This is a genomic window from Streptomyces sp. NPDC046821, assembly GCF_040645335.1.
GTDB lineage: Bacteria > Actinomycetota > Actinomycetes > Streptomycetales > Streptomycetaceae > Streptomyces.
The window spans coordinates 1-54,692 of sequence record NZ_JBEYYB010000007.1 but is presented as its reverse complement, the minus strand read 5'-3'; the positions used below and the strand labels follow the sequence as shown (position 1 = coordinate 54,692).

The 54,692-nt window shown below is 70.0% G+C and carries 60 protein-coding genes and 1 rRNA gene (1 of these 61 running past the window's edge); 33 read left to right on the top strand and 28 right to left on the bottom strand.

Annotation, left to right across the window (positions count from 1 at the left end):
- Together ABZ893_RS15335 and ABZ893_RS15330 are read right to left on the bottom strand one after the other, a co-directional pair.
- A protein-coding gene (locus ABZ893_RS15335; RefSeq protein ID WP_361402658.1) for an aminoglycoside phosphotransferase family protein crosses the window boundary here: on the bottom strand, window positions 1–249 show its beginning. The gene continues 1,968 nt to the left of window position 1, outside the view; only the first 249 of its 2,217 coding nucleotides appear in the window; the start codon lies at window positions 247–249; its stop codon lies off the left edge, out of view.
- Between the two features lie 158 nt (window positions 250–407).
- Window positions 408–1,286 (bottom strand): GntR family transcriptional regulator, encoded by an 879-nt coding sequence (locus tag ABZ893_RS15330; protein ID WP_361402655.1) that lies wholly within the window; start codon window positions 1,284–1,286, stop codon window positions 408–410.
- Window positions 1,287–1,478: 192 nt separating this feature from the next.
- On the opposite strand from ABZ893_RS15330, the gene ABZ893_RS15325 reads away from it, so the two are divergent.
- Complete coding sequence (locus tag ABZ893_RS15325) at window positions 1,479–1,661, top strand: hypothetical protein (protein ID WP_361402652.1); 183 nt, start codon at window positions 1,479–1,481, stop codon at window positions 1,659–1,661.
- Between the two features lie 43 nt (window positions 1,662–1,704).
- On the opposite strand, the gene ABZ893_RS15320 is transcribed toward ABZ893_RS15325, so the two are convergent.
- Both ABZ893_RS15320 and ABZ893_RS15315 read right to left on the bottom strand, forming a co-directional pair.
- Window positions 1,705–2,418 (bottom strand): HAD hydrolase-like protein, encoded by a 714-nt coding sequence (locus ABZ893_RS15320; RefSeq protein WP_361402649.1) that lies wholly within the window; start codon window positions 2,416–2,418, stop codon window positions 1,705–1,707.
- Between the two features lie 32 nt (window positions 2,419–2,450).
- Window positions 2,451–3,329, bottom strand: a complete 879-nt coding sequence (locus ABZ893_RS15315) for a winged helix-turn-helix domain-containing protein (RefSeq protein ID WP_361402647.1) — start codon at window positions 3,327–3,329, stop codon at window positions 2,451–2,453.
- A 137-nt stretch (window positions 3,330–3,466) separates the two neighbouring features.
- On the opposite strand from ABZ893_RS15315, the gene ABZ893_RS15310 reads away from it, so the two are divergent.
- A complete protein-coding gene (locus tag ABZ893_RS15310; protein WP_361402644.1) occupies window positions 3,467–3,655 on the top strand; it encodes a hypothetical protein in 189 nt (62 codons plus the stop codon).
- 271 nt (window positions 3,656–3,926) lie between these two features.
- Window positions 3,927–4,112: a hypothetical protein gene (locus tag ABZ893_RS15305; RefSeq protein ID WP_361402641.1), complete on the top strand. Its 186-nt coding sequence runs from the start codon at window positions 3,927–3,929 to the stop codon at window positions 4,110–4,112.
- A gap of 54 nt (window positions 4,113–4,166) precedes the next feature.
- Here ABZ893_RS15305 and ABZ893_RS15300 read toward each other — a convergent pair whose 3' ends face one another.
- The 3 genes from ABZ893_RS15300 to ABZ893_RS15290 form a co-directional block, all read right to left on the bottom strand.
- The gene (locus ABZ893_RS15300; protein ID WP_361402639.1) at window positions 4,167–5,438 is read right to left on the bottom strand and encodes a GNAT family N-acetyltransferase; all 1,272 of its coding nucleotides are present in this window, start codon (window positions 5,436–5,438) and stop codon (window positions 4,167–4,169) included.
- A 157-nt stretch (window positions 5,439–5,595) separates the two neighbouring features.
- Window positions 5,596–6,558 (bottom strand): asparaginase, encoded by a 963-nt coding sequence (locus tag ABZ893_RS15295; protein WP_361402636.1) that lies wholly within the window; start codon window positions 6,556–6,558, stop codon window positions 5,596–5,598.
- Window positions 6,559–6,627: 69 nt separating this feature from the next.
- Complete coding sequence (locus ABZ893_RS15290; protein WP_361402633.1) at window positions 6,628–7,164, bottom strand: ABC transporter substrate-binding protein; 537 nt, start codon at window positions 7,162–7,164, stop codon at window positions 6,628–6,630.
- A 243-nt stretch (window positions 7,165–7,407) separates the two neighbouring features.
- Here ABZ893_RS15290 and dtd point away from each other — a divergent pair, with 243 nt between their 5' ends.
- Window positions 7,408–7,845, top strand: a complete 438-nt coding sequence (gene dtd / locus ABZ893_RS15285) for a D-aminoacyl-tRNA deacylase (protein WP_361402630.1) — start codon at window positions 7,408–7,410, stop codon at window positions 7,843–7,845.
- Between the two features lie 28 nt (window positions 7,846–7,873).
- On the opposite strand, the gene ABZ893_RS15280 is transcribed toward dtd, so the two are convergent.
- The 3 genes from ABZ893_RS15280 to ABZ893_RS15270 all read right to left on the bottom strand — a co-directional run bounded on the left by ABZ893_RS15280 (window position 7,874) and on the right by ABZ893_RS15270 (window position 9,987).
- A complete protein-coding gene (locus ABZ893_RS15280) occupies window positions 7,874–8,839 on the bottom strand; it encodes a folate-binding protein (protein WP_361402627.1) in 966 nt (321 codons plus the stop codon).
- A gap of 55 nt (window positions 8,840–8,894) precedes the next feature.
- On the bottom strand, window positions 8,895–9,335 hold the full coding sequence (locus tag ABZ893_RS15275; protein ID WP_361402624.1) for a transcriptional repressor: 441 nt from the start codon (window positions 9,333–9,335) through the stop codon (window positions 8,895–8,897).
- Window positions 9,336–9,414: 79 nt separating this feature from the next.
- Window positions 9,415–9,987, bottom strand: a complete 573-nt coding sequence (locus ABZ893_RS15270) for an FABP family protein (protein WP_361402621.1) — start codon at window positions 9,985–9,987, stop codon at window positions 9,415–9,417.
- A gap of 307 nt (window positions 9,988–10,294) precedes the next feature.
- Here ABZ893_RS15270 and ABZ893_RS15265 point away from each other — a divergent pair, with 307 nt between their 5' ends.
- Window positions 10,295–10,657, top strand: a complete 363-nt coding sequence (locus ABZ893_RS15265; RefSeq protein ID WP_361402618.1) for a DsrE family protein — start codon at window positions 10,295–10,297, stop codon at window positions 10,655–10,657.
- 50 nt (window positions 10,658–10,707) lie between these two features.
- A complete protein-coding gene (locus tag ABZ893_RS15260) occupies window positions 10,708–10,965 on the top strand; it encodes a DUF3099 domain-containing protein (RefSeq protein WP_361402615.1) in 258 nt (85 codons plus the stop codon).
- A gap of 21 nt (window positions 10,966–10,986) precedes the next feature.
- Here ABZ893_RS15260 and ABZ893_RS15255 read toward each other — a convergent pair whose 3' ends face one another.
- From ABZ893_RS15255 to ABZ893_RS15210, 10 genes are all read right to left on the bottom strand, one after another.
- A complete protein-coding gene (locus tag ABZ893_RS15255; protein WP_361402612.1) occupies window positions 10,987–11,487 on the bottom strand; it encodes a protease inhibitor I42 family protein in 501 nt (166 codons plus the stop codon).
- Window positions 11,450–13,039, bottom strand: a complete 1,590-nt coding sequence (locus ABZ893_RS15250; protein WP_361402609.1) for a peptidoglycan-binding protein — start codon at window positions 13,037–13,039, stop codon at window positions 11,450–11,452. The genes ABZ893_RS15255 and ABZ893_RS15250 overlap by 38 nt, the downstream gene beginning before the upstream one ends.
- Before the next feature lie 13 nt (window positions 13,040–13,052).
- A complete protein-coding gene (locus tag ABZ893_RS15245; RefSeq protein WP_361402606.1) occupies window positions 13,053–13,412 on the bottom strand; it encodes a hypothetical protein in 360 nt (119 codons plus the stop codon).
- A 262-nt stretch (window positions 13,413–13,674) separates the two neighbouring features.
- Window positions 13,675–13,962: a DUF1416 domain-containing protein gene (locus ABZ893_RS15240; RefSeq protein WP_361402603.1), complete on the bottom strand. Its 288-nt coding sequence runs from the start codon at window positions 13,960–13,962 to the stop codon at window positions 13,675–13,677.
- Between the two features lie 26 nt (window positions 13,963–13,988).
- Window positions 13,989–14,834, bottom strand: a complete 846-nt coding sequence (locus ABZ893_RS15235) for a sulfurtransferase (protein WP_361402601.1) — start codon at window positions 14,832–14,834, stop codon at window positions 13,989–13,991.
- 148 nt (window positions 14,835–14,982) lie between these two features.
- Window positions 14,983–15,063 (bottom strand): putative leader peptide, encoded by an 81-nt coding sequence (locus ABZ893_RS15230; RefSeq protein WP_350203226.1) that lies wholly within the window; start codon window positions 15,061–15,063, stop codon window positions 14,983–14,985.
- A 246-nt stretch (window positions 15,064–15,309) separates the two neighbouring features.
- Window positions 15,310–16,065, bottom strand: a complete 756-nt coding sequence (locus tag ABZ893_RS15225; RefSeq protein WP_361402598.1) for a DUF2993 domain-containing protein — start codon at window positions 16,063–16,065, stop codon at window positions 15,310–15,312.
- Window positions 16,066–16,192: 127 nt separating this feature from the next.
- A complete protein-coding gene (locus tag ABZ893_RS15220; RefSeq protein ID WP_361402595.1) occupies window positions 16,193–17,284 on the bottom strand; it encodes a hypothetical protein in 1,092 nt (363 codons plus the stop codon).
- A 5-nt stretch (window positions 17,285–17,289) separates the two neighbouring features.
- The gene (locus ABZ893_RS15215) at window positions 17,290–17,544 is read right to left on the bottom strand and encodes a MoaD/ThiS family protein (RefSeq protein ID WP_361402593.1); all 255 of its coding nucleotides are present in this window, start codon (window positions 17,542–17,544) and stop codon (window positions 17,290–17,292) included.
- 23 nt (window positions 17,545–17,567) lie between these two features.
- Entirely contained in the window at window positions 17,568–18,329 is a 762-nt protein-coding gene (locus tag ABZ893_RS15210; RefSeq protein WP_361402590.1) for an alpha/beta fold hydrolase, read from the bottom strand.
- A 261-nt stretch (window positions 18,330–18,590) separates the two neighbouring features.
- Between ABZ893_RS15210 and ABZ893_RS15205 the strand changes: the two genes are divergently transcribed.
- The 5 genes from ABZ893_RS15205 to ABZ893_RS15185 all read left to right on the top strand — a co-directional run bounded on the left by ABZ893_RS15205 (window position 18,591) and on the right by ABZ893_RS15185 (window position 23,804).
- Window positions 18,591–19,406, top strand: a complete 816-nt coding sequence (locus ABZ893_RS15205) for a response regulator transcription factor (RefSeq protein ID WP_361402587.1) — start codon at window positions 18,591–18,593, stop codon at window positions 19,404–19,406.
- A gap of 23 nt (window positions 19,407–19,429) precedes the next feature.
- Entirely contained in the window at window positions 19,430–20,452 is a 1,023-nt protein-coding gene (locus tag ABZ893_RS15200) for a LacI family DNA-binding transcriptional regulator (protein WP_361402584.1), read from the top strand.
- 103 nt (window positions 20,453–20,555) lie between these two features.
- Window positions 20,556–21,584, top strand: a complete 1,029-nt coding sequence (locus tag ABZ893_RS15195; protein WP_361402581.1) for a trypsin-like peptidase domain-containing protein — start codon at window positions 20,556–20,558, stop codon at window positions 21,582–21,584.
- 58 nt (window positions 21,585–21,642) lie between these two features.
- On the top strand, window positions 21,643–22,377 hold the full coding sequence (locus ABZ893_RS15190; protein ID WP_361402578.1) for a response regulator transcription factor: 735 nt from the start codon (window positions 21,643–21,645) through the stop codon (window positions 22,375–22,377).
- A complete protein-coding gene (locus ABZ893_RS15185; protein ID WP_361402575.1) occupies window positions 22,374–23,804 on the top strand; it encodes a HAMP domain-containing sensor histidine kinase in 1,431 nt (476 codons plus the stop codon). The genes ABZ893_RS15190 and ABZ893_RS15185 overlap by 4 nt, the downstream gene beginning before the upstream one ends.
- Window positions 23,805–23,862: 58 nt before the next feature.
- Here ABZ893_RS15185 and ABZ893_RS15180 read toward each other — a convergent pair whose 3' ends face one another.
- Window positions 23,863–25,668 (bottom strand): bifunctional metallophosphatase/5'-nucleotidase, encoded by a 1,806-nt coding sequence (locus ABZ893_RS15180; RefSeq protein ID WP_361402572.1) that lies wholly within the window; start codon window positions 25,666–25,668, stop codon window positions 23,863–23,865.
- Between the two features lie 211 nt (window positions 25,669–25,879).
- Here ABZ893_RS15180 and mshD point away from each other — a divergent pair, with 211 nt between their 5' ends.
- The 12 genes from mshD (at window position 25,880) to pstB (ending at window position 38,700) form a co-directional block, all read left to right on the top strand.
- Window positions 25,880–26,812 carry a mycothiol synthase gene (gene mshD, locus ABZ893_RS15175; RefSeq protein WP_361402569.1) on the top strand — a complete coding sequence of 311 codons (933 nt, stop codon included), beginning with the start codon at window positions 25,880–25,882 and terminating at the stop codon, window positions 26,810–26,812.
- A gap of 154 nt (window positions 26,813–26,966) precedes the next feature.
- Complete coding sequence (locus tag ABZ893_RS15170; protein WP_361402566.1) at window positions 26,967–27,353, top strand: GntR family transcriptional regulator; 387 nt, start codon at window positions 26,967–26,969, stop codon at window positions 27,351–27,353.
- On the top strand, window positions 27,350–28,270 hold the full coding sequence (locus tag ABZ893_RS15165; protein WP_361402563.1) for an ABC transporter ATP-binding protein: 921 nt from the start codon (window positions 27,350–27,352) through the stop codon (window positions 28,268–28,270). Before ABZ893_RS15170 ends, ABZ893_RS15165 begins: the two co-directional genes overlap by 4 nt.
- Window positions 28,267–29,244, top strand: a complete 978-nt coding sequence (locus ABZ893_RS15160) for a hypothetical protein (RefSeq protein WP_361402561.1) — start codon at window positions 28,267–28,269, stop codon at window positions 29,242–29,244. Before ABZ893_RS15165 ends, ABZ893_RS15160 begins: the two co-directional genes overlap by 4 nt.
- Entirely contained in the window at window positions 29,241–30,188 is a 948-nt protein-coding gene (locus ABZ893_RS15155; RefSeq protein WP_361402558.1) for an ABC transporter permease, read from the top strand. The genes ABZ893_RS15160 and ABZ893_RS15155 overlap by 4 nt, the downstream gene beginning before the upstream one ends.
- Window positions 30,189–30,463: 275 nt before the next feature.
- Entirely contained in the window at window positions 30,464–32,713 is a 2,250-nt protein-coding gene (locus tag ABZ893_RS15150; protein WP_361402555.1) for an RNA degradosome polyphosphate kinase, read from the top strand.
- Entirely contained in the window at window positions 32,694–33,908 is a 1,215-nt protein-coding gene (locus ABZ893_RS15145; protein WP_361402553.1) for a CHAD domain-containing protein, read from the top strand. The genes ABZ893_RS15150 and ABZ893_RS15145 overlap by 20 nt, the downstream gene beginning before the upstream one ends.
- Window positions 33,905–34,333 (top strand): NUDIX hydrolase, encoded by a 429-nt coding sequence (locus tag ABZ893_RS15140; RefSeq protein ID WP_361402550.1) that lies wholly within the window; start codon window positions 33,905–33,907, stop codon window positions 34,331–34,333. The genes ABZ893_RS15145 and ABZ893_RS15140 overlap by 4 nt, the downstream gene beginning before the upstream one ends.
- Window positions 34,334–34,573: 240 nt before the next feature.
- Window positions 34,574–35,704, top strand: coding sequence for a phosphate ABC transporter substrate-binding protein PstS (gene pstS, locus ABZ893_RS15135; protein ID WP_361402547.1), 1,131 nt, complete (start codon window positions 34,574–34,576; stop codon window positions 35,702–35,704).
- 99 nt (window positions 35,705–35,803) lie between these two features.
- Complete coding sequence (gene pstC, locus ABZ893_RS15130; RefSeq protein WP_361402544.1) at window positions 35,804–36,805, top strand: phosphate ABC transporter permease subunit PstC; 1,002 nt, start codon at window positions 35,804–35,806, stop codon at window positions 36,803–36,805.
- A complete protein-coding gene (gene pstA / locus ABZ893_RS15125) occupies window positions 36,802–37,869 on the top strand; it encodes a phosphate ABC transporter permease PstA (RefSeq protein WP_361402541.1) in 1,068 nt (355 codons plus the stop codon). The genes pstC and pstA overlap by 4 nt, the downstream gene beginning before the upstream one ends.
- Before the next feature lie 54 nt (window positions 37,870–37,923).
- Window positions 37,924–38,700 (top strand): phosphate ABC transporter ATP-binding protein PstB, encoded by a 777-nt coding sequence (gene pstB / locus ABZ893_RS15120; RefSeq protein WP_361402539.1) that lies wholly within the window; start codon window positions 37,924–37,926, stop codon window positions 38,698–38,700.
- A 108-nt stretch (window positions 38,701–38,808) separates the two neighbouring features.
- Here the strand turns inward: pstB and ABZ893_RS15115 are convergent, their stop codons facing one another.
- Together ABZ893_RS15115 and ABZ893_RS15110 are read right to left on the bottom strand one after the other, a co-directional pair.
- Window positions 38,809–39,807, bottom strand: coding sequence for an inorganic phosphate transporter (locus ABZ893_RS15115; protein ID WP_361402536.1), 999 nt, complete (start codon window positions 39,805–39,807; stop codon window positions 38,809–38,811).
- Between the two features lie 9 nt (window positions 39,808–39,816).
- Window positions 39,817–40,437: a DUF47 family protein gene (locus ABZ893_RS15110; RefSeq protein ID WP_111665497.1), complete on the bottom strand. Its 621-nt coding sequence runs from the start codon at window positions 40,435–40,437 to the stop codon at window positions 39,817–39,819.
- A 188-nt stretch (window positions 40,438–40,625) separates the two neighbouring features.
- Here ABZ893_RS15110 and ABZ893_RS15105 point away from each other — a divergent pair, with 188 nt between their 5' ends.
- A complete protein-coding gene (locus tag ABZ893_RS15105) occupies window positions 40,626–40,976 on the top strand; it encodes a metal-sensitive transcriptional regulator (protein WP_361402533.1) in 351 nt (116 codons plus the stop codon).
- Window positions 40,977–41,046: 70 nt separating this feature from the next.
- Here the strand turns inward: ABZ893_RS15105 and ABZ893_RS15100 are convergent, their stop codons facing one another.
- The gene (locus tag ABZ893_RS15100) at window positions 41,047–41,247 is read right to left on the bottom strand and encodes a hypothetical protein (protein ID WP_361402530.1); all 201 of its coding nucleotides are present in this window, start codon (window positions 41,245–41,247) and stop codon (window positions 41,047–41,049) included.
- 140 nt (window positions 41,248–41,387) lie between these two features.
- Entirely contained in the window at window positions 41,388–42,299 is a 912-nt protein-coding gene (locus ABZ893_RS15095) for a hypothetical protein (protein WP_361402527.1), read from the bottom strand.
- A gap of 95 nt (window positions 42,300–42,394) precedes the next feature.
- Between ABZ893_RS15095 and ABZ893_RS15090 the strand changes: the two genes are divergently transcribed.
- Entirely contained in the window at window positions 42,395–42,565 is a 171-nt protein-coding gene (locus ABZ893_RS15090) for a hypothetical protein (protein WP_361402524.1), read from the top strand.
- Window positions 42,566–42,638: 73 nt separating this feature from the next.
- Window positions 42,639–44,201 carry an FAD-binding oxidoreductase gene (locus ABZ893_RS15085; RefSeq protein ID WP_361402521.1) on the top strand — a complete coding sequence of 521 codons (1,563 nt, stop codon included), beginning with the start codon at window positions 42,639–42,641 and terminating at the stop codon, window positions 44,199–44,201.
- A gap of 166 nt (window positions 44,202–44,367) precedes the next feature.
- Here ABZ893_RS15085 and ABZ893_RS15080 read toward each other — a convergent pair whose 3' ends face one another.
- Entirely contained in the window at window positions 44,368–45,081 is a 714-nt protein-coding gene (locus ABZ893_RS15080) for a phosphatase PAP2 family protein (RefSeq protein ID WP_361402519.1), read from the bottom strand.
- 229 nt (window positions 45,082–45,310) lie between these two features.
- A complete protein-coding gene (locus ABZ893_RS15075) occupies window positions 45,311–46,306 on the bottom strand; it encodes a bifunctional lytic transglycosylase/C40 family peptidase (protein WP_361402516.1) in 996 nt (331 codons plus the stop codon).
- Between the two features lie 412 nt (window positions 46,307–46,718).
- Here ABZ893_RS15075 and ABZ893_RS15070 point away from each other — a divergent pair, with 412 nt between their 5' ends.
- The 7 genes from ABZ893_RS15070 (at window position 46,719) to ABZ893_RS15040 (ending at window position 54,525) form a co-directional block, all read left to right on the top strand.
- Complete coding sequence (locus tag ABZ893_RS15070; RefSeq protein WP_116512240.1) at window positions 46,719–47,027, top strand: hypothetical protein; 309 nt, start codon at window positions 46,719–46,721, stop codon at window positions 47,025–47,027.
- A 146-nt stretch (window positions 47,028–47,173) separates the two neighbouring features.
- The gene (locus ABZ893_RS15065) at window positions 47,174–47,980 is read left to right on the top strand and encodes a hypothetical protein (RefSeq protein WP_361402513.1); all 807 of its coding nucleotides are present in this window, start codon (window positions 47,174–47,176) and stop codon (window positions 47,978–47,980) included.
- Window positions 47,970–49,313, top strand: coding sequence for a hypothetical protein (locus tag ABZ893_RS15060; protein WP_361402510.1), 1,344 nt, complete (start codon window positions 47,970–47,972; stop codon window positions 49,311–49,313). The genes ABZ893_RS15065 and ABZ893_RS15060 overlap by 11 nt, the downstream gene beginning before the upstream one ends.
- Window positions 49,310–50,869, top strand: coding sequence for an SCO6880 family protein (locus ABZ893_RS15055; protein WP_361402507.1), 1,560 nt, complete (start codon window positions 49,310–49,312; stop codon window positions 50,867–50,869). Before ABZ893_RS15060 ends, ABZ893_RS15055 begins: the two co-directional genes overlap by 4 nt.
- Before the next feature lie 15 nt (window positions 50,870–50,884).
- Window positions 50,885–52,312: an ATP-binding protein gene (locus ABZ893_RS15050; RefSeq protein WP_361402504.1), complete on the top strand. Its 1,428-nt coding sequence runs from the start codon at window positions 50,885–50,887 to the stop codon at window positions 52,310–52,312.
- 62 nt (window positions 52,313–52,374) lie between these two features.
- Window positions 52,375–53,877, top strand: a complete 1,503-nt coding sequence (locus tag ABZ893_RS15045) for a TraM recognition domain-containing protein (RefSeq protein WP_361402502.1) — start codon at window positions 52,375–52,377, stop codon at window positions 53,875–53,877.
- 99 nt (window positions 53,878–53,976) lie between these two features.
- Window positions 53,977–54,525 carry an isochorismatase family protein gene (locus tag ABZ893_RS15040; protein ID WP_361402499.1) on the top strand — a complete coding sequence of 183 codons (549 nt, stop codon included), beginning with the start codon at window positions 53,977–53,979 and terminating at the stop codon, window positions 54,523–54,525.
- 75 nt (window positions 54,526–54,600) lie between these two features.
- Here ABZ893_RS15040 and rrf read toward each other — a convergent pair.
- Window positions 54,601–54,692, bottom strand: a 5S ribosomal RNA gene (rrf, locus tag ABZ893_RS15035); the annotation flags it as partial.

Genomic DNA, 54,692 nt, shown 5'->3' with positions numbered 1-54,692 from the left:
CTTCTCATCCGGCCACGTCCGGATCACCACGGGCGGGACGTCGGCCTTGCGCACGCGCACGGTCACCCGGGTCTCCGGCGGCTGCCGCAGGGCCCGCGCCATGGGCTTGGTCAGCGGATACACGTAGTTCCGGTTGTGATGACCGCCGAGCTCCCGGCCCTCGAGCGCCGCCTGCCACCGGAAACGGGACCACATGTCCTCGTCGATGCCGCTTCGCCGAGGGGAACTCTGGGCGAGAGATGCGCCCACTGACCGCTCCTGGATATTCGTGCCACGCCGTAAAAAGTGATGCACACCATAGTGGCCAGAATGCGCCCCTGCCGCCCGCGTGCACGGCCGCCGGTCTGATTGACGTAAAGCCCCACCCTCCGGTGGGGGAACCGTTCGAAGAGAACGGCGTATGGGGTTCAGCCGTCCGGCTCGGAGAGGCGGTTCCACACGGAATCGAACCAGCCCTGCCACGTCTTCACGAAGACCGAGCCCCGCGAGTTCTCGTCCTCGTCCTTCACGTAGTGCGTGAGCGTCGCCCCGAACCCGAGGACGTCGAGCGCCGCGATCTCCTGGCCGTTGTCCAGCACGATCGGCCGCTCGATCACCTCGTACGGGCCCTGCAGCGCTTCGGCGCCGTTGAGTAGGTAGAGCTTGAAGCTCGGCGTGAGTGGCGCGTAGCGCATCTCGAGGCCGGCGTCCGGAGTCAGCCCCTCCGCCCGCAACTGGCGCAGTTCGCGGCGGAGCGAGGCGGTGTGGCGGCGCGTGATGCCGTGCAGCCGGTCCCTCAGCACCGGGTCGTCGGAAGGGTCCAGCGCCCGCGGGTAGGGCATTTCGAGAGACTGGGCCGGCAGCAGCATCCGCAGGCTGATCCTCCGAGGGGCGATCTCCCGGGCCCGGATCCGTTCCGCCTGGAACCGGATGTGTGTGTCGAGCGACTCGGACGTGAGCGTGTAGACGTCCAGCGTCACCTCGTCGCGCTCGAACGCCTCGCTGATCAGGGGACCTAGGGAGACATGGCCGTCCCGCGAGCCCTTCGCCGTGTACGACTGGATCCGCTGCTTCTTGATCACCCGGGTTCCACTGCCCTGGCGGGTCTCGATCCAGCCCTCGCTCGCCAGCTCCCTCAGAGCCCGCTGCACGGTGTCCCTGGAGACGTCGAACTCCGAGGCGAGCTCCCGCTGCGGAGGCAGGAGGCCCTTCAAGGGATACGTGCCGTCACCCATGCGGGCGCGCAGCGTCTCGGCGACGCGCCACACTTCCCTGCCGCCGCGGTCACGTCCTTGCACACCGGCCATGAGGCGACCGTACCTCTTTCAGTCCAACTGCACACCGAAATCAGTCAAGTTGAAGACGGCACGAGAGTGCCGGTTACTGGATCAGAACGGCAGGGGAAAACCAATTCACGTCAACCAGTCCAATTGGACGACTAGTTGATCGGTTCACGGGAGTGAAAACACCTGGCATACGACTTCTAAGGAGGGGGAACCATGATCGTCATCCAACTGCTGTCGAACCTCGCGGTCATCGGCCTCGAGCAGCTGGTCCAGTGGCGGTACGGAGCCATGGGACTCTTCGCCCTGACCCTTCTCACCATCAGCATCCGGACGCGCAGCGAGAACTGGCTGGCCGTCGGTGCCGTGCTCCTCCTCCTGCTGATGCTGCAGGCGTAAGGCACCTTCCACAGGGAGCTACGGAATACCGCCGGCGCCCGATTCAGGCAGCCCGCTCCCGCAGTATCCCCACCACCGGCTCCAGTGACCCCACCACGATCGCCTCCGCCCCCGCGTCCTTGAGGACCTTCGCCTTGCGTTCGTTGCGGGCGTAGCCGAGGAACGCGATGCCGGCCGCCGTCGCCGCTTCGAGGTCGGACGGGGTGTCGCCGATCATCAGGGATGAATCGAGGTTCGCGCCCATCGCGGCGAGGGCGCGGTTGACGCAGTGCGGGTGGGGCTTGAGGAGGTGGAGGTCCTGGGTGCGGCCGTAGATGTGCGGGGTGAAGCAGCCGGCGAGTCCGCGGGTGGTGAGGTAACGGTTCGCCACACTCGGTGAGTTGTTGGTCGTGACCGCCAGATGCGCGCCCACCGCGAACCACGTCCTGATCAGCGGGTCCGCGAACGGCGTCGGCCAGGCCGAGGCCACCGCCGTCAGCTCCTGCTGCGTGAGGCGCTCCTCCAGCTCGACGACGAGATCACTGCCGGGCCGCCGCCGGTCGACGGCGCGCAGCACGGCGTGCGGGTCCGGTGCCGCGCGCTCCGCCTCGGTGAGCAGGCCGTGCAGGCCGCGCTCCTCCAGCCAGCGGACCTGCTCGACGGCCACCCGCGCGGCGGAGTGCCCGGCGAAGAGCCGGCAGATGGGCCCGTCGAAGTCGAAGAGCACGAAGCGTGCTCTTCTGATCAATTCCCGCAGTGATTCCGTCTCTTCGGCCACCGGAACAGTCTGCTTCGATTCATCACAAGTCACTAGGAGAGTGTCAGGTCCGACGTGATGGTTTCCCAGAGGGCGTCGAACCACTTCTGTGATTCCTCCACGAACGCGATGTCCCGCTGCCCGGTCCGCTTCTCGAACGAGAACAGCAGCGACTCCGTCCCGAGGGTGTCGTACATGTCGAGCTTGCCGCTCTCGACCTCCTCCTCCCGCCGCGTGACCAGGTAGTACGCGAGGAGCGCCTCGCTCCCGTTGAGTAGGTAGAGCTTGACCGGCGGGGTGAACGGCAGCGCCCGGAACGTGACCCGTACGTCGATGCCGTGCGAGGACCGCAGGGCGCGCAGGTTGTGGCGGAGCACGATGCCCTGCGCGTTGCGCTGGTTCAGCCAGCGCTGGTGCACGACGTTGTCGTGGCTGCCGTCGTCGACCGCGACCGGGAACGCGAGGGAGATGTCGCGGCTCGGCAGCAGGATGCGGACGTCGACCGACTCGGGCTTGATACGGCCCTCGTGGATGTGGCGCAGCGGCTCGGCGAGCGCCAGCATCAACGTCTCCGCGGTGAGGCAGACGGCGTCGATCTTCACATGCGGCGCCGCGAACGCCTCGGAGAGCCGCGGGGCCAGGCCGACCATCGTGCGCTGGGGCTCGTCACGGGCCGGCGCCTGCTCGGCGATCCTCGGCGGGCTGCCCTTGCTCACGTTGCTGAGCAGGCCGTCTTCCTGGAGAGAGCGCAGTGCCTGGCGTACGGTGCCGCGCTCCACGCCGAACTCCTCCGCCAGCTCGGCCTGCGTCGGCAGCCGCTCGCCCGCGCGGAGTTCACCTGTCTTGATGCGTTCCCGCAGGGCGTCGGCGATCGCCTGGGGTGAGGACCTTCTGGTGCCGTTCACAGCAACGCTCTCCTGGGTCACAACCAAACGCTACAACTAACCGTCACTTGGCGGGAGTTGCTGGGGAGTTGTTGAAGAGTTGTTTATCGATCCCGACCAAGTGGGGACAACTTCATCGTAGTTGGTTGCCAACTTGGAGCAAGATGGCTGAAGGAGGAACCACCATGACCGTCCTCACCTTCTTCTCCGCGGTGCTCGTGGTCACTTTCGAGCAGCTGGTGCACTGGCGTTACGGCCCTGTCGGGATCGCCGGCCTGCTGCTTCTCGCGATCGGCGCCAGGAGGAAGAGCACCGCCTGCAGCTCCGTCGGGGCCATCCTGCTGACCCTGACGCTCACCCGGCCCGCACTCTGACGGCCCCTGCCTGACGGCGGGTGATGTTCACATTCTTCCCGTCAAAAGGCCCACAGACTCCACAACTTCCGCCCATCTTGGGGAGTTGCAGAAAAGATGGTTACGAGTCGGCCTCGGGCGGAGATAACCATCGTGGAGTTGGTTGCCAACTTAGGCGACATGGTCAACCACCCGGAAGGTTGGCTACCAGCCCACCGAAGCGAACGACCCGAACCGCACGACTGAAGGACTGAACGCCACAGGGACCGAAGCGGACCGAAGGAGGACAGAGATGCCGTTCATCGCCATAGCCGTAGCCGCGCTCGCCATCGGGTTCGAGCAGCTGATCCAGTGGAAGTACGGGCCGATGGGCATCATCGCCTTCGTCGCCCTCTCCGTCGGCCTCAAGGCCAAGAACAACGTCGTCAGCGGCATCGGAGCGGTGATCCTCGTGATGCTGCTCTCCCAGAACGGCTGACCGGGCTCCCTCCTGGAGGGGAGCCGGGAGCCCGGTCATGCCTCAGCCTTCGGATCAGAACACGTCCGGGCACCAAGGGCGCCTGGACGTACGCATCAGGGCGTCGGCCACAGCGGCGGCGCCCTCCTTCTCCTCCCTGACCCGGCCGAGCGCGACGAGCCGCACCGCCGACTCGTCACCCAGCCAGAGCCGCCCCAACTCACCCACGTCCAGCGTCAGTTCGGGTTCCTCCGAGGTCGGCGCGCACACCGCTCCCCCGGGCTCCGCGTCAAGCCGGAAACGGCCCCCGGAAAGCCCGTCCGCGTCACCGACCTCAAGCACCAGCGAACCCGAACCCTCGTACGTACGCGCCTCAAGTGCCCTTACGACGTCCAGGATCCGCACCCACAGCCAGTCCGCCTGCGTGACGACCCGGGCCGCGCGCGGGTCGGGGAGAAGATGCGGAAGCAGATCGTCCGGGGCGCGGTAGCCCGTCCGGACCGTCGTGACCCAGTCGACCGAGCAGACGTAGTGCCAGAGGGCGCGCTCGGCCGCCGGGGTGACGGCGATCAGATCCCGCACCGTCGCCGTGTTGAGCGGCTGCTTGCCGTCGCCCCACTTGTCGTCGATCGTGTAACTCACGAGGCCCTGGGGTTCGCCCTCCGGCGACCGGTAAACCGCGTAGAACGGCTCCTTCCACGGCGACTCGGGCGTCGCGAGGAGGCCCGTGTTCCGCGGCCACCAGTGGAAGTCCCGGTCGATGAGCCCATGCTGACGGGTCCGCAGCAGCTCGTACAGCTCCGGCCCCGTCTTCCGTACCTCCTGGCCGTCGACGAAGTCGATACGGCCGCCGTCGTCCGGGAGCGGCCGGTTCGGGTCGAGGCCGCTGCGCGGGACGTCGATCTCCCACTCGGCGACACTCGTCGCGGGCCCGAAGCCGAACCGGCCGTAGATCGGGTACTCGGCGGCAATAAGTGTCGCGGCGACGTCCCCGCGCGCCCGCGCGGCGGTCAGATCGGCCGCCATCATGCGGCTGAGGAGCCCGCGCCGCCGGTGCGTCGCGCTCACCGTCACGTTCGAGATCGCGTCGGTCGGGACGACCGCGCCCCCGGGCACCGTCAGTTCCTGCGCGAAGGAACGGAACGTGGCGACACACCGCCCGTCGTCGAACGCGCCCGAGATCCGGGACGTACGGGTGTGCTCCCTGCGAATCTCCAGGGCCTCCCGCGAAACGGGCGCGCTCCGCAGAAACCCCGTATTCAGCGCCCGGGACCACTCCCCGAGTTCGTCATCCGTGATCGTCCGCACGTCGATGATCGGCCGTACGTCACTCTCGTCGCGGGTCATGCGCCCACGCTAAGCGGCGCCCCGGCCCCCAGCCACCCAATTAGGGGGCGGCCGGAGCGCGGGGTGCGGCGGGGATTGGCAGGTATGGGCGGGTACTTGGCCTGCCAGGCGGCCGGAACCTGCCAATCGCCGAGCCCCGACCCCCGCGCGCCGAACCCTAGAACGTCGCCCGGATCTCTCCCACCACGTCCCCGCCCCCGTGCAGCGGTGCCGCTCCGATGCGCTCGACCACGTCCCCGGAGACCCCGAGAGAGGCGAGCGCACGCGCGAAGACCGGGCCGAGGGCGCGCCCCGCGCCGTCGTCGATCTTGAAAGCGAGCGCCCGGCCGTCCGGGAGGGCGAGCGCCTGGACCGCCTCCGCGCCCATCTTCGAGAGGGCGCCCGGGACCGCGCGCATCAGCCACGTGTCCGGGCGGCGCGTGCCGGCGACGTACTCGGGGTGGGCGCGCATCGCGTCCGCGACCCGGCGCTCCGCCGAACCCTCGGGGGCGAGCACGAAACTCCGGAAGGCGCGCGCGAGCCCCGTGAGGCTGATCGCCATGAGGGGCGCGCCGCAGCCGTCCGTACCGACCGCCGCGACGGGCTCGCCGGCGGCCTCCTCGACGACCTGGTGGATGAGCTTCTGGAGCGGGTGCTCGGGGTCGAGGTACGAGTCCTTCGGCCAGCCGTTCACGTCGCAGGCGGCGAGCATGGCCGTGTGCTTGCCGGAGCAGTTCATCGTGACGCGGTCACGGGCGGCGCCCGACGCGAGGTACGACTCCGTCTCGACCGGGTCGAGCGGCAGGTCGGGCGGGCACTGGAGGTCGCCCGCGCTCAGGTCGTACTCGGCGAGCATCTTCTGCACGAGGTCACGGTGGAAGGTCTCGCCGGAGTGGCTCGCCGCCGCGAGGGCGAGGCGCTCGCCCGAAACCTCGAGGCCCGCGCGCAGAATGCCGGCCGCCTGCATCGGCTTGTTCGAGGAGCGCGGGAAGACCGGCGCGTCCACGTCCCCGAGCGCGCGCTCCACGGACCCGTCCGCGGCGAGGACCACCAGGCTTCCGCGATGCCGGCCCTCGACGAAACCCGAACGGACGACCTCGGCGAGGACCGGGGACGGGGACACGGCGGATATACGGGACATGGGTGGTGGCCTTCCGGAGCGGGGCGCGCCCGCTCCGGACGGGCCACCGGGATCACCGGTGCGGGCGCGTCACGCGAGCAGGTCGTCTACTTGGGCTTCCCCTTCACGGTACCTGCGGGCGATCTCGGCGCTGCAATCGTCGGCCGTCGACTGGAGCAGATGCCGGCGCCGGGAGACCTGCTGTTCGTAGCGGACGAGGCGGCCCATCGCCGAGTGGAGTTCGTCGTCCGTACGGGCGTCGAGGTCCGAGAGCTCGACCTCGGCGAGCATCTGGGCGGCGAGATCGCGGTACTCCTCGCCGCGCGGTGTGCCGACCCTGACATGGCGGGCGGAGGAGCGGTGCCGGGCGGACTTGTCGGCGAGGATCTCGGAGAGCCGGTCCACGACGGGCGATTCGGGGCCCCGGCGCCGGGAGAGCTCGGCGCGGAGGATGTCGATCCGGCCCTGCAGCAGCCGCCGCAGGTAGCTCAGGTCGGCCTCGTCCTGCTGGGCCGCGCGGCGCAGGGTGCGCAGTTCGGGGAGCCGGAGCGCGGAGAGGTTGTAACCGGGCGGCTCGGGGAGTTCGGGGCTGTCGATCCGCTGCGTGGGCGGGCGTGGTGTGCTCATCCGGTTCGCACCGGTGATGCGGCTGGCGTGCGTCAATGAAACGGGCCCATGAGGCTGTCCGATGCTCGATGTGTTGCTCATTGCGTCCTACCGTCCCCTCAAACCGGACCGACGCGGTATACCGCGCGGGGGGCCGTCCAAAGACTGACTTCAAGCATGGTGCCACCCCGAGTGGCCGCTCTGTGCACTAGTGCCCCTAATCCGCCCCGGATGGGCGTTTGGTGAGCACGGCATGATGGATTTATGCGAGCAGTGGTGCAGAGGGTCGACGGCGCGAGCGTCGTCGTGGACGGGGCCGACGGTGAGGAAACCGTCGGCGAGATCAAGGGCGAGGGGCTATGTGTGCTGGTGGGGGTGACGCACGAGGACACTCCGGCGAAGGCGGCTCAGCTCGCCCGCAAGCTCTGGTCGGTGCGGATGCTCGCCGACGAGAAGTCGTGCAGCGACATCGACGCCCCGCTTCTGGTCATCAGCCAGTTCACCCTCTACGGGGATGCCCGTAAGGGTCGTCGCCCCACCTGGAACGCGGCGGCTCCGGGACCGGTGGCCGAGCCTTTGGTCGACCAAGTGGTGGCGGAGCTGCGCGCGCTCGGGGCGACGGTGGAGACGGGCCGGTTCGGGGCGAAGATGCGGGTGTCCCTGACGAACGACGGCCCGTTCACGGTGCTACTGGAAATCTGAGCAAAGCCCCTCAGGGCCGGCGGGCCCCTCAGGGCTCGACGACGGTCTCCTGCGCGGCCGCGGTCGAGTCCACGATGAGGTCGGCGTCCACCGGTACGTTCCGCTTCACGAGCGCGAGCGCGATCGGGCCGAGCTCGTGATGCCGTACGGACGTCGTGACGAAGCCCAGCTTGCGGCCCTCGACGCCGTCGGAGGCGAGGCGGACGGGGGCGCCGTGCGGGGGCAGGTGCACGTCGCTGCCGTCCAGGTGCAGGAAGACCAGGCGGCGCGGCGGCTTGCCGAGGTTCTGGACGCGGGCGACGGTCTCCTGGCCTCGGTAGCAGCCCTTCTGGAGGTGGACGGCGGTGCCGATCCAGCCGAGCTCGTGCGGGATCGTGCGGTGGTCGGTCTCGAAGCCGAGGCGCGGCCGGTGGTTCTCGACGCGGAAGGCCTCGTACGCGAGGAGTCCGATCGCGGGCCCGTTCTGAGCCGCGTACGTCTCCAGGTCGGCGCGCGGCAGGAACACGTCACGGCCGTACGGCGTCTCAAGAACGGCCACCCCGCCCGGGACCGGCGCGATCGAACCGGCCGGCAGATGGACGACCGCGAACTCCTCGGTCCGGTCGGCGACTTCGACCCGGTAGAAGAACTTCATCGACTCCAGGTACGCGATCAGCTCCTCGCGCGTGCCCGGCTCGACGTGGGCCCACACGGTCGTGCCGTCGTCGACGAGGTACAGGGCGTGTTCGATGTGGCCGTGCGCGGAGAGGATCAGGGCCTCGGTGGCCTGGCCGGCCGGCAGGTCGCTGACGTGCTGCGTCAGGAGCAGGTGCAGCCAGGCGAGGCGGTCGTCGCCGGTGACGGTGATGACGCCGCGGTGGGAGAGGTCGACGAGGCCGGTGCCGTCGGCGAGGGTGCGCTGCTCGCGGAACAGGTCGCCGTAGTGCGCGGCGACGCCTTCGTCCACGCCCTCGGCGGGGACGGCGCCGGGCAGGGACAGGAGGGGGCTCTTCATGCTCACAGACACTACGACGAGTGGGCGGGCACTCTTATTCCTGCCCGCGCCCCGCTTACGCCTCCGGCTGCTTCGCCGCGCACTCCCCGCAGCGCCCGAAGATCGCGAAGTGCTTGAGATCCGTGTCGAAGGCGAACGTCTCGCGCAGCTTCTCCGTGAACTCGGCGGCGACGCTCACGTCGGCCTCGATCACGTTCGTACAGTCCCGGCACACCAGGTGGATGTGGTGGTGCCGGTCCGCGAGGTGGTACGTCGGCGCACCGTGCCCCAGGTGCGCGTGGCTGACGAGCCCCAGCTCCTCAAGCAGCTCGAGCGTGCGGTAGACGGTGGAGATGTTGATCCCCGACGCCGTCTTGCGCACCTCGCCCAGAATGTCGTCGGGGGTCGCGTGCTCCAGGGTGTCGACAGCTTCGAGGACCAGCTGACGCTGCGGCGTCAGCCGGTAGCCACGCTGCCGCAGATCGCTCTTCCAGTCGGTGCTTTCGGTGCTCACCACACCGACGAGTCTAGGGCGTGCGGGCCCGCCCCGGGATTCCGCGGAGCACTGGAAGAAGCGGACTACTTGAAGAGGCGGATTACTTGAAGAAAGCGATGCCGTCGTCGGGCAGGTCCGGCAGGTTGCGGGCCATCTCGGCGACGTCGTCGGGCGAGACGACCTTCTTCAGCTGGGCCGACATGTAGGGGCGCAGCTCGACCTCGGGGGTCTGCTTCTCGCCGACCCACATCAGGTCGCTCTTCACGTAGCCGTAGAGCCGCTTGCCGCCGGTGTACGGGCCGGAGGCCGCGGTGCGCGCGACGGCGTCGGTGACCAGGTCGATCTGCGGCTTCTGGTCGGCGAGCTCGCCGTACCAGACCTCGACGACGCCGTCGTTGCGGACCATGACGACCTCGACCTTGCGGTCCTTGTCGATGCGCCAGAAGCCGGACTCGGACTCGAGGGGCTTCACCTTGTTGCCCTCGGAGTCGAGGATCCAGGTGTGCGAGTGGTACTCGAGGAAGTCCCGCCCGTCGTGCGTGAAGGAGACCTCCTGCCCGAAGTTCGCCTTCTCGGCGCCGGGGAAGTCGGTGACGCCCGCGCCCGCCCAGTCACCGAGGAGGAACACCAGGGGGACGAGGTCGGGGTGCAGGTCGGAGGGGATCTCGATCATGATCTGCGAAGCGTCTCTCTGAAGTCTGAGCGTCTTTGCCGAATGCTGACGGGGGTCAGCGCTGGCCCTGGTACAGCTTCTTCACGGTCAGCCCGGCGAACGCGAGAACGCCGACGCAGACCAGGACGAGCAGGGCGGAGAAGAAGGCCTCAAGCACGGGGTGCTCCTCGGTGAGCGTTGTATGGGCAGTAATGAGCCGGGCCCACTTTATCCGGGCTCGGCCCGGCCTTCTCGGTGAGGGCACCCATGCGGGGTGCGGGCACCGGCCAAAGGCAGCGGCGCCGGGCCGCCGGAATACGATTCCGCCATGGCGAACAAGCTCGTGATCAAGGTGACCGCCGGGGCCGATGCTCCCGAGCGGTGCTCTCAGGCCTTCACCGTGGCGGCGGTGGCCGTGGCCAGTGGTGTGGAGGTCTCGCTCTGGCTGACCGGCGAGTCGGCGTGGTTCGCGCTGCCGGGCCGTGCCGCCGAGTTCGAGCTGCCGCACGCCGCCCCGCTCCCCGACCTGATCGACTCGATCCTGGCCGCCGGGCAGATCACGCTCTGTACGCAGTGCGCCGCCCGCCGCGACATCACGGAGAAGGACGTCCTGGAGGGCGTCCGGATCGCGGGGGCGCAGGTGTTCGTGCAGGAGGCGATGGCCGAGGGGACTCAGGCGCTCGTTTACTAGTGGCGTATTCCGGCCTGCGTTTTGGGGGTGCGCGGGCCTACGCTGAGTACATGTACGCGCGGCGTCGTCATATGTACTTCGCCATGATGGGCCTCTGTATCGGCCTCTTCGTCCTGGCGTGGGGTGTCGTGCGGCTGTGGTCCGTACCGGCCGCCGTCGTGATGTGTCTCGTCGCGATGGTGATCCCGCCCGTCGCCGCCGTCGTCGCGAACCGCCGCGGGCCCGACGACCGCTGGTGGGACGACCCGTCCGGCGACGCGAAGTCCGACGAGTGGTGGGACGAGCTGGACGGCAAGAAGCGGCGCTGAGCCGCTGTGGTCCCCTCAGGTTCAGGTGACGGTGACCGTGTAGACGTAGTACGCGATCTCGTCGTCCGCGTCCGTCGGGGCCGCCGTGGTCGTGGCCGTCGGGACCGGGCTCGCGCTCACCTCGGCGGCGCTCCGGCACATGCCGCGCGGGCAGAAGACCAGCTTCACGGTCGTCGTACCGGCTGCACGCGCCCGGAAGTCGAAGAACTGGGTGCCGTCCCCGCTGCCGATGAGGTCCTCGCCCCCGCCCTCGTACTCCTCGCGCTTCCCCTTGTACGTGACGACGCCCCGGTCGGGGCGCGGGCCCGCCAGGTACCAGTTCTGACCGAGGGCCGGGTTGGCCGGGACCTCAAGCGTGAACGTGTCCCCCTTGCCGACGGTGACGTTCCGGCTCCCGCCCGCCCCGAAGGACTCCGGCCCGCCGCCGCAGCCGGAGAGCAGCGCGAGGCCGGCGGCGCAGACCAGGGCGGTACGCAGGACCGGCTCAGCCCTGCTTGATGTAGACGGTGTTGAGATCGGCATTGTGCTTCTCCTTGGAGAACCGGTCGTCGGTGACGCTTTCGAGGTCACCGCGGATGAACTGGTCCTCGCTGATCCAGGACGTGGCGCCCCACGGGTTGTAGACCTGCAGCCGGTCGCCCTCCTGCCCGATGATGATCAGGCTGTGCCCGTGGTGCTCGCCGTCGACCGTGCTGGAGATGTTGACGGGTACGGGCCTGCCCTCGGCGACGGACTTCTCGATGTCGGGCAGAATGTCGCGCCGGTCGGCGGGAGTCTTCATCTCCTGCGGCTCGTACGAGTCGCCGGTGTGCGGGCCGAGTTCCTTGTCGGAGATCTCCTCCTGCCCGTCGGGGTCCATCCCGGTCGGGACAACGTCCGGAAATTCGATCTTCCAGGAGCCGTCGCCCTCCCAGTGCATCCGGTTCTGCTCGTCGTGCAGGCGGTCCCGGAAGTGGGCGGGGTCCTCGTCCTGGCCGGTGGGGCCGCCGGTGAGCTGGAGGGCGTAGACCGGGTCGACGTAGGCGCGCGCGGTGACCGTCGAGGACGGGACGCAGGTACTGCCGTCCTGCGCCCATTTCTCGCCGCGGAAGCCCTGGTCCTCCCTGGTGTCGCCGAGGGAGACGAAGCCCGTGGTGACGGGCGCCAGGTGCGACTGGAGCCACACCGCGTCCTTGCCCTGGATCTTCTGGCCGAACGTCTCGACGTCGGCGATGCCGTACCCGGCCGCGAGGGCCTTCATCAGGTACGCCCTCTCCTGCGGGCTCTTCGCGGACGCCAACAGCGCCTCCATGCGGGCCCGTTCGTCGGGGGAGAGCTTCTCCATGGCTGAGCCGGCACGGGCGAGGTCGTTGGCGCTGAGGATCTCGTTCAGTTCGCGGTCGCCCCGGGTGTTGCTGGTGTCGGCGAGGACGAGGCGGTCGGCGGCGGTGAGTTCGTCGGTGGCCATATGGCCCGCGCGGGCCTCGGCGGCGAACTTGTTGAGCTCGCGGGCCGCGGCGCGGGCGGCGTCGTCGATGTCGGCGGCGGCGCAGCACAGGTCCTCGACGCCGGCGGTGGCCAGCGCGCGGGCCCGCTTGCGCAGGGCCTCCTCCTCGTCGGTCTCGATCAGGTCGTCCAAGAAGTTGTCCTTGCCGCCGAGCATGGTGCGCGCGTCGTGCAGCTTCACGCGGCCCGCGGCGTCGAGGGCCTGCGCGGCCGTCAGCGCGTCGGCCAGCGTGACGAGGGCCGTGCCGCCGCGCCGGAACGCCTCGATCAGCTGGTCGACGTCCCGGGTCGCGGCGCTCACGACCTCGGAGGCGAGGACGCTCGTTTCGCCGACCCAGGCCTGCGGCAGCCCCTTACGGGCGACCCTGTCGATCCGTTTCCGCACGGCGTCGGCCTCGTCGGTCTGGCCGGTGTAGCGGGTGCCGAGCGCCTCGATCGTCGCGGGGTCTCCGACCGGGGCGCGGACACCGAGGGCGCGCTCGATCAGTCCGATCAGGTGGTTCTTGCTGCCGGACAAGGGGATGAGCAGGCATAGGCCGTCGAGCTTGCTCCGGCGGTCGCTGGTGGATTCCGCCGTGGATTCCGTCATGGCCGCGGCCCCGTCAGTAGCCGGAGAGCGCGGAGGGGCGCTCGGCCTGGGCGGGCAGCGGGACCACGCGGACGCGGTCGGTGTTGTTCCGTACGTCGATGTCGGAGCCGCCGTACGCGTGGTCGGCGAGCCGGACCTTGTCGGCGAGTTCGTGCAGGGCCTCTTCGAGGACCTTGGTCTCGGCCTCCCAGGCGGCCGCGAAAGAGGTGAACGCCGCTCCGGTGTCGGACCCGCCGAGGACGTCCTCGGCGTAACGCATCGGACTGGTCACCGCCTCGCGGATCCTTGCGACGTCGTCGCCCGACCCGTCCAGCTCACCGGCCTGTCCCGACATGCCCCCGTGCGCGACGTGGTACCCCTCCGCAGAGGTCATGGCGTTCCCCTCGATCCCGTGTTCCTGGCCCCGACTACCCTTCCCCGTAAGGGAGTTGGGTAAAGGCGACAACCGTCAGGAATGAAGCAGACGACTGCCTTGAACACGCGGGGTACGGCATGACGGTTCCCCGGAAAAGCAGAACCCGGCCGGATGCGGGCACAGAAAAACCGAGGGACCGCACCTCGATTCCGTAGGCGTCCAACCCCCGGAGGTGCGGCCCCTCGGCCGTTCGTGCGCCGCCGTCACACGGCGGCCGCCGTCACACGGCGATGGCTACCTCGGAAAGACCACCGGTCTGGGCGACGACCGTGCGGTCCGCGGTGCCGCCGGGCACCAGGGCGCGCAGCGTCCACGTGCCCTCGGCCGCGTAGAAGCGGAACTGACCCGTCGCCGAGGTGGGGACCTCGGCCGTGAACTCGCCGGTCGAGTCCAGGAGGCGCACGTAACCGGTGACGGGCTCGCCGTCGCGGGTCACCTGGCCCTGGATGGTGGTCTCACCGGGCTTGATCGTCGAGGCGTCGGGGCCGCCGGCCTTCGCTCCACACATGTGTTTCTCCAGGAGGTTTCGAGGGGTTACTTGTTGGCGCCGAGCTCGATCGGCACGCCGACGAGGGAGCCGTACTCGGTCCACGAGCCGTCGTAGTTCTTGACGTTGGCCTGGCCGAGCAGCTCGTGCAGGACGAACCACGTCAGGGCCGAGCGCTCACCGATGCGGCAGTAGGCGATGGTGTCCTTCGCCAGGTCGACCTGCTCGTCCTCGTAGAGGGCCTTGAGCTCCTCGTCCGACTTGAACGTGCCGTCGTCGTTGGCGTTCTTCGACCACGGGATGTTGCGCGCGGACGGGACGTGGCCCGGACGCTGCGACTGCTCCTGCGGGAGGTGGGCCGGGGCGAGCAGCTTGCCGGAGAACTCGTCGGGCGAACGCACGTCGACGAGGTTCTTCGAGCCGATCGCGGCGACGACGTCGTCACGGAAGGCGCGGATCGAGGCGTCCTGGGCCTTGGCCTTGTAGTCCGTGGTGGGGCGGCTGGGGACCTCGGAGCCGTCGACCAGGTCGCGGGAGTCGAGCTCCCACTTCTTGCGGCCGCCGTCGAGGAGCTTCACGTCCTGGTGGCCGTAGAGCTTGAAGTACCAGAACGCGTAGGAGGCGAACCAGTTGTTGTTGCCGCCGTAGAGGACGACGGTCGTGTCGTTGGCGATGCCCTTCGCGGAGAGGAGCTTCTCGAAGCCCTCCTGGTCGACGAAGTCACGGCGGACCGGGTCCTGCAGGTCGTCGGTCCAGTCGATGCGGATCGCGTTCTTGATGTGGTTCTTGTCGTACGCCGAGGTGTCCTCGTCGACCTCGACGATGGCGACCTTCGGGTCGTCGAGGTGGGCCTCGACCCAGTCGGCGTCGACCAGGACGTCGCTGCGGCTCATGTTTCTTCTCCATCCGGGGCAGTTACGGCGGGAATTCGGGAGTGCGGGTGCGCGGCTGACGGGGGCACTGCGCGGGGGCAGGCGGCGTCGGCGTACGCGAGGGGTGGGCCACCAGAGGGGCCTCGGGAAGCGGGATTTACCGTCCCGCTCAGACGGTGCGACAGAGCATGGCGGCGACGCGGCACAGGTCTACTGCCCGCCGCTTCGTGAGATCCGCCTGTCGCTTCATGGCACCGATCGTAGGTAGGCACGGGCGGCCGTGTCACCGGTGTGTCATATCGTGAGACGAGATCGTCCGATATGTGGGACGCGAGCGGCTTCGTGATCACTCCCGCCCCGCGGCGGGGCCGGTGTCCCGCCTGTGTATCTACAGGGCGGACAGGTGCGTCTCACAGTTCGGACACGCCCCGCTGTTACAGAGCCCGGCGGACCCCGCAACCGTGCAGCTCAGGGCCTTGGCCGCACTCAGTAGGACTCAGCGGGAGAGCCGCACGTCCTTGCCGGTCACCGAGATGTCCACGCCGTCGGACACCGCCTCGATCTTGTCCAGCTTCAGCCCGGCCGGCAGGCCCGCCAGCTGCTCGCTGAAGTCGGTGACGCTGCGGACCTCCTTCTCACCGGCCGGAACGGGCAGCTTCGGCAGCCCCACCGCCGTCACGGAGACGGTCTCGCCCTGCACCTTCACCGACGACATGACGGGGAAGTGCCGGGACAGTGGCACGCCCCGCACACTCGCCTTGATGTCGAGCTTGATCTTCCCGTTCCCGCCGTCCGACAGGCCCACGACCTGCGCCGAGACGAGGCCGGGCACCAGCTGGACGGGCTGGGTCCGCGCGGCCTTGAGCAGTTCGGCGTAGCTGATGTGGGCGGTGCCGTCGGCGCGCTGCGCGGTGGCCGCGCTGTAGTCGCCGGAGAACGAGACGCCGTGCATCTCGGCGGTCAGCCGGTCGATGCGCATGGGCTGGGAGCGGCCGGCGGAGCTCTTGCCGTCGGCCGGCGGGAGGTCGTAGTTGTCGATGCCGATCTGGACGTCGTCGAACCGGCCGCCCGCGAGCTGGGTCAGGAAGGGGAACCCCTTGATCGACACGTCGGGGTTCTGGTGCAGGCCCTCGCTCGCGCGCACACGGTCGGCCGCCTCGTTCTCGGCGAAGTTCACCGCCACCCGGTCGGCGATGACGAACAGGCCGCCCAGGATCACGACGACGATCAGAAGTACTCGCAGAGCACGCATGACCCGGTGCTTCCCCCCACCTGTACGACAGTTCCTGCTCGCAACCGTACGCGGCCGGACCCCCGTGAAGAGGGCCCGGCCGCAAGGTTGTCGATCAGCTGTGACAGGTCCGCCACGTGCGAAGAGGTCAGCCGACGACCCGCCCGAGCAGGTAGACGGCGGGTGCCGCGGCGGCCAGCGGCAGGGCCACGCCCGCCGTCATGTGCACGAAACGGGAGGGGTAGTCGTAGCTGGCGACGCGGTGGCCGATCAGGGCGCAGACGCCGGCGCCGAGCCCGAGGAGCGCGCCGTCGGACCCCAGGCCCGTGACACCCCCGGCCGCGATACCGGCGCCCGCGGCGGCCAGCAGCGCGACGACCACGGAGACGGGCGTCGGGAGCGGGATCGCCCGCGCGAGGACGGCGACGGCTACGGCCACGCCGCCGACCGTCACCGCGTGCGGCTCGGCCGCCAGATGTCCCGTCGCGACGATGGCGAGCGCCGCCGACGCGACCGTCGCCATCAGGCCGTACATGCGCTCGTCCGGCGACGCGTGGCTGCGGAGCTGGAGGACGAGGGTGAGCAGGACCCAGACGCCGAGGGTGCCGAGGATCGCGGCGGGCGCGTTCTCCCGGCCCGCGACGAGCAGGGCGATGTCGGCGGTGACGCCGCCCGCGAAGGCCAGCGCGATGCCCTGCCGGGCCGGCCACATCCCGTTCAGCCGGAACCAGCCGGCGGCCGTGACGGCCTGGAGCAGCACAAGCGGCACGAGCAGCGCGTACGAGCCGACGGCGGCGCCGCCCGCGAGCAGGAGTCCGAGGAGCGCGGTCAGCGCGGCGGGCTGCATCCCGGGCTCGATGACGGGCGAGCGCCCCTCGGCGCGGGCGCGCTGCGCGGCGGTGAGCCGGGGGGCGTCCGCGGCGGGCGCCTCCGCGTCGGCCGTGGCGGCGGCCACCGGCTGCCCGCCCGACGCGTACGCCGGCTGGGGCTGCGCGTAAGCGGGCTGCTGCGGGTACGCGCCCGGGTCACCCGGCACCTGCCCGCCGTAACCGGCCTGCGCGTACGCCTGCCCGTAGGGCTCCTGGTGCGGCTGCCCGTAACCCTGGCCCTGCTGGCCCTGCTGTCCCTGCGGCGGCAGGTACGAGGACTGCACCTGCGTGTCCCAGGTCTGGCCCTGCCACTGCTGGGTCTGCTGGGGCTGGTACGGCTGTGCGTACTCGTCGTACGGCTCGTTGGTCATCGGGGTCACCCTCCTGCGAACGGCGGGAGCACCTCGACCGTGCCGCCCTCGGCCAGCCGTACCGTCTCATGCCCGCGCTTGCCGACGGGGTCACCGTCGACCAGGAACGACGAACGCTGCAGGACACGCACCAGGTCACCGGGGTGCCGCGTGCGCACACCGGCCAGCGCGTCCGCCAGGGTCTCCGCGTCGTACGGCTCCTCGGCGACACCGGCGGCCGCCTTGGCCGCGGCCCAGTAACGAATGGTCCCGTTGGCCATGTACGGCGCTCCTGTCTCGGGGGCTATTCGGCGGTTGCCGTCGTCCATGATGCCGTGGCCCAGTCGCCGATCCGCGCGAGGAGCCCGTCGTCCGCCGCGTGCTCTGCGTGCCCCATGCCCCTTTCCAGCCACAGTTCGGCTCGGCCGGACGCCGCCCCCGCGAGCATCCGCGGATGGTCGAGGGGGAAGTACGGATCGCGGTCGCCGTGCACGATGAGCAGCGGCGTCGGAGCGATCAGGGGAACGGACTCGACCGGCGACAGCGGCACGGGGTCCCACTCATGCGGGTGAATGCGCGTATGGAGCCCGAAACGGCCCACGATCCGCCCCGCCGGGCGGGTGACCACCCAGTGCAGCCGCCGCATCGGCGCGGTCCCCCGGTAGTACCAGCGGGCCGGAGCGCTCACCGAGACCACGGCGTCGGTGCCTGCCTCCGTGCGCCCCTTGTGCAGCGCGGCATGGCGCAGCACGACGGAACCGCCCATCGAGAAGCCGACCGTCACCACGTGCGCGTGCCCGAGTGACCTCGCCCACTCCACGGCGGCCACCAGATCGAGCACTTCCCGGTCGCCCACGGTGGACCGGCCGCCGGACCGCCCGTGCCCGCGGAAGGAGAACGTGACCACGGCGGCACGCTGCGCGAACACCTGCGCCGCCCGCCGCACGTGCGGCCGGTCCAGGTCCCCGCTGAACCCGTGCGCGACCACGATCACCGGCCCGCCGGCGGGCCCCGGACCGGGGTCGTAAGCCGCCTCGATGGCGACGCCGTCACGCGTGTGCAGCATCACACGCCGTGACCGCGCAGTGATCGGCTGCACAGAAGATGGCGCCTCTTGACCTGCCCGACCCGACTTCATGTGGGCTATTGTCCTAGGCAGAGGATCCGGGCAGCGAAGCCCCCGGGTCCTTTTGTGCTTCCGGGCCCGGCCCGGAGCCGCCGTACGAAGCAGTGCCGTAAACGTCCTCGATGGGACCGAGGAGGAACCAGACGTTATGGGCGAGCGAACCGTGCACGAACGTAGGACGACCCAGGCAGGTGAGGACGCATGAGCTCTTTGCTGCTCCTCACCAACGCCCTTCAGCCGTCGACGGAGGTGCTCCCCGCTCTCGGTCTGCTGCTGCACAACGTGCGAGTCGCCCCCGCGGAGGGGCCCGCACTCGTCGACACCCCCGGCGCCGACGTGATCCTGGTCGACGGCCGCCGCGACCTCCCGCAGGTCCGCAGCCTCTGCCAGCTGCTCCGCTCCACCGGCCTCAGCGCTCCGCTCCTCCTCGTCACGACCGAGGGCGGCCTCGCGGCGGTCAGCGCCGACTGGGGCGTCGACGACGTACTCCTCGACACGGCGGGCCCCGCCGAGGTCGAGGCGCGGCTGCGCCTCTCGATGGGCCGCCGGCAGATCGTCGCCGACGACTCCCCGATGGAGATCCGCAACGGCGACCTCTCCGTGGACGAGGCGACGTACAGCGCCAAGCTGAAGGGGCGGGTCCTCGACCTGACCTTCAAGGAGTTCGAACTCCTCAAGTACCTCGCGCAGCACCCGGGCCGCGTCTTCACGCGCGCGCAGCTGCTCCAGGAGGTCTGGGGCTATGACTATTTCGGCGGCACGCGTACGGTGGACGTCCACGTACGGCGCCTCCGCGCAAAGCTCGGGCCCGAGCACGAGTCGCTCATCGGGACCGTTCGGAACGTGGGATACCGCTTCGTGACGCCCGAGAAGGTCGAGCGTGGGGCGGACGCGGAGAAGGCCAAGGCGGCGACGCCGAAGCCGGAGGCCACGGGCACGCGCACCTCGCGGCGGCCCGTCGAGCGTCCGTCGGTGTCCACCCCTCGGGAAGCCGCCGGACGATCTGCCCAGCGCTAGGTCCATCCGCGTAGACTCCGCGCGTGGCCAAGGTGACTCGGGACGATGTGGCACGACTTGCGGGTACTTCCACCGCCGTCGTGAGCTACGTCATCAACAACGGACCCCGGCCGGTCGCCCCGGCCACGCGCGAGCGCGTTCTCGCCGCGATCAAGGAACTGGGGTACCGGCCCGACCGGGTCGCCCAGGCCATGGCCTCGCGGCGGACCGACCTCATAGGCATGATCGTGCCGGATGCGCGCCAGCCCTTCTTCGCCGAGATGGCGCACGCCGTCGAACAGGCGGCCTCCGAGCGCGGAAAGATGGTCCTCGTCGGCAACTCCGACTACGTCGAGGAGCGCGAGGTCCACTATCTGCGGGCCTTCCTCGGGATGCGGGTGTCCGGGCTCATCCTCGTCAGCCACGGCCTGAACGACCTGGCCGCCGCCGAGATCGAGGCGTGGGACGCCCGCGTGGTCCTGCTGCACGAGCGGCCCGAGGCCATCGACGACGTCGCCGTCGTGATCGACGACATCGGCGGCGCCCAGCTCGCCACCCGCCACCTCCTGGAACACGGCCACGAGTACGTCGCCTGTCTCGGCGGCACCGCCGAGACCCCGTCCGTCGGCGACCCGGTCTCCGACCACGTCGAGGGCTGGCGCCGCGCCATGCAGGAGGCCGGCCGCTCCACCGAGGGCCGGCTGTTCGAGGCTCCGTACAACCGCTACGACGCGTACGAGATCGGGCTCGCGCTGCTGTCCGGGCCCGACCGGCCGCCGGCCATCTTCTGCTCCACGGACGACCAGGCCTTCGGCATCCTGCGGGCCGCGCGTGAGCTGCGGATCGACGTGCCGGGCGAGCTGGCCGTCGCCGGGTTCGACGACGTGAAGGAGGCGGGTCTGACGGATCCGCCGCTGACGACGGTCGCCTCGGACCGGTCGGCGATGGCGCGGTCCGCCGTCGACCTCGTGCTCGACGACTCGGTGCGCGTCGCCGGTTCGCGGCGCGAGCGCCTGAAGGTGTTCCCGTCGCGGCTCGTGGTCCGCCGCTCCTGCGGCTGCCACTGACCCTCGCGGTCCCGGGGTTTCTTACATCGGGCATACGGGGTTCTGCCGGGCTTCTCAGCACACCCTCACCGTGCTCTCATGAACGCGGCGCACGCTTTGCCGTATGACCGAGAGCTTCCGCCCGAGCGGCGAGTACCCGCAGGACCCGCAGCAGTCCTCGTATCCGGGGACCCCCGAGCCGGGCGGCGCCTATCCGCCTCCGCCCGCGTACGCGCCCGTCCACGCCGCGGCCCCCCGGCCGCGCCGGCTCCGGGGACCCTTCGGGCTCCTCGCCGCCGTCGCCGTCGCCGCGGCGGCCGTGGGCGGCGCCACCTCGTACGCGTTCCAGCAGCTCACCGACAACGAGTCCACGACCGTCAACGCCGGGGCGAGCGTCGTGCCCGCCAGCCAGAAGGGCAGCATCGCCGGTGTCGCCGCGGCCGTCAGCCCGAGCATCGTGGAGATCAGCGCCCAGTCGAACGGGGGCAGCTCCACCGGCTCCGGCGTCATCGTCACGCGCGGCGGCGAGATCGTCACCAACAACCACGTCGTCTCCGGTGCCTCCTCCGTCAAGGTGCACACCAGCGACGGCAAGACGTACACCGCGGACATCGTCGGCACCGACGCCAAGAAGGACCTCGCCCTCGTCAAGGTGCGCGGCGCGTCCGGGCTGAGGCCCGCCTCGCTCGGCAACTCCTCCGCCCTGAAGGTCGGCGACCAGGTCGTCGCCATCGGCTCCCCCGAGGGCCTGGCCGGCACCGTCACGAGCGGCATCGTCTCCGCCCTCGACCGCGACGTCACCGTCCCCACGGACCAGGGCCAGCAGCAGCAACAGGGCGGCGGCAGCGGCAGCGGCGACCAGTGGCCGTTCGAGTTCGGCGGGCGCCAGTTCAACGGCGACACCGGCTCGTCGACCACGACGTACAAGGCCATCCAGACCGACGCGTCCCTCAACCCCGGCAACTCCGGCGGCGCCCTCATCGACATGAACGGCAACATCATCGGCATCAACTCCGCGATGTACGCCCCGAGTTCGGGTGGCGGGGGCGGGTCGTCCGGCGCCGGCAGCATCGGCCTCGGCTTCGCCATCCCGGTCAACACGGTCAAGGCCGACCTCGCCTCGCTGCGCAGCGGCGGCCCCTCCGGCAACTGACCGTGCGAGGCTGATACCGGCCCCCGACCACCGCCCGCACCCCCGAGGAAACCCGCCCATGAGCCCCGCCGAAGGCGACCGCGAACCCCAGCGCATTCTCATCGTCGACGACGAACCCGCCGTCCGCGAGGCGCTGCGCCGCAGCCTCGCCTTCGAGGGCTACGGCACGGAGACCGCCGTCGACGGCGCCGACGCGCTCGACAAGGCCGCCGCGTACGCGCCCGACCTGCTCGTCCTCGACATCCAGATGCCGCGCATGGACGGCCTGACCGCCGCCCGCCGGCTGCGCGCCGGCGGGTCGCGCACCCCGATCCTGATGCTCACGGCCCGCGACACCGTCGGCGACCGCGTCACCGGACTCGACGCGGGCGCCGACGACTACCTGGTCAAGCCGTTCGAACTCGACGAACTCTTCGCACGGGTACGGGCACTGCTGCGGCGCGGCGCGTACGCCTCGGCGGCGGACGCGGCGGCCGAGACGAATAACGTGCTGACCTTCGCGGACCTGCGGATGAACCTGGCGACCCGCGAGGTCACCCGCGGGGACCGCACCGTCGAGCTGACCCGCACCGAGTTCACGCTCCTGGAGATGTTCCTCGCCCACCCGCGCCAGGTCCTCACCCGCGAGCAGATTCTCAAGTCCGTCTGGGGCTTCGACTTCGAGCCCAGCTCCAACTCCCTGGATGTGTACGTCATGTACCTGCGGCGCAAGACGGAGGCCGGGGGCGAGGCGCGGCTCGTGCACACGGTGCGCGGGGTGGGGTACGTCCTGCGGGCGGCGGGCAGCGAATGAGCCGGTTCGTGCGGCGGCTGCGCTCCCTGCCGCTGAGATCGCGGCTCGCCCTGCTGGTCGCGACGGCGGTGGCGATCGCGGTCGCGGCCGTGGCGACGATCTGCTGGTTCATCGTGCGCGGCCAGCTCTACGGCCAGCTCGACAGCAATCTGCGCAGCCAGAGCCACTCCGTGAGCAGCGACCAGGTCAACTTCATCACGGACAACTGCAACCAGCGCGTCCCCGGCTACATCCACTTCCGGGGCCCGACCGTGCAGGTCATCTACACGAGCGGCCGGGTGTGCACGACGCCGGACGCGCCGCCGATCCCGGTGCAGTCCGCCGATCTCGCCGTCGCGCAGGGCACGTCGCCGAGCGCGCTGCACACGACCGTCGACAGGGCCGGCACACGGATGCGGGTCCTCACGCTCCCCGTCGTCACGAGCGACGACACCCGGGTCGCGGGCGTCGCCGTCTCCCTCGCCACACCCACCAGCGAGGTCACCAAGCCGCTGACCACGCTGGCCTGGGTGCTGCTCCTCGTCTCCGGCATCGGCGTGCTCGGCGCGGGCGCGGCGGGCCTGTGGGTGGCCCGGTCCGGACTGCGTCCCGTCGACGAACTCACCAACACCGTCGAGCACGTGGCCAGGACCGAGGACCTCACGGTCCGCATCCCCGTGGAGGGCGACGACGAGATCGCGCGGCTGTCCTCGTCATTCAACTCGATGACCGCGTCGCTCGCCTCGTCCCGCGAGCTCCAGCAGCAGCTCATCGCCGACGCGGGCCACGAGCTGCGGACGCCGCTCACCTCGATGCGCACCAACATCGAACTGCTCTCCCGCAGCGAGGCGACGGGCCGGGCGATCCCCCCGGAGGACCGCAAGGCGCTGATGGCATCCCTGAAGGCGCAGATGACGGAACTCGCCGCGCTCATCGGGGATCTCCAGGAGCTGTCCCGTACGGGTCTGGCCGGCAGCGAAGGGACCATCCGGGTCGTCGCACTGCACGACACGGTCCGCACGGCGCTGGAGCGGGCCCGGCTGCGCGGGCCCGAGCTGACGATCACGTCGGAGCTGGCGCCCTGGTACGTACGGGCCGAGCCCGCGTCCCTTGAGCGGGCGATCGTCAATCTGCTCGACAACGCGGTCAAGTTCAGCCCGCCGGCGGGGAGCGTCGAGGTCGTGCTGATGCGCGGCCGGCTGACGGTGCGCGATCACGGGCCCGGCATCCCCGACGACGAACTCCCTTACGTCTTCGACCGGTTCTGGCGTTCGCAGACGGCGCGGGCGCTGCCGGGGTCGGGCCTCGGCCTGTCGATCGTGGCCCGCACGGTGGAGAGCTGCGGCGGCACGGTGGAGCTGGGGGCGGCGGAGGGCGGCGGCACGGTGGCGACGGTGCAGCTGCCGGGGGCGCCGACGCCTCCGCCGGACATCCCTGACGTGCCTTAGGGGATACGCGGAAGGGGGCGCCCGGCGCACAGAGCAGCCGGGCACCCCCTAGGTCACGTCACTTGATGATCGTGATCCGGTCGCCCTTCGGCGGGGCGATCGGCGACGCCGGCGACGAGTTCGCCGTCAGATAGTCGTTGAACGCCGCCAGGTCGTCGCTGCCGACCAGCGGGTTCTTGCCCTGACCGAGCGCCGCGAAGCCGTCGCCACCGCCCGCGAGGAACGAGTTCATCGCAACGCGGTAGGTCGCCGCCGGGTCGATCGCGGCACCGTTCAGCCGGATGGAGTCGACGACGACGCGGTCCGCGCCCGACTTCCGCATGTCGAGCGTGTACGTGAGCCCCTCCGACGGCTGGAGGATCCTCGGCGAGGCCTCGTTCGTGCCGCTGACCTGCTGCTGGAGCGCGGCGATCACCTGCGCGCCGGTCAGGTCGACGAGGTTCACGGTGTTGCTGAAGGGCTGCACGGTGAAGCCCTCCCCGTAGGTGACGACCCCGTCGCCCTCGCTGCCGCTCGCCTTGTACACGAGGTCGGAGCGCACGCCTCCGGGATTCATCAGGGCGAGCACGGACTTCGGGTCGAGCGACTTGGCGTGCGCGAGCTGCGCGTCCGCGATCAGGTCGCCGAGCGGCTCCTCCGGCACACCGGCGCCGCGGCCCGGGATGTCGGCCGAGATGTAGCCGACCGGCCGGTTCGCGACGGGCGCGGCCAGCTTGTTCCAGCGGCCGATGAGCGCGGTCATGTCCGGCGCCTTCGGCTGCGTCCGGCTCACCACGTGGTTGGCGGACTTCACCGACGTACGCACGATGTCCTTGGTGCGGCGGTCGTACGTCAGGGTCGTGTCCGTGTAGAGCTTCCCGTACGAGGACGCCGACGTGACCAGGCGGGGCTTGCCCGAGGGGTCGGGGATCGTGCAGACGTACGCGTTGTGGGTGTGGCCGGTGACGAGCGCGTCGACCTTCGGCGAGATGCCCTTGGCGATGTCGACGATCGGACCCGAGATCCCCGCGCCGCCGCTCGGCGAGTCGCAGTCGTAGTTGTACGAGCCGGAGGCCGGGACGCCGCCCTCGTGGATGAGCGCGACGATCGACTTCACGCCCTGCTCGTCGAGGATCTTGGCGTACTTGTTGACCGTCTCGATCTCGTCGTGGAACTTGAGGCCCTTGACGCCGTCGGCGGAGACGATGTCGGGGGTGCCCTCAAGGGTCACGCCGATGAAGCCGATCTTCACACCGTCGTGCTTCCACACCCAGTAGGGGGCGAGGACGGGCTTGCCGGTCTTCTCGTCCGTCACATTGGCTGCGAGGTAGGGGTAGTCGGCGCCCTTGAAGGTCTTGCCGGCCTCGTAACAGCCGTCCTTGGGGTGGCAGCCGCCGTTCTGCATCCGGGCCAGCTCGGTCGCGCCCTCGTCGAACTCGTGGTTGCCGACGCTGGTCACGTCCAGGTCGAGCTTGTTCATCGCCTCGACCGTCGGCTCGTCGTGGAAGAGCCCGGACATCAGCGGACTGGCCCCGATCAGGTCCCCGGCCGCGGCCGTGACACTGTACGGGTGCCCCTGACGCGCGGTCCGCAGCGACGTGGCCAGGTACTCGACACCGCCCGCGTCGATGTTCTTCTTCGTGCCGTCCGGCAGCGTCTCCGTCACCTGCCCCGAGGACCCGGCCGGCGGCTCCAGGTTCCCGTGGAAGTCGTTGAAGGAGAGGAGCTGCACGTCGACCGTGCCGCCATGGTCCCCCTGCGTGTCCTGCGTGGCGTTCGCGGGCATGGCCGCGACGAGCGCCCCGGCGGTGGCGAGCCCGGCCGCCGCGGCGAGAATCCGCGCCGCGGCCTTGCGTCCGGGTCTGCGCGGTGACTGTGACTTCATCGGATACGTCCCCCTGTGGGTGCCGTGAGACGACGGTGACGGTGTGACGTGGCTTGAACGATGTGACCTGACTCGATCCCGCAGCCTAGGGTCAACGCGCGTAGCGCGACAGAGGTTTGCGGGTCACGAGCTGGTTGCCGTCGTGCCGTCGCCCGCCCGGCGGGCAGGATTCCCCGGACCGGGCCGGGCCCTCCCCCGTACCCTCTTCTCCATGACCAGCGACGCCGCGCCCGCCACCCCCGACCGCCAGATCGACACGCTCACGGCCCTCACGCCCGAACAGGCGGAGGCCGTCTCCACGATCCTCTCGGACGCCGCCCGTGCCGACGGGCAGCAGGCGGTGTCGGAGCAGGGCCGTCTGCAACTGCGCGGCGGGCCCCGGGAAGGCGTGCGCCATCTCCTGCTGACCGTCGGCGGCGAACTGGTCGGCTACGGCCAGCTGGAGGACACGGACCCGATCGAGGCGCCGGCGGCCGAGCTGGTCGTGCACCCCGACCACCGCGGGCACGGGCACGGGCGGGCGCTCGGTTCGGCGCTGCTCGCCGCGTCCGGCAAGCGGCTGCGGGTCTGGGCGCACGGCGGCCACGCGGCGGCCCGGCACCTGTCGCAGGTCCTCGGCCTGACCCTGTTCCGCGAACTGCGCCAGATGCGGCGCCCGTTGGCCGAGGGCCCCGAGCTGCCCGAGCCGGTGCTGCCCCAGGGCGTAAGCATCCGGACCTTCGTCCCCGGCGAGGACGACGCGGCCTGGCTCGCGGTGAACGCGGCGGCGTTCGCCCACCACCCCGAGCAGGGCTCCCTGACCCAGCGCGACCTGGACGACCGCAAGGCCGAGCCGTGGTTCGACCCGGCCGGCTTCTTCCTCGCCGTACGCGAGAGCGACGGCGAGGTCGTCGGCTTCCACTGGACCAAGGTGCACGCGGAGGAAGGCCTCGGCGAGGTGTACGTCGTCGGGGTCTCGCCGGACGCCCAGGGCGGCGGCCTCGGCAAGGCGCTCACGGCGGTGGGCCTGCGCCATCTGACGGCGTCCGGTCTGCCGACGGCGATGCTCTACGTCGACGCCGACAACAAGCCGGCGGTCACGGTGTACGAGCGCCTCGGCTTCGTCACCCACGAGACGGACCTGATGTACCGCACGGAGTCCTGACCAGGTCGTAGGCGCGGCTCGGCGCACGCGAGCACGGAGCCATAGCCGCAGGTCAGCGCACACATAGGCAGCTGAGGGGCAGTCGTCGGTTGACACTGCCCCTCTTTTGCACCACCCTTTCACTACTTGATTAGTGAAAGGGTGGTGTTGGAACGTGGTCGAGTACCGGATCGACCGGCGCAGCGGCGTCGCCACCTACCTCCAGATCGTCCAGCAGACCAAGCAGGCCCTCCGCCTCGGCCTGCTGGAACCCGGCGACAAGCTGCCCACGGCCCGCGAGGTCGTCGAAGCCACCGCGATCAACCCGAACACCGTGCTCAAGGCGTACCGCGAGCTGGAGCGCGAGGGGCTGGTCGAGGCCCGCAGAGGCCTCGGCACCTTCGTGCGCCGAACGCTCGGCGCGGCCCCGGCCGACTCACCGCTGCGCGCCGAACTCGCGGACTGGGCCCGCCGCGCACACGCCGAAGGCCTCGACCGCGAGGACGTGGCCGCACTGTTCAGCGCCGTACTGGACGAGAACTTCCCGAAGGGGGACCAGTGACTTCCACCAGCACCACCCAGGGCGTCGCCATCGAGGCGACAGGGCTCGGAAAGCGGTACGGCCGCCATGGCCAGGCCGCTCTCGACGCCTGCTCGTTCCGGCTGCCCGCCGGCCGGATCAGCGCCCTGGTCGGGCCCAACGGCGCCGGGAAGTCCACGCTCCTCGCCCTCGCCGCCGGTCTCCTGCGGCCCACCGCCGGACGGATCACCGTCCTCGGGGCCACCCCCGGCGTCGCCCGCGACCGCGTCGCCTACCTGCCGCAGGACAAGCCGCTCTACCCCCAGCTCTCCATCGCGGACACCCTGCGCATGGGCGCGGAGCTGAACCCGGGCCGCTGGGACGCCGCGTACGCCGCACGGATCGTCGAGCAGGGCGGCCTCGACCCCAAGACCCGGGTCCGCACGCTCTCCGGCGGCCAGCGCACCCGCGTCGCCCTCGCCCTCGCGCTCGGCAAGCGGCCCGAGCTGATGCTGCTCGACGAGCCGATGGCCGACCTCGACCCGCTGGCCCGCCACGAACTGATGGGCACCCTGATGGCGGACGCCGCCGAACACGGCACCACGGTCCTCATGTCCTCGCACATCGTGGCCGAACTGGCCGAGGCCTGCGACCACTTGCTGCTCCTGGGCGGCGGACACATCCGGCTCGGCGGCGGCATCGACGACCTGACGGCCGCCCACAGCCTGGTCACCGGGCGCGGCACCGCCGACGATCTCGCCCCGCACACCGTCGTCGAGTCCCGCGCGGCGGGCCGCGGCCTCACCGCCCTGATCCGCCGCGAAGGCCCGCTCGACAACGCGTGGGAAGCACAAGAACCTTCCTTGGAGGAACTGATCCTCGCCCATCTGCGCAACCCCGGCGCCCCCGCCCTGATCACCCCGGGCACGACCGCGAGCGCCACGGCGGTGACGGCATGACGACCACTCAGGAACACACGGCCGACCGCCGCACCACGTCCGGCACCGCCGGCCTCGTCCGCACCCTGCTGCGCCTGCACCGCACCGCCCTGTGGGTGTGGACCGCCTTCGTCGTCCTCACCGCGGGCCTGCTCCTGTGGCTGTGGGGACCCGGCGCGAACGCGGCCCAGAGGGCGTTCGACGCGTTCGGCTACAGCGGCGCGCAGGAGAACGCGTTCGCGGGCCGGGGCATGTTCTTCGGCTCGCCCGGCGCGTTCGACTCCCTCTTCTACCAGCCGTCCACACTGATCTCCTTCGCCTCGCTGGCCATCGCCGTGTTCGCCGCCGGGCCGCTGATCGCCCGCGAACTGGAGCGCGGCACCGTCCGGGTGGCGTGGACGCAGTCGGTGTCCCCCGCCCGCTGGCTCGCCGCGAAACTGGCGGTGCCCGCGGTGCTCATCGCCGTCGGGACGGGCATCCTCGTCGTCCTGTACCGGTTCGTGTGGAACGCGCACAACCACCTGCTGGTCGCGGGCATCGGCCCCCGCTCCTTCTACTTCTCGCTCGGGCCCGCCACTGTCGCGAACGCCCTCTTCGGGCTCGCCGTCGGCGTACTCGCCGCCCTCGTCCTGCGCCGGACGCTGCCCGCCCTCGCGGTCGCCGTCGTCGTGCAGTTCCTGGCGGGCGCGATGCGCGGGAACAACTGGCCTTTCCAGCACTCGCCGTTCTCGCGGCTCCAGCCCGAACTGCCGGTCTACGGCAAGGCGATCACGTCCTCGGGCGCCCGGATCTCCGACCCCGACTGCAACCTCAGCCAGAAGTGCCTCGACGCCCACCACGTCACCGGCTTCACCCGTACGTACCTGCCCTCCCCCGACTACTGGCCCCGCCAGCTCGCGGAGACGGGTGTGCTGCTCGGCCTGACCGCGCTCGCCGTGGTCGCCGCGTTCCTCGTCCTGCGCCGGTACTTGCCGAAGAAGGGTGCTTCCGCATGAGCGCCGCGACCCTCTCCCCGTCGACCGGCCTGACCTGGACCGTCCTGCGCCTGCACCGGCTCGCCCTCTGGCTGTGGGCCGCGTACGTCGCCGTCACCGCGACCGTGCTGCTGTATCTGTGGGGGCCGGGCGGCTCCGGCTGGCACATCACCGGCAAGTGCGTCGCGGGCGTCATGAACGCGTGCAGCGCCGCCGGGCCGGGCGGGGGCCGGTACGAGTACCTGCTCGGGCTCTCCACGAGCCTGATCACGTTCGTACCGGCGATAGCCGCCGTCTTCGCGGGCGGGACCCTCATCGGCCGCGAGCTGGAGCGCGGCACGGCCACGCTCGCGTGGACGCAGTCCGTGTCCCCGGTCCGCTGGCTGGTCACCAAGCTCGCCGTCCCGGCCGCGTTCCTCGTCGCCGGCACCGGCATCCTGGTGGCGCTGCGCCACGTGGTCGCGTCGAAGGCGGGCGGCCTCCCCGAGAACCAGTGGTTCATGAACGGCGTCTACGGCGCCCTCGGCCCGACCGCTGTCGCGCTCCCGCTGCTCGGCCTGGCGCTCGGCGCGCTGGTCGCGTTCATCTCCCGGCGCGTGATCACGTCGGTCTGCGTCTCGCTCGCGCTCTTCGGCATCGTGATCACCGCGCTCGGCTCGCTCCGTGGCCACTTCTGGGCCACGTCCACCGTCACGGGGAGCGTGCGCCAGGGCTACCGGGGCTTCACCGGCCTGCTCCTCGACGAGGGCGCGGTCACCGGCAGCGGCGCCCGCGTCCCCGACCCGATCTGCGTGAGCGACGCGAACTGCCTGGTCAAGCACAACATCACCGGCTTCTACCGTGAGTTCCAGCCCGCGTCCCACTTCTGGCAGCTCCAGCTCGTGGAGACGGGGATCCTGCTGGCCCTGACGGCCCTCGTGGTCGCCGCGACCTTCGCGCTCCTCAAGAGGAACCAGCCGAGGTGAGCGCCTGAGGGGTTCCCGGTGTGAGTACCTAGGGGTTCCCCCCGTCATGGGGAACCCCTGGGGCTCATGGGGAACCCCTAGGTCGCCCCCCGATGCCCCGCACGTCATGTCGCCGTAACCAAGCATTCAGACGGGCTTGCGACTCTCTGTGAATGCAGCCCGCAGCGTCCGACCCTGCCGGGGCCCCGGCGGAGCCCTCCCCGGACGGGAGACTCCGCCTCACGCCCGCGCTCTCCGACGCGCCCATCCTCCCCAGAGCGCGGAAGAATGGGTTCATGAGCCAGCCGAACACCCAGGACCAGGTCTCCGCACCGCCCGCGCAGCCGTCCGTCGGCTCCATCGCCGCGCACCGGCCGCACACCGTCGCGAACGGCGACTTCGAACCAGACCTGCCCGAACTCACCGCGGACATCGACGCCGACCCCGACGACTACGTGGACGACGGCGCCGAGCTGCCCCAGGGCCGCTTCCTCGACCGGGAACGCAGCTGGCTCGCGTTCAACGAGCGGGTGCTCGAACTGGCCGAGGACCCCGACACCCCGCTCCTGGAGCGGGCCAACTTCCTGGCGATCTTCGCGTCCAACCTGGACGAGTTCTTCATGGTCCGCGTCGCCGGCCTCAAACGGCGTATCGCGACAGGTGTCGCCACCCGTTCGGCCTCCGGGCTCCAGCCCCGCGAAGTGCTCGAACTGATCTGGAACCGCTCGCGCGAGCTCATGGCCCGGCACGCCGCCTGCTACCAGGAGGACGTCGCCCCCGCGCTCGCCGACGAGGGCATCCACGTGGTGCGCTGGGAGGAGCTCACCGACAAGGAGCAGTCCCGGCTGTTCTCCCTGTTCAAGCAGCAGATCTTCCCCGTGCTCACCCCCCTGGCCGTCGACCCGGCGCACCCCTTCCCGTACATCTCGGGCCTGTCCCTGAACCTGGCCGTCGTGGTGCGCAACCCGGTGTCCGGGCACCGCCACTTCGCCCGCGTGAAGGTGCCGCCGCTGCTCTCCCGCTTCCTGGAGGCCTCGCCCCAGCGCTACGTCCCGATCGAGGACGTCATCGCCGCGCCCAAGCACCTGGCCGAGCTGTTCCCCGGCATGGAGGTCCTGGAGCACCACATGTTCCGGCTCACCCGGAACGAGGACCTGGAGGTCGAGGAGGACGACGCCGAGAACCTCCTCAAGGCGCTGGAGAAGGAACTCATGCGGCGCCGCTTCGGCCCGCCCGTGCGCCTGGAGGTCGAGGAGACCATCGACCGGTACGTCCTCGACCTGCTCGTACGTGAGCTGAAGATCAGCGAGTCCGAGGTGTACCCGCTGCCGGGTCCCCTGGACCTCACCGGCCTCTTCGGCATCGCCGGCCTCGACCGGCCCGAGCTGAAGTACCCCAAGTACGTCGCCGGCACCCACCGCGACCTGTCCGAGGTCGAGTCCGCGTCCGCGCCCGACATCTTCGCCGCCCTGCGCGAGCGCGACGTCCTGCTCCACCACCCGTACGACTCGTTCTCGACGTCCGTGCAGGCCTTCCTGGAGCAGGCCGCCGCCGACCCGGACGTCCTCGCGATCAAGCAGACGCTGTACCGGACCTCGGGCGACTCGCCGATCGTCGACGCGCTGATCGACGCCGCCGAGTCCGGCAAGCAGGTTCTGGTCCTCGTCGAGATCAAGGCCCGCTTCGACGAGCAGGCCAACATCAAGTGGGCCCGCAAACTGGAGGAGGCCGGCTGCCATGTCGTGTACGGCCTCGTCGGCCTGAAGACGCACTGCAAGCTGTCGCTCGTGGTCCGCCAGGAGGGCGACACGCTGCGCCGCTACAGCCACGTCGGCACGGGCAACTACCACCCGAAGACGGCCCGCCTCTACGAGGACCTGGGCCTGCTCACCGCCGACTCGCAGGTCGGCGCCGACCTCTCCGACCTCTTCAACCGGCTGTCCGGGTACTCGCGCCGCGAGACGTACCGCCGGCTCCTCGTCGCCCCCAAGTCCCTGCGCGACGGCCTGATCTCGCGTATCAACAACGAGGTCCAGCACCACCGCGCGGGCCGCCCCGCCTACATCCGGTTCAAGGTCAACTCGATGGTCGACGAGGCCGTCATCGACGCGATGTACCGGGCCTCGCAGGCCGGCGTCCCCGTCGACGTGTGGGTCCGCGGGATCTGCGCGGTACGGCCCGGCGTCGCCGGCCTGTCGGAGAACGTCCGCGTACGGTCCGTGCTCGGCCGCTTCCTGGAGCACTCGCGCATCTTCGCCTTCGGCAACGGCGGCGAGCCCGAGGTCTGGATCGGCAGCGCGGACATGATGCACCGCAACCTCGACCGCCGCATCGAGGCACTGGTCAGGGTCTCCGACCCGGCCCACCGCGGCGCCCTGAACCGGCTCATGGAGACGGGCATGTCCGACACCACCTCGTCCTGGCACCTGGGCCCCGACGGCAACTGGGTCCGGCACGCGAAGGACGCGGAGGGCCGGCCCCTGCGGAACGTACAGGAGATGCTCATAGACGCCCGGAGGCGCAGGCGTGGCACAGCAACACCTTGAGACACCGGGAACGGAGGGCTGCGCGGGCGACGCCGTCGCGGCCTACCTGCGCGAGCAGGCCACGGAGTTCCTCCGCTCCCTGCGGCAGCACCGCGAGTGCGGCGGCGCCGAGGGCACGGCCGAAGCGGCGCGCGCCCTGCGCCACGCGGCCCGCCGGGTCAGCGGCACCCTCCACACCTTCCGCCCCCTCCTGGACCCCGACTGGTCCGACGCCCTACGCCCAGAACTGGCCTGGCTCTCCGCCACACTGGGCCAGGAACACCAGTACGCATTCCGCCTGGACCGCCTGCTCTCGGCCCTGCACCGCTTGTCGGGCACGTACGCGCTCCCCGCACAGGCTCTGGAACCCGCTGCGGGCAGCCGCCCCACCGGCGCAGGCACAGCAGACCGCCCGGCCTCAGCCAACCCCGCTGCGGGCAGCCGCCCCACCGGCGCCCCAGCCCACCCCGCCGTGGGCACCCGCCCCACCGGCGCGGCCACGGACCGCCCGACCTCAACCCACCCCGCTGTGGGCAGCAGTTCCGCTGGGGCGGAACGGGTGGGCACAGCCCAGTTGCCGCGCAACGAAAAGACGACGTCAGGGAATCTCACGGTCGGCGCCGCAAAGGCCGGCGCCCTACTGGAGCGCCAGCTCACCCTCGCAAGGACCCGCGCCCATTCCACCGCGCTCCAAGCCCTCGGCTCCTCCCGTTTCCACGCCGTCGCAGACAACGTCGCCCTCCTCGCCAGCGACGTCCCCCTGAGGCCCGCCACCACCACCCTCCAAGCCCTCGCCGAAACCGCCGAATCCCGCCTCACGGAGGCCGTCAACGCCCTCCCCCTCCACCAGGCCGGCCACCCCTACAACGCGGAAGCCCTCGTCCAGGGCCTCAGCGCAGACCCGGCACCCCCCTCCCAGGACGCCCCCTGGCACCACGTACGCCTCCTCCTCCGCCTGCACCGCTACGCCCAGGAAGTCCTGACCGGCGCCCCCGCCCCACCGAAGACACCGTCGGACGCGGCCACCGCACTCGACCGCCACCGCGACGCGGCGGAGGCCGCGGCCGCCGCCGCCCACGCCGCCCGCACCCCCCGCATCGCCCCCGCGACGGCCTACGCCCTCGGCGTCCTGCACGCCGACCAGCGCCACGAAGTGGAAGCCGCCCGCTTCGCCTTCCAGCGGGCCTGGCAGAAGGAGTCGGTCCGCACGCCATGAGCAACGGCAACGGCAACAACGACGTCGTTCGCGCAGCCGGCTGCGTCCTGTGGCGCCGCTCCCCCTGCGACGGCACCCTGGAGATCTGCGTCGTCCACCGCCCCAAGTACGACGACTGGTCCCACCCCAAGGGCAAGCTGAAGCGCGGCGAGGACACACTGGCGGGCGCGCTGCGCGAAGTAGAGGAAGAGACCGGATTCCGGTGCGTGCCGGGCGCCCGCCTGCCCACCACCAACTACATCGCGAACGGACGCCCCAAGACGGTCGACTACTGGGCCGCGGAGGCGACGGACGGCGGGTTCACACCCAACAGCGAGGTCGACCGGATCCTGTGGCTCTCCCCCGCCGCCACCCGCCGCCGTCTGACGCAGTCCCGCGACAAGGCCCTCGTCGAGGCTCTGCTCAGCGCCCTCCATCTCGCATAGTCGCACCCCGCACACAAGCCGTCACCAACCGTCACACGGCACCTCACCACGCCGACCGCCGAGGTTCACCCGCCGTTCACTCGTGCCCTTCGGTCGCTTCACCTGCCCTGCCTAATTTCGGACTTACCCGGTGCGCGCCGCCCGCCAAAGCGAACAGCGCACCGCCTACCTGGAAACGAAACGACTTCGCACGCCGTCCCGGATTCACCGACCGGCGGCTCCTGGAAGGAAAAATCCGAAGTGAAGCTTCAGCGCAAGAACCGGCTCCGCGCCCTCTCCCTCGGCGCCATCGCCGTCTCCGGCGCCCTGGCCCTCACGGCGTGCGGCTCGGACAACACGAGCACGGGCGGCGGCGCGAGCAACGCTCCCGCGGCCAAGGCCGGCAGCATCAAGTGCGACAACGCCAAGGGCCAGCTGCTCGCGAACGGTTCCTCCGCGCAGGCCAACGCCATCCAGGCCTGGGTCAAGGCCTACACCGCCGAGTGCTCGGGCGTGCAGATCAACTACAAGCCCGAGGGTTCGGGCGCCGGTGTCACGGCGTTCAACCAGGGCCAGGTCGCCTTCGCCGGCTCGGACTCCGCCCTGAAGCCCGAAGAGGTCGCCGCCTCCAAGAAGGTCTGCTCCGGCGGCCAGGGCATCGACCTCCCGATGGTCGGCGGCCCGATCGCCGTCGGTTACAACGTGCCCGGCGTCGACAACCTCGTCCTGGACGCCCCGACCCTCGCCCAGATCTTCGACGGCAAGATCAAGACCTGGGACGACAAGGCGATCGCGAAGCTGAACCCGAAGGCGAAGCTCCCGTCCACCAAGATCCAGGCGTTCCACCGCTCGGACGAGTCCGGCACCACGGACAACTTCACCAAGTACCTCAAGGCCGCCGCCCCGTCCGACTGGAAGTACTCGGGCGGCAAGGCGTGGCAGGCGCAGGGCGGCCAGTCCGCCCAGGGTTCGTCCGGCCTCGCCCAGCAGGTGAAGGCGACCCCCGGCGCGATCTCGTACTTCGAGCTCTCCTACGCCAAGGACGGCATCAAGACGGTCGACCTGGACACGGGCGCCTCCGCCCCGGTCAAGGCCACCACCGACAACGCCACCAAGGCCATCTCGGACGCCAAGGTCGTCGGCACCGGCAAGGACCTGTCGCTCAAGCTGAACTACGCGACGAAGGCCGACGGCGCCTACCCGATCACCCTCGTCACCTACGAGATCGTCTGCGACAAGGGCAACAAGGCCGACACCTTCCCGGCCACCAAGTCCTTCCTCACCTACATCGCGAGCCAGGACGGCCAGGACTCCCTCGCTGCCCTCGGCTACGCGCCGATCCCCGCGGAGATCAACCAGAAGGTCCGCGACACCATCGCGACCCTGAGCTGACCCAGAGTGCGGCCCGTCCCCGTCAGGGGGCGGGCCGCACCGTCCGGTGCACCGCCGCCTGGAGCCGTCGACCACGGCTCCGCAGACCGGAGAACCCCCATGGACATATCAACAAAGACCACCGCTCCACCCGCTCCCGCCAAGGAGCCCGCCATGCCGCTCAAGTCCAACCGTGGCGCGACCCGCCCCGGTGACCGGATCTTCCTCGGCCTCTCGCGCGGATCCGGCATCCTGCTGCTGGTGATCATGGCCGCGATCGCGGCCTTCCTCACGTACCGCGCCTCGATGGTGCTGTCCAAGAACCACGGCGACTTCCTCACGACCTTCGAGTGGAACGCCAACAACACCCCGCCGGTCTTCGGCATCGCGGTACTCGCCTTCGGCACCGTCGTCTCGTCGGTCATCGCCATGGTGATCGCGGTCCCCGTCGCCGTCGGCATCGCGCTGTTCATCACGCACTACGCACCGAAGAAGATCGGCGGCGCCATCGCGTACGTCGTCGACCTCCTCGCCGCCGTACCGTCCATCGTGTACGGCCTGTGGGGCGCCCTCTTCCTGGTGCCGCACCTGACCGGCTTCTACAGCTGGCTCAACACGTACTTCGGCTGGACCCACGTCCTCGAGTGGCAGGGCGGCGCCCCGCGCACCCTCCTCGCCGTGGGCATCCTGCTCGCGATCATGATCCTCCCGATCATCACCAACGTCAGCCGTGAGGTCTTCCGGCAGGCGCCCCTGATGCACCAGGAGGCCGCACTCGCGCTCGGCGCCACGCGCTGGGAGGTCATCCGCATGGCGGTGATCCCCTTCGGGCGCTCCGGCGTGATCTCCGCGTCGATGCTGGGCCTCGGCCGCGCGCTCGGCGAGACGATGGCCGTCGCCACCGTCCTCTCCCCCGGCTTCACGATCAACGCCAGCCTGCTCGACCCGGGCGGCGGCACCTTCGCGCAGAACATCGCCGCGAAGTTCAGCGAGGCCACCGACCAGGGCCGTGACGCGCTCATCGCCTCCGGCCTGGTCCTCTTCGTCATCACGCTGCTGGTGAACGGCGCGGCCCGCGCGATCATCGCCCGCCGCAAGGAGTACTCGGGGGCCAACGCATGAGCCACGCAACGATCACCACGCCGGCCCCCGCCGACTCCCTGAGCGCCGCGCGCCTGCCGCGCTGGTCGCCGTACGCCATCGCCGTCGTCGCCGTCGCGGCCGGCTGCGGGATCGGCCTCGGCGCCGGGCTGGCCAGCCACATCCAGTGGGGCCTGATCGCCGCCGTCCTCTTCGTGTTCGGCACGTTCGCCATCGCGGCCAAGGTCGAGGGCCGGCGCCAGGCCAGGGACCGCGTCGCGACCAGCGTCATCTGGGTCTCCTTCGTCCTCGCCGTGATCCCGCTGGCCTCCCTGATCTGGGAGACCGTCAGCCGCGGCATCAAGGTCCTCGACGTCTTCTTCCTGACCCACTCGATGGGCGTCGTCACGGACTACGAGCCCGGCGGCGGCATCTACCACGCGATCCTCGGCACCCTGGAGCAGGTCGGCCTCGCCACCCTGATCTCCGTACCGATCGGCCTGCTCACCGCGATCTACCTGGTCGAGTACGGGCGGGGCAAGCTCGCCAAGGCCGTCACCTTCTTCGTCGACGTCATGACGGGCATCCCGTCGATCGTCGCGGGCCTGTTCATCCTCAGCTTCTGGATCCTGATCCTCGGCTTCAGCTACTCCGGCTTCGCCGGGTCGATGGCGCTGTCGATCCTGATGATCCCGGTCGTCGTCCGCTCCACCGAGGAGATGCTCAAGCTCGTCCCGAACGAGCTGCGCGAGGCCTCCCTCGCGCTCGGCGTGCCGAAGTGGCGCACGATCCTCAAGGTCGTCCTGCCGACGTCGATCGGCGGCATCACGACCGGTGTGATGCTGGCCATCGCCCGCATCGCCGGTGAGACCGCGCCCGTACTGCTGCTGGTCTGGGGCAACCCGCTGATCAACCCGAACCCGTTCCAGGGCCCCCAGTCCTCGCTGCCGCTCTACATCTACCAGCAGTACCAGAACAGCGGCGGCAGCCCGGCGGCGTACGACCGGGCATGGGCGGCGGCACTCGTCCTCATCGCCTTCATCATGATCCTCAACCTGGTGGCCCGCGGCATCGCCCGCTGGAAGGCCCCCAAGACGGGCCGCTGACGCGGCCATCCTCAGCGACCCTCAGCACTTCCCTTTCCGAAAGCAGTGATCCCCATGGCCAAGCGAATCGACGTATCGGGCCTGACCGCCTACTACGGCTCCCACAAGGCGATCGACGACATCTCGATGACCGTGGAGCCCCGCTCCGTGACGGCCTTCATCGGCCCGTCCGGCTGCGGCAAGTCCACGTTCCTGCGCACCCTGAACCGTATGCACGAGGTCACCCCCGGCGGCCGCGTCGAGGGCAAGGTGATGCTCGACGACGAGGACCTGTACGGCACCCACGTCGACCCCGTCGCCGTGCGCCGCACCGTCGGCATGGTCTTCCAGCGCCCCAACCCCTTCCCCACCATGTCGATCTTCGACAACGTGGCGGCGGGCCTGCGCCTCAACGGCTCCTACAAGAAGAGCGAGCTCGGCGACATCGTCGAGAAGTCCCTCAAGGGCGCCAACCTCTGGAACGAGGTCAAGGACCGCCTGAACAAGCCGGGTTCCGGCCTCTCCGGCGGCCAGCAGCAGCGTCTGTGCATCGCCCGCGCCATCGCCGTCGAGCCGCAGGTGCTCCTCATGGACGAGCCCTGCTCGGCCCTCGACCCGATCTCGACGCTCGCCATCGAGGACCTGATCGGCGAGCTGAAGGAGCGCTTCACGATCGTCATCGTGACGCACAACATGCAGCAGGCGGCCCGCGTCTCGGACCGCACCGCGTTCTTCAACCTGGCCGCCGTCGGCCAGCCCGGCCAGCTCGTCGAGATCGACGAGACGGAGCGCATCTTCTCCAACCCGTCGGTCCAGGCCACCGAGGACTACATCTCCGGCCGCTTCGGCTAGACACCACCACCTACTCCTTGCGGTGCTGCATGGCGGTGCCACCGCAAGGCAAAGGGCCCGCCCCCTGGCTCCCGGGGGGCGGGCCCTGTTTTGCGTACTGCCTGACAGCTACCCGAAGGCCAGGTTGATGACCCCGAAGCTCGCCGCCGCGACCAGAGCCGCCGCCGGCATCGTGATGAACCAGCCCATGACGATGTTCTTGGCGACGCCCCAGCGCACCGCGTTCACACGCTTCGTCGCGCCGACGCCCATGATGGCGGAGGTGATGACGTGGGTCGTCGAGATCGGCGCGTGGAACAGGAACGCCGAGCCGAACATGATCGACGCACCGGTCGTCTCGGCCGCGAAGCCCTGCGGCGGGTCCAGCTCGATGATCTTGCGGCCGAGGGTCCGCATGATGCGCCAGCCACCCGCGTACGTACCGAGGGACAGCATCGTCGCGCAGACGAGCTTGACCCACACCGGGATCGGGTCGTTGTACGTCTCGTGCCCGGCGATGACCAGGGCCATCACGACGACACCCATCGTCTTCTGGGCGTCCTGCAGACCGTGGCCCAGCGCCATACCGGCCGCCGACACCGTCTGCGCTATCCGGAAGCCGCGCTTGGCCTTGTGCGGGTTGGCCCGCCGGAACAGCCACAGGATCACGCACATGACGAGGTAACCGACGATCAGACCGATCACCGGCGACGTCAGCATCGGGATGACGATCTTGTCGAGCACACCGTTCCAGTGCACGGCCGTCCCGCCGGCCAGCGCCGCGCCCACCATGCCGCCGAACAGCGCGTGCGACGACGAGGACGGCAGCCCGAAGTACCAGGTGACCAGGTTCCAGATGATCGCGCCGACGAGCGCGGCGAAGAGGATGCCCATCCCCCTGTCGCCGGTGGGCGTCGCGATGATCCCCTCACTCACGGTCTTGGCGACCCCGCTGCCCATGAAGGCACCGGCGAGGTTCATCACCGCGGCCATCGCGAGCGCGGCGCGCGGCGTCAGCGCACGCGTGGAGACCGACGTGGCGATCGCGTTCGCCGAGTCGTGAAAACCGTTCGTGTATGTGAATCCGAGCGCGACGCCGATGGTCAAGATCAGTGCGAAGGTGTCCATGAGAAGGCCTCAGGACTCCTTTACGGCGATGGTCTCCACCGTGTTCGCCACGTGCTCGAAGGCATCGGCCGCCTCTTCCAGCACATCCACGATCTGCTTGAGCTTCAGCACCTCGATGGCGTCGTACTTGCCGTTGAAGAGCGTCGCGAGCAGCTTGCGGTGGATCTGGTCGGCCTGGTTCTCGAGGCGGTTGACCTCGATCCAGTACTCGGTGAGGTTGTCCATCGTCCGCAGGTTCGGCATGGCCTCGGCCGTCAGCTCGGCCGCGCGCGCCAGAACCTCGATCTGCTGCTCGACACCCTTGGGCAGTTCCTCGACCTGGTAGAGGACGACGAGGTCGACTGCCTCCTCCATGAAGTCCATGATGTCGTCGAGGGACGACGCGAGGTTGTAGATGTCCTCGCGGTCGAAGGGCGTGATGAAAGAGGAGTTCAGCTGGTGGAAAATCGCGTGGGTGGCGTCGTCACCGGCGTGCTCCGCTGCCCGCATCCGCTCCGCGATCTCGGCCCGGGCGGAGGAATCCGCCCCGAGCAGTTCCATCAGGAGTTTCGAGCCCGTGACGATGTTGTCCGCGGACGCGGCAAACATGTCGTAGAAGCTCGTCTCCCTGGGGGTCAGACGAAAGCGCACGTGGGGTCCTCGGGGTGCTTTGGATTCGGTCAGGCTGATGCTAAGGGCATCATCCGGCCACGGCTAACCGGCAATACCCCAGTGTCGCCCATGGGCGAGAGTGCTCGGCACGGGGTCCCGCGAACCCGCCGGACCCCAGGAAAATTCGGTATCATATACCCACCAGGGGTATACAACGGGAGGACGCGATGACCACGGACGCGACCGAGATCGGGACCGGCACCGACGACGAGACCGTGACCGACCACGACCGCGGGATCCACGGCTACCACCACCAGAAGCCGGAGCACCTCAAGCGCCTGCGCCGCATCGAGGGCCAGATCCGGGGCCTGCAGCGCATGGTCGACGAGGACGTCTACTGCATCGACATACTCACGCAGGTCTCCGCTTCCACGAAGGCGCTCCAGTCCTTCGCGCTCCAGCTCCTCGAGGAACACCTGCGGCACTGCGTCGCGGACGCCGCGGTCAAGGGCGGCGACGAGATCGAGGCGAAGGTGGAGGAAGCGACGAAGGCAATCGCACGGATGCTGCGCACGTGATCCACCCGGACTGTGACATATACGACGGCACGCCTCGCGAGATCATGACCACGTCGGCACGCCTCGCGGATCAGGACCCCTCTGGCGCCTCGGCCGCCTCGGATTCCTCGCTCAGGCGCTCGGCGACCCTGAGCACCTCGTCGATCCGGTCCGGACTGAGCCGTTCCTCGTCCGCGACCGACGCCGCGATGATCAGTTCACCGCACAGCTCGATCTCGGCGAGGGCGACGTGGTCATGAACCGCCGTGCCGCCCACCGCAGCCACGTCCATCACCTCTTCCAGCCGTAAAGCCGTAGCCGTAGCCGACTTCCCCGGAACGACCCGGGGTCCAGAACTTCCTAGGGTAGGGAGCGGCCACTGCCCGGCGCATGGCACGGACGGACCATTTCCGGACCGCTAATGCACGACGATCAGTCCTCGACGATCTTCCCGGCGAAGATGTCCTTCGTGTCGGGAAGATCGATGTGCGCGGGGACCCCGAACCCGTAGAGCAGCGTGGTCGACGCGACATCGACGACGACGCCCTTCCGGTTCTTCCCGTCCTTCGCCTTCTTCGCACGGTCAGCGCCACCGGCGCGGTCAGCACTGTCGGCGGGGCCGCCACTCGCCGCCTTCGTGTTCACGAAGCTGAACCGGTGCCGCAGCTTCCTGATCCGGCCCTCGTGGTCGAGGTAGACATCGAAGGGCACCTGGTCCTTGGCGAACCCTTTCGCCGCCGCCGCGAGCGACGCCCTGCTCGCCGGGGACGCGGCCCGCGCGGCGGCCGGCATGTCGATGATCCCGCGGTAGTGCCGCACGCGCGTCCCGGCGAACTCCGTCTCCCCCACATACGTCACCCGGCGCGCGCCCCGCAGCAGTTCGGCGGCGGCGAGCGGGTCCGTGGCCCCGCCGGTGACCAGATTCCCGTCGGACAGCGACGACGACTCGACCCGCACCCACTTGTCCGCGGGGACACCCGCGCCCCGGTTCTTCATGAACAGGGCGCCGGGCGCGAGGACTTCGGTGATGGGCCGGTGCCGGGCGGCGCCGGGCGGGTCCTGCGGAAGCACCACCTTCAGCTCCCCCACGCTCGCCCGGTAGTTGTAGACGCCCTCGCCGCGGATGGTGACCCGGGTCCCGCCGCTGGCCATCTCCATGGACGTACTGGCCCGGGAACTGCCCTCGCGGATCAGTCGGTCGGCGGCTCGGTGCACGGTGGCCGCGGCGTCGGCCGGGCTCTCGTTGTCGGCCTCCGCGTCGGCCGAGCACCCCGTGGCGAGAACCGTCAGTCCGACCGTCGCGGCCGCTGCGACCGCCCGTGCTGCGCGTCCGTGCTGACCCATCGCTTGTCTTCCCCCAAGCCTGTCCGAGCGTTGACGCCCCTTCTGTCGACGGGATAACGACGGTTGCCTGCACCCGTCACGCGTACCGTTGACCTGTGGCAGCAGAGCAGTCCGAACCCTCCGAATCCCCCGGCACCCATCGCGCCAGCACGGCCGAGCGGGGCCGCTTCTGCCTGGCCGTATGCACCTGCGGCTGGCGCGGCCCGGCCCGCAGGGCCCGCTCGAAGGCACGCGAGGACGCGGAGGCCCACGCGCTGGCCGCCTGAGCTCGCCGCTTGAGGGGGAACCTCCCGCGCCGCGCGGACGTCTCGTACCTCGGGACCAACGGGGGAGGCGTCCATGGATCGGCGTACGTTCATAGCGGCCGGCGCGGCAGCGGTGGCGGCGGGTACAACCACCGCGTGCGAGGCGGGCGGCAAGGCCGCGGGCGGGGGCAGCTCCACCGCCGCGGGCACCTCCATCCGCAACACCAGCGCGAGCGCCCGCGTCCCGGCGAACCTCACGGCGCTCGCCCAGGACCTCGACGGCACCCTCGTCACCCCCGGCCAGGCCAAGTGGGCGGCCGCGCGCCAGCTCTACAACACCCGCTTCGACAACCTGAAGCCGGCCGCCGTCGCCTATGTCGCGCACCCCGACGACATCCGCACGACGCTCGCCTACGCGAAGGCCCACCACGTCCGCGTCTCCATACGCAACGGCGGCCACTCGTACGCGGGCTGGTCGTCGGGCAACGGCCGCCTGATCCTCGACGTGTCGAAGCTTTCCGGGATACGGGCCTCGGCGGGCGAGGCCGTCGTGGGCGCGGGCGCCAAACTCATCGACGTGTACCGCGCGCTGGCCGCGAAGGGCGTGACCATCCCGGCCGGCTCCTGCCCCACGGTCGGCGTCTCCGGCCTGACCCTCGGCGGCGGCCACGGAGTGGTCTCCCGGGCCTACGGCCTCACCTGCGACAGCCTGACCCAGGCCACCCTCATCACCGCCGGCGGCAAGCAGGTCGTCGCGAACGCCACCGAGAACCCCGACCTCTTCTGGGCGCTGCGCGGCGCCGGCAACGGCAACTTCGGCGTGGTCACCGAACTCCGCTTCCGCACACACCCCGCCCCGCAGGCCGTCTCCGCGTACATGACCTGGCCCTGGTCGAAGGCGACGGCGGTCCTGAAGTCCTGGCAGGAATGGGGCCCTTCGCAGCCGGACGAGATCTGGTCGTCCTGCCACATCGCGAACGCGGTCGGCGGCCGCCCGACCATCTCCGTCGCCGCGTTCTCCCTCGGCACCTACGGCGAGCTCCAGAACGCCGTGGACCGCCTCGCCGACGGCCCGGGCGGCCCCGGCCCGGCATCGAACGTCTCCCTGAAGCGACGCTCGTACGAGGAGTCGATGGAGGTGTACGCGGGCTGCTCGGGCTTCACGGACGACGCGCAGTGCCACATGCCGGGCACGACCCCGGGCCGCAGCCCTGAGGGAGCCCTCAACCGTGAGACGTACGCGGCCCGCTCCGACTTCTTCGACCGCTCCATACCGTCGGCCGGAATCCGAGCGATGTTCGCCAGGATGGAGAACATCCCGGCAGGCGCGGGCAGCATCGCCCTCACGGCACTCGGCGGCGCCATAAACCGAATAGACCCGACGGCAACGGCCTTCATCCACCGCCGCGAACGAATACTGGCGCAGTACATAGCGTCCTGGCGCGCCGGCACATCAGGCACGACGGCCACATCCTGGCTGGACGCCACACACACGGCAATGACCCCGTACGCCTCCGGCACGGCCTACCAGAACTACACGGACCCGACCCTGCCGGACTGGCGGAGGGCGTACTACGGAGACGCGGCAACGCGCCTGACGGCCCTGAAGAAGCAGTACGACCCGACGCGCTTCTTCACATTCCCCCAGTCACTGTGAACAGAGCGCTCCGCACACGAAGCGCCCCTCAAGGGGCGCGGGGAACTGCGCGACAAGCCCCCACCAACGGACAGCCGACCCCGAGACAGACACCCCTTCAGGGGCGCGGGGAACTGCGCAAAAAAGCCCATCCGACCAGAAACCCTACACATACGGCCACCCCGACCTACGCCGCAAGATCCTTCTCGTCAGCCCGGGTCTCCGGAATCCGCACAGCCCCCGGCAGGGTCCCGCTGGGCGCAGCCCAAACCAGCCACCCCAACTGCCGGGTGCGCCCAACCGCCCGCGCCAACGGAGTAAGAAGCGCCGACGCAACAGGCGACAACAGCAACGCCACAGCCGTCCCCAGCGCGAACCCGCCCACGACGTCAGTCGGATAGTGCACGCCCATGAAAACGCGGCAGAACCCCTCAAGGACGGCAAGCCCGATCCCGATGAGCCCGAACTTCCGGTGGGCCACAAAAAGCCCCGCCCCGATGGCCATCGCAATCGTCGCGTGATCGCTGACGAACGAGAAGTCGGCCTTCCCGTCGACAAGAACATCGAGCCCCTGATGATCGACGAAAGGCCGCGGCCGCCCGACGAACCCCCGGATCGGCACGTTCACCAACACAGCGATCCCGGCCGCAAGCGGCGCCCAAAGGACGGCCGCGACGGAGGCCGCCGCGTCCTCGACCCGCTCCCGCCTCCGCACACTCCACCAGCACCACAGCGTGACAAGGACGAGCGCGAGCAGCAGCCCGTACTCACCGGTGAACGCCATGACGTGGTCGACCCACCCGGGCGAGTCCTTCGCCAGGCCGTTGATGTCGTAGAGCAGACCGACGTCGGGGTTGGACGCGGAGGCGCCGAGTGCCGTGAATCCAGCCAGTCCAGCCATGTCGCTGCGGCCCCTTCGTCGTCTCGCTCCGCGGGCGCACCCGGTGTGCGCCGCTCGTCCACCCCCGTGGTCTGCCGGCTCCGGAAAAGGAACGCACGGTCCGCTGTCTACGTTCCACGAATCACCGGATGATCACGCAGACGTTATCGAAGAGAGACACGAAATCGCAGCTCAGGGCAGGGCCCTGACGGAGAGTTCCGGCCACGTCACAGCTCGGACCGGCTCCAGGTCACACGCCCTTCGCCCCGTCCGCCGTGACCCGCGTCGCCCCGAAATAGTCAGGAGTGTCGATCGGGTCGAAGCGGATGACCGCCCCCGTACGCGGCGCGTCGATCATGTAGCCGCCGCCCACATAAATCCCCACATGCCGGATCGCGCGGCTGTTGGTGAGGTCGTCGGAGAAGAACACGAGGTCCCCGGGAAGCAGTTCGTCCCGCTTGGGGTGCGGCCCGGCGTTGTACTGGTCGTTGGCGACGCGCGGCAGCGTCACCCCGACTTCCTTGTACGCGGCGAGAGTCAGCCCCGAGCAGTCGAACCGGCCACCCTGGTCGGCGGTCCCGTTCCCGCCCCACAGATACGGCGTGCCGAGCTTCTTCTGCGCGTAATAGATCGCCCCGGCCGCCTGCTGCGAGGGCTGCACCCGGCCGACGGGCTGCGCGAAGCTCTTCTCCAGGTTCGTGATCGTCTTCACGTAGTTCTGCGTCTCGCGGTACGGCGGGACGCCCCCGTACTTGATGACGGCGTACGCGCCCGCGTTGTACGCGGCGAGCATGTTCTTCGTCGGGTCGCCCGGCGCGTCCTTCACGTACTTCGCGAGGGAACAGTCGTACGAGGCCGCCGAAGGGATCGCGTCCTTGGGGTCCCAGATGTCCTTGTTCCCGTCACCGTCGCCGTCGATGCCGTGCGCGGCCCAGGTCCCCGGGATGAACTGCGCTATGCCGAGCGCCTTCGCCGGGCTCTTCGCGCGCGGATTGAACCCGCTCTCCTGATAGAGCTGAGCGGCGAGCAGCGCCGGATTGATCGCGGGGCAGAGATTCCCCCACTCCTGCACGATCGACTGGTACGCGGCCGGCACGGCACCCTTGGCGAGCCCCACCGACCCCTTGCCGATACCGCCCGCGAGGCTCCCGGCGGCCATGAACGTACCGACGGCCAGCAGCGTCACGAACCCGGTTCCCCCGGCGACGAGCGATCCCCCGACGACCCACGCCTTACGCACCGTCAACCGCCCCTCGCAGCCCCGACGTCCACCGCGTCAGTTTAGAGGCGGGGGCGGTGATCCAGGCGGAGTCCGCCCGGTTGTCTCGTTCCCGCACCCGGACCCTCGGCGAGGCCCCCAGGTCACAGCGGTGGACCCCGGCCGCCGCCGCTGACACCGCGTAGGGAAAGGTGGCCAACGAACAGCCCCTCGGCAGGTCACGGCACAGAGCGGATGTTCATTGCCCCAGGTCACCCTCCGTGATACACAGAGTGACCATACGTCGGTTCGTATACGCAAACACGTTCCGCCGTACGAACTCGGCCAAGGAATGGCGCCAAGTCGGCAGGCATCCGCGCCGATCTGGGCAAGAATGGGCCCTGACCTCTGCGCTGCGGCGGGGGCGACAGAACTACCCACATGGGGCGGTGAGTTACACATGCTGCTGGCAGCCGGCAAGGGCAACATCGACACCATCATCGGCGGAATCGCCCCCGACTGGGGACCTTTCCAGAACCTGGGCAAAGAAGCTCAGGTGATGGTCGAGGTCGTGATGGCGGTCGCGATCCTGCTGTGCCTGGGCATCGCGATCTGGGGCGCGGCCAAGCAACGCATCGGCGCGACGGCCCTGCGCGACACGTTCAGCGCCGAACAGGGCAAGGGCCTGATCATCGCGGGCCTGACCGGCGTATTCATCATCGGATCGCTCGGCACGCTCTTCACCATCGTGTACGGCATGGCGATCTAGCCCAGCCGTCTTCGCTCGCTCCGGTCTCATCTGCACTGAGGTTGCAACTCCCTGATGTCGAGTCACCACACCGCGCCCGCGCGCCATGCCGCGCGGCTACCGTCGTACGTGGCGGTTCAGCACGAGCCTGAGGGGGCGTACGCGGGATGAGTCTGGGCGACGGTCATGACGACGACGGCCTGTACGGCGGCACGGGCCAGACCCGCACGCGGCTTCCCGACGGGGGTCCGGGTGACGGGTACGGCGACGCGCGCAGGCCTGCCCGGTCGTCGTCACGCAGCCTGATCACGGTGGTCGGGGTCGTCGTACTCCTCATCGCGGCGATCGCCTTCGCGAACCGGGGCGGATCCCCTTCGGGGGGCAGCGACTCAAAGAAACCGGACACGTCTCCGACGGCGGCTACCGGGACGAAACCGGTGAGTTCGGGCTTCGCCCATGACGAGCAGGGGGCGCAGAGCGCGGCGGCGAATTACTCGGTCGCGTTGGTTTCGGCCGACATCCTGAAGCCGGACCGCAGAAGCCAGATCATCAGGCAGCTGTTCGTCGCCGACCAGGTGCCCGCGCTCGAGGCCAAGTTCAACAAGGCGTACTCCGCCGACTTCCTGAGCCGCCTCGGACTGGACACGAACGGCAACCCGCCGGCCGGCCAGACCTACGTGTCACGCACTGCTCCGGTCGGCACCAAGACCACGTCGTACTCGGACACGGCTGCGACCGTCGAGGTGTGGTGCACGGGTGCCTTCGGCACCGCGGGCGAGTCCACGAAGACCCCCGTCACCAACGACTGGTTCACGATGACGCTGAAGCTGGCGTGGGCGGACGGCGACTGGAAGGTCGAGAGCTTCTCCCAGAAGGACGGACCGTCCCCCGTGAACGGCGACAACAGGATCTCGACCGCCGACGAGATCGCCAAGGCCGTCGAGCAGTACGGAGGCTTCACGTATGCCCGGTAGTCGCCTTCTGCTGAAGTTCTCGGCTGCCGTGGCGGCCGTCCAGACCACAGCCGTCCTCATGTCGGCCCGCGCCGTCGCGGCGCCCGGCGACGACAAGTGCGACCTCATCGTGGGACCCGCGAAGCAGTACTGCGAGCGCGGCAACGCCAAACCCGGTTCCGGCGGCGGCTCCCCCGTCACGCCCCCCGGCACCACCAACCCCCTTGACCCGCTGTCCTCCCTCGCAAGGGGCTGCGCCGACGCCGCCTCCTGGACCGTCGACAAGCTCAGCGAGTCCATCAAGCAGACCGCCAACGTCGACTTCACCAACCAGAAGTTCCTCCAGCAGTACGCCATCGTGTTCGCCGCGTCCGCGATCCTCACGCTGCTGCTGTGGCTCCTCGCCGTCGCCAAGCGGGCCGTCCGCGGCGTCCCGCTGACCACCGCCATCTCCGAAGCCGTCGGATTCCTCTGGCTCACCGTGCTCGCGTCCGCGTTCACGCCGCTGATCCTCTACACCGTCGTATCCGCAGCCGACGGCGTCTCCGACGTGCTGGCCAGAGCGACCGGCAACCAGACCGACGCCTTCTTCGGAACGTTCTCCGCCGCCCTCAAAAAGGGCGACGACATCGGCGGCGGCCCGATCATGCTCATCGTCGTCTCACTCGTCTCCATCGTCGCCGCAGGCGTGCTCTACCTGGAGCTCTACCTGCGCGCGGTCCTGCTCTACGTAGGCGCCCTCCTCGGCGTCGTCGTCTACGCCGGACTCGTCGACAAGAACCTGTGGGGCCACGTCCGCCGCTGGGCCGGCGTCATGATCGCCGTCATCCTCGTGAAGCCGGTCATCGTCATCGTGCTCGGCCTCGCCGGCGCGCTGTCCGGCTCCAAGGGCCCCGACTCGCTCGCCGCCGTCGTGTCCGGACTCGCCATCGTCCTGCTCGCCATCTTCGCCAGCGGCATGATCTACCGCTTCGTACCCGGCTTCGGCGACGAGATCGCCAACGGCCGCAACAACCGCATCATGCGCGGCGCCGAGAGCAAGGCCGCCGCGGTCATCAGTTCCCCCGCCTCCCTCGTCTCCCAGGGCATCAAGACGCACAGCGCCCGCTCCGACGGAGGCGGCGGCAGCGGCGGCGGCCAGTCCCAGGCCCGCCCCGCGAACCCGGTGTCGGGAGGCGTGGCCGCACACAGCTCACGCCCCTCCGCCGGGGGCAGTGGCGGTGGCGGCGGATCTGTCCCCTCCGCCGCACCCCCGCCCCGTACGAGCCCCACGAACACCCCGCACGCGAGCAATACGCGTAGCGGCGGGAACACCGGCAGCAACACGAATCGGCAAGGAGGTGCAGGGCGTTGACGACCCAGTCCCATGTGTCCCACCCGGTCACGCCCCGCCGTACGTATCTGATCGGCCGCGCCCGGCCGAACGCCATCGTCGGCAGGAACCGCGAGACCGGCGAGATCGCCCTCATCATCGGGGGCGCTTTCCTGGGCATGATGTGCGGGCTGCTCGTCCCCGCCCTGTCACTGCGCCTCGTCCTGCTCCTCGGCTTCCCGCTCCTCGCGATCGCGGCCGTCTACATCCCGTACAAGCACCGCACGTTCTACAAGTGGTTCGAGATCAACCGCAGCTACAAGCGCCAGCTCAAGCGCGGTACGGCCTACCGCTCCCGGGCCATGGAAGCCGGCGTACGGCTCGACGGGCGCGAGGTCGAGATCGGCCCGCCGCCCGGCATCGGCCGCCTCACCTGGCTGGCCGCCCCGTTCGGCCCCGACGAGATCGCCGTACTCCTGCACGCCGACCGGCGCACCGTCACCGCCGCCATCGAGATCGAAGGACCCGGCGTAGGACTGCGCGACTCCGAGGACCAGGAAGCGCTGGTCGACCGGTTCGGCACGCTCCTCAAGCACGTCGCGAACGGCGACGGCTTCGTCACCCGCATCCAGATGCTCGCCCGCACCCTCCCCGCCGACCCCGACGCCCACGCCAAGGACGTCGCCCTCCGCGGCCACGACCGCGCGCCGGGCTGGCTCCAGGAGTCGTACGACCAGCTCCAGTCGATGGTGTCGACCAGCAGCGAGCAGCACCGCGCCTACCTCGTGGCCTGTATGCACTACACCCGCGAACTCGCCGCCGAGGCCAACGCCATGGCCCGCGCCGCCAGCCCGCAGAACGGCCGCAAGGTCGACCGGGACGCCGGACTCGCCGTCGTCATGGCCCGCGAGCTCACCGACATCTGCTCGCGCCTCCAGGAGGCCGACATCCGCGTCCGGCAGCCGCTCGGCCAGAGCCGCCTCGCCTCCCTCGTGCACTCCATGTACGACCCGGACCACTCCGTGGACCACATCCAGGCCATGACCAAGCGCAACGCCTGGCCGGCCGAGCTCGACGCCATGGAACCCACGTACCTCCAGGCCAAGACCCGCGAGTCGTCCACCCGCGCCCCCTGGTGCCACGCGACGGCCTGGGTCAAGGAGTGGCCGATGACGCCCGTCGGCGTCAACTTCCTCGCCCCGCTCCTCGTCCACACCCCCGACGTCATCCGCACCGTCGCCGTCACGATGGACCTCGAACCCACCGAGGTCGCCATCGAGCGGATGCTCACGGAGAAGACGAACGACGAGGCGGAGGCCAGCCGCGCCGCCAAGCTCAACCGCACCGTCGACCCCCGCGACGTAGCCGCCAACAGCCGCCTCGACCAGCGCGGCGAAGACCTCGCGAGCGGCGCCGCCGGAGTCAACCTCGTCGGCTACATCACCGTCTCCTCCCGATCGCCGGAGGCCCTCGCGCGCGACAAGCGCACGATCCGCGCCTCTGCCGGCAAGTCCTATCTGAAGCTCGAATGGTGCGACCGCGAACACCACCGGGCCTTCGTCAACACATTGCCGTTCGCGACCGGCATCCGACGGTAGAGGCAGGGCTCTGAGATGCGGGATCCGCTGTCCATGGTCACCGACGCCTTCACGTCCTTCCTCTTCGGGAAGGTGGAGACGACCCGTCTCCCCGTGCGCACGTCGACCGGCCAGGCCCAGGCCGTCTACCTGCCGACGGCCGCCCCCGGCCTCGGCGACTCGGGCGTCATCATCGGCCGCGAGGTCTACTCCGGCAAGGGCTACATCTACGACCCCTTCCAGCTGTACGGGCAGCAGCTGCCCGCCCCGCACTGGCTCGTCCTAGGCGAGTCCGGCAACGGCAAGTCCGCCCTGGAGAAGACGTACGTCCTGCGGCAGCTCAGGTTCAAGGACCGGCAGGTCGTCGTCCTCGACGCCCAGGGCGAGGACGGCGTCGGCGAATGGAACCTCATCGCCCAGGAGCTGGGGATAACTCCCATCCGGCTCGACCCGACGGCCGCCCTCGACATGGGCATCCGCCTCAACCCGCTCGACCCCGCGATCACCACGACCGGACAGCTCGCCCTGCTCCGGACGATCATCGAGGTCGCCATGGGCCACACCCTCGACGAACGCTCCGGCTTCGCCCTCAAGGTCGCCCACGCCTACGTCAACGAGACCATCGTCGAGCGCCAGCCCGTCCTCACCGACATCGTCGAACAGCTCCGCCACCCCGAGCCTTCATCGGCCGAGGCGATGAACGTCGCCATAGACGACGTCCGGGCCTGGGGCCTCGACGTCGCGCTCGTCATCGACCGCCTCGTCGACGGTGACCTGCGCGGCATGTTCGACGGCCCGACGACGGTCGGCATCGACCTCGACGCCCCCCTCATCGTCTTCGACCTCTCCCACATCGACCGCAACTCCATCGCCATGCCCATCCTCATGGCGATCGTCGGCGTGTGGCTCGAACACACCTGGATCCGGCCGGACCGCAAGAAGCGCATCTTCCTCGTCGAAGAGGCCTGGCACATCATCAACTCCCCCTTCGTGGCCCAGCTGTTCCAGCGCCTCCTCAAGTTCGGCCGCCGCCTCGGCCTGTCCTTCGTCGCGGTCGTCCACCACCTCAGCGACGTCGTCGACGGAGCCGCCGCCAAGGAAGCCGCCGCGATCCTCAAGATGGCCTCCACCAGGACCATCTACGCCCAGAAAGCCGACGAGGCCCGCGCCACAGGGCTCGTACTCGGCCTGCCACGCTGGGCCGTCGAGATCATCCCCTCCCTGACACCGGGCATCGCCGTCTGGGACGTGAACGGGAACGTCCAGGTCGTGAAGCACCTCGTCACGGAGACGGAACGCCCACTGGTCTTCACCGACCGCGCCATGACGGAGTCCTCCAGCGACATGCGCGACGACGACGCCCTGCGCGCCGCCGAACTGGAGGCCGAGGAACGGGCGGCGGCGTTCGTGGAACAGCAGATGGGCGACCGGCTCAACGACTCCTCGGAGTCCACGGTGGCCTGAGGCCCCCGAAGTCACTGGCATTACGGGCGTTACTGGCCTGGCTCGGCGAGAGCGAGAACGGCATGTACGAGTACGGGTACGAGCGTGAGGACGACGCGCACGAGGGGCGGGGCCGCAGCGGCCCGGCCCCCCGCCGCGAGCGCGGCATCCCCGACGGACTGCTCCTGGGCATACTCGCCTTCCTGCTCGGCATGACCGCCATGGTCTGGACGGCGACGGGCCTCGCCGGCCTGTTCACCAAGGGCGCCTGGCCGGACGGCGTCACGATCCGCAACACCCCCCTGGCCATGCGCGCCCTCATAAGCGAACCCCACGACCTCGCGGCCGCCTGGCCGGACACCCCGCCCACCCAGCTCTCCGGCTACGGCCTGTTCTGGGGCCTGTTCATCGGCCAGGTCATGGTCCTGATCGTCCTCACGGTCTTCGTGGCGGGCACGGTGGCGCGATGGCGGGCGGTACGGAAGCAGGGGGTACGGGAGCGGCGGGTACGGGAACAGCGTCAGGACCGCGTGAAAGCGGCGCCCAAGCCTCCTGAGCCACAGCCCGAACCCGTCGCAGCCGTCGTACCTGACCCCGAGCCCGCGCAGGCCCCGACCGCCCCCGCCCCCTCACTCCCCCAGCAGCGCACCCCCCTGACCGCCGCCGGGCCCGTGATCCTCGGCCCCGCCAAAGACCGCACCCCGCACGCCATCCAGGCCATCCAGGACGCCGAAGGCCCCGTCCTCGTCATCACCTCGTCCGCAGACGTCTGGGCCGAGACGAAGGACGCCCGCGCGAAACTCGGCCCGGTCCTCGTCTACGACCCCACGCACCTCTGCGACACCCCGGCCCGCCTCCACTGGAACCCGGCCCAGGGCTGCGAGGACAAGCCCACCGCAGCGTCCCGCGCGACCGCCCTCCTCGCCCCGACCCGCCCCACCGCCAAACTCGACACGGCCACCGCCGACACGGCGGAAACCCTCCTCCGCAGCTACCTGCACGCGGCCGCCGTGGACAACAAGCCCTTCCGCCACGTACACCGCTGGGCCCAGGGCACCCAGGTCCAGGAAGCGGTACGCATCCTGCGGACGAGCCCCAAGGCGGCGGCCGGCACCGCGGGCGAACTCGAAGCCGCGCTCACCTCGCACCCCGAACGCCGGGACATGGCCCAGGAACTGACGGCCCGTTCCCTGTCCTCCCTCTTCTCGATCCACATCCGCGAGGCCTGCACCCCGAACCGAACTGATGCGCTCACGCTGGATTCCTTCGTCCATGAAGGGGGCACCCTTTATCTGGTGGGTGAAGCCATCGAGGACCCCAAGGCAGACCCGGGCGCGATGCCTCTCCTCACGGCACTCGCCTCAAGCGTGGTCGAGCACGGCCGGCGCATGGCCGAACGGTCATCCGCCGGTCGGCTCGACCCACCAATGACTCTCGTCCTGGACGACGTTGCCGCGGTGGCTCCGCTTCCCCAGCTCCCGGAGCTGCTGTCCACCGGAGCGGGCCGGGGTCTCCCGACCCTGGCCCTCCTCCGCTCCCGCGAACAGGCCCGCACCCGCTGGCCCCACCAGGACCTCCCGGTCTAGACCGACCTCCATGTCCGCCTGAAATAACGCCCGTTGTCAGTGCCGACCCCTACGGTGGGCAGCACAGCCATGCCCATCGCACGCGACACTGGGGGTTTCATGACAACTCTGCCCGACCGTCCGAACACCGCGCTGCTCATCATCGACGTCCAGAACGGCGTGGTGGAGGACGCCCACGACCGCGCCGGCGTCATCGCGAACATCAACACCCTGCTCGACAAGGCCCGCGCGGACGACGTGCCGGTGGTCTGGGTACAGCACTCCGACGAAGACCTCCAGCGCGACAGCACCCCTTGGGAGTACGTGCCGGAGCTGAAGCGCCTCGACACGGAACCCCTGGTCCACAAGAACTACGGGGATTCCTTCGAGGACACCGACCTCGAGTCCGTCCTGGCAGACCGCGGAGTGGGCCGGCTCGTCGTCACAGGCGCCCAGACCGACGCCTGCATCCGCTCGACCCTGCACGGCGCCATCGTCCGCGGATACGACGCGACGCTGGTCGCCGACGCCCACACGACGGAGGACCACACCGCGTACGGTGCGCCCACGCCCGCGCAGGTCATCGCCCACACGAACCTGTACTGGAAATTCCAGAGCGCACCGGGCCGACAAGGAGGCACGGTGGAAACGGCAGAAGTTTCCTTCTGACGAACTCATCCCGAAAACGCGAAAGACCCCCAACTCCGGATTCTCACCCGGAATTGGGGGTCTTTCTTAAAATTAGTTCGGCGGCGTCCTACTCTCCCACAGGGTCCCCCCTGCAGTACCATCGGCGCTGTGAGGCTTAGCTTCCGGGTTCGGAATGTAACCGGGCG

Bases quoted from the DNA above. Each gene is read 5' to 3' on its own strand.
- ABZ893_RS15205 (WP_361402587.1), top strand. From the start codon at position 18,591: ATGAGCTCTTTGCTGCTCCTCACCAACGCCCTTCAGCCGTCGACGGAG.
- ABZ893_RS15230 (WP_350203226.1), bottom strand. From the start codon at position 15,063: ATGAAGCGACAGGCGGATCTCACGAAGCGGCGGGCAGTAGACCTGTGC.
- ABZ893_RS15105 (WP_361402533.1), top strand. From the start codon at position 40,626: ATGACCACGGACGCGACCGAGATCGGGACCGGCACCGACGACGAGACC.
- ABZ893_RS15095 (WP_361402527.1), bottom strand. From the start codon at position 42,299: ATGGGTCAGCACGGACGCGCAGCACGGGCGGTCGCAGCGGCCGCGACG.
- ABZ893_RS15070 (WP_116512240.1), top strand. From the start codon at position 46,719: ATGCTGCTGGCAGCCGGCAAGGGCAACATCGACACCATCATCGGCGGA.
- ABZ893_RS15195 (WP_361402581.1), top strand. From the start codon at position 20,556: ATGACCGAGAGCTTCCGCCCGAGCGGCGAGTACCCGCAGGACCCGCAG.
- ABZ893_RS15260 (WP_361402615.1), top strand. From the start codon at position 10,708: ATGTACGCGCGGCGTCGTCATATGTACTTCGCCATGATGGGCCTCTGT.
- ABZ893_RS15245 (WP_361402606.1), bottom strand. From the start codon at position 13,412: ATGACCTCTGCGGAGGGGTACCACGTCGCGCACGGGGGCATGTCGGGA.
- pstC (WP_361402544.1), top strand. From the start codon at position 35,804: ATGGACATATCAACAAAGACCACCGCTCCACCCGCTCCCGCCAAGGAG.
- ABZ893_RS15065 (WP_361402513.1), top strand. From the start codon at position 47,174: ATGAGTCTGGGCGACGGTCATGACGACGACGGCCTGTACGGCGGCACG.
- ABZ893_RS15180 (WP_361402572.1), bottom strand. From the start codon at position 25,668: ATGAAGTCACAGTCACCGCGCAGACCCGGACGCAAGGCCGCGGCGCGG.
- ABZ893_RS15240 (WP_361402603.1), bottom strand. From the start codon at position 13,962: ATGTGTGGAGCGAAGGCCGGCGGCCCCGACGCCTCGACGATCAAGCCC.
- ABZ893_RS15050 (WP_361402504.1), top strand. From the start codon at position 50,885: ATGCGGGATCCGCTGTCCATGGTCACCGACGCCTTCACGTCCTTCCTC.
- ABZ893_RS15300 (WP_361402639.1), bottom strand. From the start codon at position 5,438: ATGACCCGCGACGAGAGTGACGTACGGCCGATCATCGACGTGCGGACG.
- ABZ893_RS15270 (WP_361402621.1), bottom strand. From the start codon at position 9,987: ATGATCGAGATCCCCTCCGACCTGCACCCCGACCTCGTCCCCCTGGTG.
- ABZ893_RS15225 (WP_361402598.1), bottom strand. From the start codon at position 16,065: ATGCGTGCTCTGCGAGTACTTCTGATCGTCGTCGTGATCCTGGGCGGC.
- ABZ893_RS15190 (WP_361402578.1), top strand. From the start codon at position 21,643: ATGAGCCCCGCCGAAGGCGACCGCGAACCCCAGCGCATTCTCATCGTC.
- ABZ893_RS15250 (WP_361402609.1), bottom strand. From the start codon at position 13,039: ATGACGGAATCCACGGCGGAATCCACCAGCGACCGCCGGAGCAAGCTC.
- ABZ893_RS15085 (WP_361402521.1), top strand. From the start codon at position 42,639: ATGGATCGGCGTACGTTCATAGCGGCCGGCGCGGCAGCGGTGGCGGCG.
- ABZ893_RS15290 (WP_361402633.1), bottom strand. From the start codon at position 7,164: ATGAGCACACCACGCCCGCCCACGCAGCGGATCGACAGCCCCGAACTC.
- ABZ893_RS15060 (WP_361402510.1), top strand. From the start codon at position 47,970: ATGCCCGGTAGTCGCCTTCTGCTGAAGTTCTCGGCTGCCGTGGCGGCC.
- ABZ893_RS15080 (WP_361402519.1), bottom strand. From the start codon at position 45,081: ATGGCTGGACTGGCTGGATTCACGGCACTCGGCGCCTCCGCGTCCAAC.
- ABZ893_RS15115 (WP_361402536.1), bottom strand. From the start codon at position 39,807: ATGGACACCTTCGCACTGATCTTGACCATCGGCGTCGCGCTCGGATTC.
- ABZ893_RS15265 (WP_361402618.1), top strand. From the start codon at position 10,295: ATGGCGAACAAGCTCGTGATCAAGGTGACCGCCGGGGCCGATGCTCCC.
- ABZ893_RS15310 (WP_361402644.1), top strand. From the start codon at position 3,467: ATGACCGTCCTCACCTTCTTCTCCGCGGTGCTCGTGGTCACTTTCGAG.
- ABZ893_RS15220 (WP_361402595.1), bottom strand. From the start codon at position 17,284: ATGACCAACGAGCCGTACGACGAGTACGCACAGCCGTACCAGCCCCAG.
- ABZ893_RS15140 (WP_361402550.1), top strand. From the start codon at position 33,905: ATGAGCAACGGCAACGGCAACAACGACGTCGTTCGCGCAGCCGGCTGC.
- ABZ893_RS15280 (WP_361402627.1), bottom strand. From the start codon at position 8,839: ATGAAGAGCCCCCTCCTGTCCCTGCCCGGCGCCGTCCCCGCCGAGGGC.
- ABZ893_RS15215 (WP_361402593.1), bottom strand. From the start codon at position 17,544: ATGGCCAACGGGACCATTCGTTACTGGGCCGCGGCCAAGGCGGCCGCC.
- pstA (WP_361402541.1), top strand. From the start codon at position 36,802: ATGAGCCACGCAACGATCACCACGCCGGCCCCCGCCGACTCCCTGAGC.
- ABZ893_RS15295 (WP_361402636.1), bottom strand. From the start codon at position 6,558: ATGTCCCGTATATCCGCCGTGTCCCCGTCCCCGGTCCTCGCCGAGGTC.
- dtd (WP_361402630.1), top strand. From the start codon at position 7,408: ATGCGAGCAGTGGTGCAGAGGGTCGACGGCGCGAGCGTCGTCGTGGAC.
- ABZ893_RS15210 (WP_361402590.1), bottom strand. From the start codon at position 18,329: ATGCTGCACACGCGTGACGGCGTCGCCATCGAGGCGGCTTACGACCCC.
- ABZ893_RS15330 (WP_361402655.1), bottom strand. From the start codon at position 1,286: ATGGCCGGTGTGCAAGGACGTGACCGCGGCGGCAGGGAAGTGTGGCGC.
- ABZ893_RS15040 (WP_361402499.1), top strand. From the start codon at position 53,977: ATGACAACTCTGCCCGACCGTCCGAACACCGCGCTGCTCATCATCGAC.
- ABZ893_RS15150 (WP_361402555.1), top strand. From the start codon at position 30,464: ATGAGCCAGCCGAACACCCAGGACCAGGTCTCCGCACCGCCCGCGCAG.
- ABZ893_RS15045 (WP_361402502.1), top strand. From the start codon at position 52,375: ATGTACGAGTACGGGTACGAGCGTGAGGACGACGCGCACGAGGGGCGG.
- mshD (WP_361402569.1), top strand. From the start codon at position 25,880: ATGACCAGCGACGCCGCGCCCGCCACCCCCGACCGCCAGATCGACACG.
- ABZ893_RS15235 (WP_361402601.1), bottom strand. From the start codon at position 14,834: ATGAGCCGCAGCGACGTCCTGGTCGACGCCGACTGGGTCGAGGCCCAC.
- pstB (WP_361402539.1), top strand. From the start codon at position 37,924: ATGGCCAAGCGAATCGACGTATCGGGCCTGACCGCCTACTACGGCTCC.
- ABZ893_RS15185 (WP_361402575.1), top strand. From the start codon at position 22,374: ATGAGCCGGTTCGTGCGGCGGCTGCGCTCCCTGCCGCTGAGATCGCGG.
- ABZ893_RS15160 (WP_361402561.1), top strand. From the start codon at position 28,267: ATGACGACCACTCAGGAACACACGGCCGACCGCCGCACCACGTCCGGC.
- ABZ893_RS15100 (WP_361402530.1), bottom strand. From the start codon at position 41,247: ATGGACGTGGCTGCGGTGGGCGGCACGGCGGTTCATGACCACGTCGCC.
- ABZ893_RS15255 (WP_361402612.1), bottom strand. From the start codon at position 11,487: ATGCCGATCTCAACACCGTCTACATCAAGCAGGGCTGAGCCGGTCCTG.
- ABZ893_RS15325 (WP_361402652.1), top strand. From the start codon at position 1,479: ATGATCGTCATCCAACTGCTGTCGAACCTCGCGGTCATCGGCCTCGAG.
- ABZ893_RS15155 (WP_361402558.1), top strand. From the start codon at position 29,241: ATGAGCGCCGCGACCCTCTCCCCGTCGACCGGCCTGACCTGGACCGTC.
- ABZ893_RS15305 (WP_361402641.1), top strand. From the start codon at position 3,927: ATGCCGTTCATCGCCATAGCCGTAGCCGCGCTCGCCATCGGGTTCGAG.